The organism is Pseudoalteromonas sp. XMcav11-Q, assembly GCF_040104525.1.
Lineage (GTDB): Bacteria > Pseudomonadota > Gammaproteobacteria > Enterobacterales > Alteromonadaceae > Pseudoalteromonas.
The window spans coordinates 57,672-115,342 of the sequence record NZ_JBECOX010000014.1 but is presented as its reverse complement, the minus strand read 5'-3'; the positions used below and the strand labels follow the sequence as shown (position 1 = coordinate 115,342).

54 protein-coding genes (2 of these 54 cut by a window edge) are annotated in these 57,671 nt (G+C 42.7%); 33 read left to right on the top strand and 21 right to left on the bottom strand.

The features are described 5' to 3' along the window. The 4 genes from ABMY45_RS19795 to ABMY45_RS19780 form a co-directional block, all read left to right on the top strand. Positions 1–138, top strand: the 3' portion of a protein-coding gene (locus tag ABMY45_RS19795; protein ID WP_099029137.1) for a DUF6429 family protein. 87 nt of this gene lie to the left of the window's left edge; only the last 138 of its 225 coding nucleotides appear in the window; its start codon lies off the left edge, out of view; it ends in the stop codon at positions 136–138. Positions 139–337: 199 nt separating this feature from the next. Continuing rightward, positions 338–625: a type II toxin-antitoxin system RelE/ParE family toxin gene (locus ABMY45_RS19790; RefSeq protein WP_174168916.1), complete on the top strand. Its 288-nt coding sequence runs from the start codon at positions 338–340 to the stop codon at positions 623–625. A 10-nt stretch (positions 626–635) separates the two neighbouring features. Continuing rightward, positions 636–953, top strand: coding sequence for a HigA family addiction module antitoxin (locus tag ABMY45_RS19785; protein ID WP_099029135.1), 318 nt, complete (start codon positions 636–638; stop codon positions 951–953). A gap of 115 nt (positions 954–1,068) precedes the next feature. After that, positions 1,069–1,692 (top strand): DUF5710 domain-containing protein, encoded by a 624-nt coding sequence (locus tag ABMY45_RS19780; protein ID WP_206472878.1) that lies wholly within the window; start codon positions 1,069–1,071, stop codon positions 1,690–1,692. 362 nt (positions 1,693–2,054) lie between these two features. On the opposite strand, the gene ABMY45_RS19775 is transcribed toward ABMY45_RS19780, so the two are convergent. After that, a complete protein-coding gene (locus ABMY45_RS19775; protein ID WP_206472880.1) occupies positions 2,055–3,221 on the bottom strand; it encodes a putative manganese transporter in 1,167 nt (388 codons plus the stop codon). A gap of 70 nt (positions 3,222–3,291) precedes the next feature. Beyond that, a complete protein-coding gene (locus ABMY45_RS19770; RefSeq protein ID WP_206472881.1) occupies positions 3,292–4,917 on the bottom strand; it encodes a M28 family metallopeptidase in 1,626 nt (541 codons plus the stop codon). Positions 4,918–4,964: 47 nt separating this feature from the next. On the opposite strand from ABMY45_RS19770, the gene ABMY45_RS19765 reads away from it, so the two are divergent. The 5 genes from ABMY45_RS19765 to ABMY45_RS19745 all read left to right on the top strand — a co-directional run bounded on the left by ABMY45_RS19765 (position 4,965) and on the right by ABMY45_RS19745 (position 9,268). Then, a complete protein-coding gene (locus tag ABMY45_RS19765; RefSeq protein WP_206472883.1) occupies positions 4,965–5,138 on the top strand; it encodes a hypothetical protein in 174 nt (57 codons plus the stop codon). A 37-nt stretch (positions 5,139–5,175) separates the two neighbouring features. Continuing rightward, positions 5,176–5,976 (top strand): DUF3025 domain-containing protein, encoded by an 801-nt coding sequence (locus tag ABMY45_RS19760; protein WP_130126383.1) that lies wholly within the window; start codon positions 5,176–5,178, stop codon positions 5,974–5,976. 1 nt (position 5,977) lies between these two features. Beyond that, positions 5,978–6,763 carry an ATP-binding cassette domain-containing protein gene (locus ABMY45_RS19755; protein ID WP_174168911.1) on the top strand — a complete coding sequence of 262 codons (786 nt, stop codon included), beginning with the start codon at positions 5,978–5,980 and terminating at the stop codon, positions 6,761–6,763. Further along, entirely contained in the window at positions 6,756–7,964 is a 1,209-nt protein-coding gene (locus ABMY45_RS19750; protein ID WP_227387143.1) for an ABC transporter permease, read from the top strand. The genes ABMY45_RS19755 and ABMY45_RS19750 overlap by 8 nt, the downstream gene beginning before the upstream one ends. Before the next feature lie 155 nt (positions 7,965–8,119). Beyond that, the gene (locus ABMY45_RS19745) at positions 8,120–9,268 is read left to right on the top strand and encodes a hypothetical protein (protein WP_206472885.1); all 1,149 of its coding nucleotides are present in this window, start codon (positions 8,120–8,122) and stop codon (positions 9,266–9,268) included. Positions 9,269–9,710: 442 nt separating this feature from the next. Here ABMY45_RS19745 and ABMY45_RS19740 read toward each other — a convergent pair whose 3' ends face one another. The 3 genes from ABMY45_RS19740 to tsaA form a co-directional block, all read right to left on the bottom strand. Next, positions 9,711–10,511, bottom strand: a complete 801-nt coding sequence (locus ABMY45_RS19740) for a UDP-2,3-diacylglucosamine diphosphatase (protein ID WP_010604698.1) — start codon at positions 10,509–10,511, stop codon at positions 9,711–9,713. A 130-nt stretch (positions 10,512–10,641) separates the two neighbouring features. Then, positions 10,642–12,369, bottom strand: coding sequence for a proline--tRNA ligase (locus ABMY45_RS19735; RefSeq protein WP_206472887.1), 1,728 nt, complete (start codon positions 12,367–12,369; stop codon positions 10,642–10,644). Between the two features lie 131 nt (positions 12,370–12,500). Further along, complete coding sequence (gene tsaA / locus ABMY45_RS19730) at positions 12,501–13,208, bottom strand: tRNA (N6-threonylcarbamoyladenosine(37)-N6)-methyltransferase TrmO (protein WP_010604700.1); 708 nt, start codon at positions 13,206–13,208, stop codon at positions 12,501–12,503. Positions 13,209–13,365: 157 nt separating this feature from the next. Between tsaA and ABMY45_RS19725 the strand changes: the two genes are divergently transcribed. Both ABMY45_RS19725 and ABMY45_RS19720 read left to right on the top strand, forming a co-directional pair. Beyond that, entirely contained in the window at positions 13,366–13,548 is a 183-nt protein-coding gene (locus ABMY45_RS19725; RefSeq protein ID WP_102056761.1) for a hypothetical protein, read from the top strand. Next, positions 13,548–13,835 carry a hypothetical protein gene (locus ABMY45_RS19720; protein ID WP_206472889.1) on the top strand — a complete coding sequence of 96 codons (288 nt, stop codon included), beginning with the start codon at positions 13,548–13,550 and terminating at the stop codon, positions 13,833–13,835. Before ABMY45_RS19725 ends, ABMY45_RS19720 begins: the two co-directional genes overlap by 1 nt. Positions 13,836–14,217: 382 nt before the next feature. Here the strand turns inward: ABMY45_RS19720 and ABMY45_RS19715 are convergent, their stop codons facing one another. Together ABMY45_RS19715 and ABMY45_RS19710 are read right to left on the bottom strand one after the other, a co-directional pair. Then, positions 14,218–14,697, bottom strand: coding sequence for an acyl-CoA thioesterase (locus tag ABMY45_RS19715; protein ID WP_010372647.1), 480 nt, complete (start codon positions 14,695–14,697; stop codon positions 14,218–14,220). 84 nt (positions 14,698–14,781) lie between these two features. Beyond that, positions 14,782–16,431: an electron transfer flavoprotein-ubiquinone oxidoreductase gene (locus ABMY45_RS19710; RefSeq protein ID WP_206472891.1), complete on the bottom strand. Its 1,650-nt coding sequence runs from the start codon at positions 16,429–16,431 to the stop codon at positions 14,782–14,784. A 176-nt stretch (positions 16,432–16,607) separates the two neighbouring features. Here ABMY45_RS19710 and ABMY45_RS19705 point away from each other — a divergent pair, with 176 nt between their 5' ends. The 3 genes from ABMY45_RS19705 (at position 16,608) to fos (ending at position 18,804) form a co-directional block, all read left to right on the top strand. Beyond that, the gene (locus ABMY45_RS19705; protein ID WP_174168906.1) at positions 16,608–17,360 is read left to right on the top strand and encodes an electron transfer flavoprotein subunit beta/FixA family protein; all 753 of its coding nucleotides are present in this window, start codon (positions 16,608–16,610) and stop codon (positions 17,358–17,360) included. After that, positions 17,357–18,283, top strand: a complete 927-nt coding sequence (locus tag ABMY45_RS19700; protein WP_206472893.1) for an FAD-binding protein — start codon at positions 17,357–17,359, stop codon at positions 18,281–18,283. The genes ABMY45_RS19705 and ABMY45_RS19700 overlap by 4 nt, the downstream gene beginning before the upstream one ends. A gap of 113 nt (positions 18,284–18,396) precedes the next feature. Continuing rightward, positions 18,397–18,804, top strand: a complete 408-nt coding sequence (gene fos / locus ABMY45_RS19695; protein WP_349289376.1) for a fosfomycin resistance glutathione transferase — start codon at positions 18,397–18,399, stop codon at positions 18,802–18,804. Positions 18,805–18,915: 111 nt separating this feature from the next. Here fos and ABMY45_RS19690 read toward each other — a convergent pair whose 3' ends face one another. Next, complete coding sequence (locus ABMY45_RS19690) at positions 18,916–19,986, bottom strand: DUF3083 family protein (protein WP_206472896.1); 1,071 nt, start codon at positions 19,984–19,986, stop codon at positions 18,916–18,918. A gap of 248 nt (positions 19,987–20,234) precedes the next feature. Here ABMY45_RS19690 and glnS point away from each other — a divergent pair, with 248 nt between their 5' ends. From glnS to ABMY45_RS19655, 7 genes are all read left to right on the top strand, one after another. After that, complete coding sequence (gene glnS / locus ABMY45_RS19685; RefSeq protein WP_206472897.1) at positions 20,235–21,899, top strand: glutamine--tRNA ligase; 1,665 nt, start codon at positions 20,235–20,237, stop codon at positions 21,897–21,899. A 56-nt stretch (positions 21,900–21,955) separates the two neighbouring features. Next, on the top strand, positions 21,956–23,782 hold the full coding sequence (locus tag ABMY45_RS19680; RefSeq protein ID WP_211868906.1) for a serine/threonine protein kinase: 1,827 nt from the start codon (positions 21,956–21,958) through the stop codon (positions 23,780–23,782). Positions 23,783–23,884: 102 nt separating this feature from the next. Further along, positions 23,885–25,159, top strand: coding sequence for an RNA polymerase sigma factor (locus tag ABMY45_RS19675; protein ID WP_349289375.1), 1,275 nt, complete (start codon positions 23,885–23,887; stop codon positions 25,157–25,159). 137 nt (positions 25,160–25,296) lie between these two features. Further along, positions 25,297–26,142 carry a YciI family protein gene (locus ABMY45_RS19670; RefSeq protein ID WP_206472900.1) on the top strand — a complete coding sequence of 282 codons (846 nt, stop codon included), beginning with the start codon at positions 25,297–25,299 and terminating at the stop codon, positions 26,140–26,142. An 85-nt stretch (positions 26,143–26,227) separates the two neighbouring features. Further along, positions 26,228–26,617: a YciI family protein gene (locus ABMY45_RS19665; protein WP_010372682.1), complete on the top strand. Its 390-nt coding sequence runs from the start codon at positions 26,228–26,230 to the stop codon at positions 26,615–26,617. A 14-nt stretch (positions 26,618–26,631) separates the two neighbouring features. Beyond that, complete coding sequence (locus tag ABMY45_RS19660; RefSeq protein ID WP_174168900.1) at positions 26,632–26,985, top strand: DUF1428 domain-containing protein; 354 nt, start codon at positions 26,632–26,634, stop codon at positions 26,983–26,985. Between the two features lie 54 nt (positions 26,986–27,039). Next, positions 27,040–27,669: a glutathione S-transferase family protein gene (locus ABMY45_RS19655; RefSeq protein ID WP_206472901.1), complete on the top strand. Its 630-nt coding sequence runs from the start codon at positions 27,040–27,042 to the stop codon at positions 27,667–27,669. Between the two features lie 90 nt (positions 27,670–27,759). Here ABMY45_RS19655 and fur read toward each other — a convergent pair whose 3' ends face one another. From fur to ABMY45_RS19630, 5 genes are all read right to left on the bottom strand, one after another. After that, positions 27,760–28,206, bottom strand: coding sequence for a ferric iron uptake transcriptional regulator (gene fur, locus ABMY45_RS19650; RefSeq protein ID WP_010372691.1), 447 nt, complete (start codon positions 28,204–28,206; stop codon positions 27,760–27,762). 104 nt (positions 28,207–28,310) lie between these two features. After that, positions 28,311–28,838 (bottom strand): flavodoxin FldA, encoded by a 528-nt coding sequence (fldA, locus tag ABMY45_RS19645; protein ID WP_206472902.1) that lies wholly within the window; start codon positions 28,836–28,838, stop codon positions 28,311–28,313. A gap of 14 nt (positions 28,839–28,852) precedes the next feature. After that, a complete protein-coding gene (ybfE, locus tag ABMY45_RS19640) occupies positions 28,853–29,131 on the bottom strand; it encodes a LexA regulated protein (RefSeq protein WP_010372698.1) in 279 nt (92 codons plus the stop codon). Then, positions 29,131–29,352, bottom strand: a complete 222-nt coding sequence (locus ABMY45_RS19635; RefSeq protein ID WP_010372701.1) for a DUF2788 domain-containing protein — start codon at positions 29,350–29,352, stop codon at positions 29,131–29,133. The genes ybfE and ABMY45_RS19635 overlap by 1 nt, the downstream gene beginning before the upstream one ends. Positions 29,353–29,439: 87 nt before the next feature. Next, the gene (locus ABMY45_RS19630; protein WP_206472903.1) at positions 29,440–30,207 is read right to left on the bottom strand and encodes an alpha/beta fold hydrolase; all 768 of its coding nucleotides are present in this window, start codon (positions 30,205–30,207) and stop codon (positions 29,440–29,442) included. Positions 30,208–30,343: 136 nt separating this feature from the next. Between ABMY45_RS19630 and seqA the strand changes: the two genes are divergently transcribed. From seqA to ABMY45_RS19595, 7 genes are all read left to right on the top strand, one after another. Continuing rightward, a complete protein-coding gene (gene seqA, locus ABMY45_RS19625; RefSeq protein ID WP_206472905.1) occupies positions 30,344–30,892 on the top strand; it encodes a replication initiation negative regulator SeqA in 549 nt (182 codons plus the stop codon). 13 nt (positions 30,893–30,905) lie between these two features. Next, positions 30,906–32,543 (top strand): phosphoglucomutase (alpha-D-glucose-1,6-bisphosphate-dependent), encoded by a 1,638-nt coding sequence (pgm, locus tag ABMY45_RS19620; RefSeq protein ID WP_206472906.1) that lies wholly within the window; start codon positions 30,906–30,908, stop codon positions 32,541–32,543. A gap of 245 nt (positions 32,544–32,788) precedes the next feature. Continuing rightward, on the top strand, positions 32,789–33,823 hold the full coding sequence (astE, locus tag ABMY45_RS19615) for a succinylglutamate desuccinylase (protein ID WP_349289374.1): 1,035 nt from the start codon (positions 32,789–32,791) through the stop codon (positions 33,821–33,823). A 351-nt stretch (positions 33,824–34,174) separates the two neighbouring features. Continuing rightward, on the top strand, positions 34,175–35,392 hold the full coding sequence (locus ABMY45_RS19610) for a thiamine pyrophosphate-dependent dehydrogenase E1 component subunit alpha (RefSeq protein ID WP_010372716.1): 1,218 nt from the start codon (positions 34,175–34,177) through the stop codon (positions 35,390–35,392). Next, positions 35,392–36,369 (top strand): alpha-ketoacid dehydrogenase subunit beta, encoded by a 978-nt coding sequence (locus tag ABMY45_RS19605; protein ID WP_010604720.1) that lies wholly within the window; start codon positions 35,392–35,394, stop codon positions 36,367–36,369. Before ABMY45_RS19610 ends, ABMY45_RS19605 begins: the two co-directional genes overlap by 1 nt. A 9-nt stretch (positions 36,370–36,378) precedes the next feature. Continuing rightward, positions 36,379–37,950: a dihydrolipoyllysine-residue acetyltransferase gene (locus tag ABMY45_RS19600; RefSeq protein ID WP_174168894.1), complete on the top strand. Its 1,572-nt coding sequence runs from the start codon at positions 36,379–36,381 to the stop codon at positions 37,948–37,950. Between the two features lie 646 nt (positions 37,951–38,596). Further along, positions 38,597–41,527 (top strand): TonB-dependent receptor, encoded by a 2,931-nt coding sequence (locus ABMY45_RS19595; RefSeq protein WP_206472908.1) that lies wholly within the window; start codon positions 38,597–38,599, stop codon positions 41,525–41,527. Between the two features lie 462 nt (positions 41,528–41,989). Here the strand turns inward: ABMY45_RS19595 and ABMY45_RS19590 are convergent, their stop codons facing one another. The 7 genes from ABMY45_RS19590 to ABMY45_RS19560 all read right to left on the bottom strand — a co-directional run bounded on the left by ABMY45_RS19590 (position 41,990) and on the right by ABMY45_RS19560 (position 51,111). Next, complete coding sequence (locus ABMY45_RS19590; RefSeq protein ID WP_010604723.1) at positions 41,990–42,238, bottom strand: hypothetical protein; 249 nt, start codon at positions 42,236–42,238, stop codon at positions 41,990–41,992. Positions 42,239–42,250: 12 nt separating this feature from the next. Beyond that, positions 42,251–43,075, bottom strand: coding sequence for a CsiV family protein (locus tag ABMY45_RS19585; RefSeq protein WP_010604724.1), 825 nt, complete (start codon positions 43,073–43,075; stop codon positions 42,251–42,253). Further along, positions 43,072–46,545, bottom strand: a complete 3,474-nt coding sequence (gene mfd / locus ABMY45_RS19580) for a transcription-repair coupling factor (RefSeq protein ID WP_206472909.1) — start codon at positions 46,543–46,545, stop codon at positions 43,072–43,074. The genes ABMY45_RS19585 and mfd overlap by 4 nt, the downstream gene beginning before the upstream one ends. A 16-nt stretch (positions 46,546–46,561) precedes the next feature. Then, positions 46,562–47,452, bottom strand: coding sequence for a carbon-nitrogen hydrolase (locus ABMY45_RS19575; protein WP_349289373.1), 891 nt, complete (start codon positions 47,450–47,452; stop codon positions 46,562–46,564). A gap of 5 nt (positions 47,453–47,457) precedes the next feature. After that, a complete protein-coding gene (locus ABMY45_RS19570; protein ID WP_349289372.1) occupies positions 47,458–48,495 on the bottom strand; it encodes an agmatine deiminase family protein in 1,038 nt (345 codons plus the stop codon). Between the two features lie 114 nt (positions 48,496–48,609). Continuing rightward, on the bottom strand, positions 48,610–49,176 hold the full coding sequence (locus ABMY45_RS19565) for a PilZ domain-containing protein (protein WP_349289371.1): 567 nt from the start codon (positions 49,174–49,176) through the stop codon (positions 48,610–48,612). A gap of 66 nt (positions 49,177–49,242) precedes the next feature. Beyond that, complete coding sequence (locus ABMY45_RS19560) at positions 49,243–51,111, bottom strand: methyl-accepting chemotaxis protein (protein ID WP_206472912.1); 1,869 nt, start codon at positions 51,109–51,111, stop codon at positions 49,243–49,245. Between the two features lie 165 nt (positions 51,112–51,276). Between ABMY45_RS19560 and ABMY45_RS19555 the strand changes: the two genes are divergently transcribed. Then, entirely contained in the window at positions 51,277–52,236 is a 960-nt protein-coding gene (locus tag ABMY45_RS19555) for a DUF4382 domain-containing protein (RefSeq protein WP_206472913.1), read from the top strand. Between the two features lie 54 nt (positions 52,237–52,290). On the opposite strand, the gene ald is transcribed toward ABMY45_RS19555, so the two are convergent. Further along, positions 52,291–53,412 carry an alanine dehydrogenase gene (gene ald / locus ABMY45_RS19550; protein WP_211868934.1) on the bottom strand — a complete coding sequence of 374 codons (1,122 nt, stop codon included), beginning with the start codon at positions 53,410–53,412 and terminating at the stop codon, positions 52,291–52,293. A 139-nt stretch (positions 53,413–53,551) separates the two neighbouring features. Here ald and lrp point away from each other — a divergent pair, with 139 nt between their 5' ends. From lrp to ABMY45_RS19530, 4 genes are all read left to right on the top strand, one after another. Further along, positions 53,552–54,031 carry a leucine-responsive transcriptional regulator Lrp gene (gene lrp / locus ABMY45_RS19545; RefSeq protein ID WP_095726862.1) on the top strand — a complete coding sequence of 160 codons (480 nt, stop codon included), beginning with the start codon at positions 53,552–53,554 and terminating at the stop codon, positions 54,029–54,031. 114 nt (positions 54,032–54,145) lie between these two features. Then, entirely contained in the window at positions 54,146–56,755 is a 2,610-nt protein-coding gene (locus ABMY45_RS19540; RefSeq protein ID WP_349289370.1) for a DNA translocase FtsK 4TM domain-containing protein, read from the top strand. Further along, the gene (gene lolA, locus ABMY45_RS19535; protein ID WP_237116105.1) at positions 56,755–57,393 is read left to right on the top strand and encodes an outer membrane lipoprotein chaperone LolA; all 639 of its coding nucleotides are present in this window, start codon (positions 56,755–56,757) and stop codon (positions 57,391–57,393) included. The genes ABMY45_RS19540 and lolA overlap by 1 nt, the downstream gene beginning before the upstream one ends. Beyond that, positions 57,386–57,671, top strand: partial view of a replication-associated recombination protein A gene (locus ABMY45_RS19530; protein WP_227387133.1) — the 5' portion only. It continues 1,055 nt past the right edge of the window; the window shows 286 of its 1,341 coding nt (coding positions 1–286); the start codon lies at positions 57,386–57,388; its stop codon lies off the right edge, out of view. Before lolA ends, ABMY45_RS19530 begins: the two co-directional genes overlap by 8 nt.

The following is a 57,671-nucleotide window of genomic DNA, read 5'->3' as shown; positions in this document are numbered from 1 at the left end:
ATTGACTGGGAAGTTATGAATAGGCTTTATGAAAAAGGTCTAATTTGTGATCCGGTTGGTAAGGCAAAGTCAGTGCAATTGACCGATGAAGGCATTAAGCAATCAGAAGAGTTATTCAAAAAGCTTTTTTCAAAATAGAAGCTATTGGTCATATAACAAAGCAACTTAAAAGCTCGGACAAAAACCAGTTGGCTTTGTTAGTACCTCACAAATTATAGCCAACTAATTTTTGCCGTTTATTTGCGGCGTTATGTACTTTCTTGTCCTTCCAACTTGTGCACATCTCTTTTGTGCGATAGTATTTCACTATAGATGCACAGTAAAACAGTGCGAGGATATGTCAGTAAATTTTAAAGATGATTGGCTTGAAGCATTTTATGAGGAAGATAAGCGTCATCGCTTGATTCCTAAAACTATAGAGAATGCGCTGTATCGAAAGCTTGAAATCCTAGATGCAGCAAAAGCTGAATCAGATCTAAGAGTTCCACCGGGTAATCGGTTTGAACATCTTGAAGGCAATCTGAAAGGTTGGTGTTCGATACGGGTGAATAAACAGTATCGTTTGATTTTTAAGTGGGTTGACGGTGTAGCAGAAGACACCTATTTAGACCCTCATAAGTACTGAGGTTAGGATAATGCGCAGAACTAAACGTCGTCCAGTTGGTGTAGGAGAAATGCTCAAAGTTGAATTCTTGGAGCCAATGGAGATTACATCAAAAACATTAGCAGAAGCTATGGGTGTACATAGGAACACCATCAGTAACTTAATTAATGGTGGTACTCTGACTGCTCCACTTGCAATCAAGCTAGCGGCTGCACTTGGGAATACACCTGAGTTTTGGCTTAACATTCAACATGCTGTGGACTTGTGGGATACACGAAATCGTTATCAAGATGAAGCCAAGCAAGTAAAACCTTTGTTTTCAACGCAAGATATCAAACTACGTACATAACAAAGCGTTTAAGAGCGATTCCATAACGTGTGCCGATTTCGCTTCGCTCAAGCGTAGCAAACGTTATTCCACGCCTTTACGCGGCGTTAGGGCTTATCGAAATAGGTAGCTTTTTATGGATGAAATAACATATTTAGAAGTTCCATTTGAGGATAAAGAGAAAGTAAAGTCGTTGGGCGCTCGTTGGCACTCAGAGAGAAAGAAGTGGTTTGTTCCAAAAGGTTTAGATACGGGACCATTCGAAAATTGGCTACCGATTTATGATGATCATGCATCGCAAAAAGCTATCTCTCCATTTTATCTGCTTCAATCGACAGAGCTTTGCTGGAAGTGCGACAAACCATCTGAAGTCATTACCTTTGCTAGTCATGGCACAATCGACACTGAAAGTGATGAGCGCTCTGAAGGATTAACCAAGTATTTATACGTCAGCTTTATCCCAGAGAGACTGAGAGTATACTTGGATCTACACTTCAAAAGTTATTACTTGGATTATTCCGCAACGACCGATTCATTTTACTACATGAATCATTGTCAACACTGCAAAGCCCCACTAGGTGACTTTTTTATGCATTCTGAACCGGAGGGTGCTTTTTTCCCTATCAGTGCAGAAATGTCAGCCAATATTGCTATTACTAGACTGAAAGAAAGTGGATTTGTAAAAATCTCAGCATCTGAATCATATGGGGTTATTGAGCATATATTGGAAAATGGGCAAATGAAAGAGTTTCAGCCCTAACAGTCTGTATAAGAGTGATTCGCAACGCGTGGCATTTTCGCTATGCGTTGATTTTAGTGATTAAGGTGGCATGCTGAGGCTTTTGTATTGCGTTGCTCACTACTTAAAGCGGCGTTAGCCCATAGAAACTTTTAAGCGAAATTTGCCTAATACAGCCGAAGACCTGAAACGTTTTTTGTCCAAAAATAGGTTTATTTAACCGTCCGCTATTCGCTCTTTCGGCAATTAATCAGTTACGAACGGTCAGATTTGGTTGAACTCATAACCCTAAACTGCCAGATCGTGTATGAGCCAGCGCACTAAGTCTTGTTAACACCAGCGCACTGAGCTGCGTCAGAGCATTTCGTCGACGTACTCAAGTATTAAGCCAAGTTAATGTAGTAGAGGCCGTAGCCCACGATAAACGCAGGCACTGCAGAGTAGATAGTGGCAAATAGCGCCGCCCTTGGTGCCAGTGCGATCGCTGGAAATAACGCATCGCCATCGTTAGCAACGGCATTGGCTGCAAGGGCACTAAATGGCACGACACCTTGCAGGTAAAGCGTTGTAACAACAATTTGGGGGCCACAGCCTGGTAATAATCCGACAAGAATGGCCACCAGTGGTGCATATAGCGCATAGTCTTTAAACCAAACCGCGAGATCAAGCCCTAAATACGCAGTAGATAGCTCGTAAAGCAAAAAGCTTGCAACGACCCAAGCGGTCACAAAATGCGTGTCCTGTAGCACTCTAGTGAGTTTTGACGGTGGGTCGCATTCACCTTCTTCACAGGTGATATCTTTATAGCTTACGCCCTTTGAATTAAGTGCCCACACGCAAACAGCAAAAAGACATAATGCTGCACCAAGCCAAGCAATTTCTGTATCAAATGGCGCTAAATCGACGTTAAAAGCAATCGCGAGTGCAATAGCAAGGCTAGGTAGTAAGCACAGCTTCCACACCTTACGGCTTAGACTAAACGCACGGCTCGCGTGTAAGGTTTCTTCTTCGACCTCATTGATGGTCTGCGGGACACAAAAGTCGGGTTGATGAATTAAGTGCACACATAGCCCACTCACGATACCCACACCAACGCCCATCGCAATGATAGTAAGGCCTGTCAGGGGCTCTTTGGCGAGTAGCAAAAACGCAGCATCTCCCATCGTCGCAGTAAGTACTGCGACAACTGAAGCAAAACTCGCTTGTTTTTTGGTAAATTGGGTGACCACGATAATCGCGCCACCACAGCCGGGCAGCGCGCCTAATATTGAGGCCATGGCTATTTCGAGAATAGGGGATTTGGTACTCAGATAACTGAGATTAAGCTGTGGAATTCTGTCAACAAGAAAGTAGTACACGAGCAGGGTAGCGGCAACAAAAACGCTGACTTGAAAGAATGCATCGCTCAGCGCGCTGACCACAATTGGTCTCGCCGTTTCAAATGCCATTAGTACAATAATAACGAGGGGTAAAATCAACCGCTTGTTGAACAACAAACTCACCTTAGCGCCATGTGCTGGTTGAGAGTATCGAAGTAGAGATGAAAACATAAAGTGCAACCCGTGTATTGTCTAAGTTGCACTTTAATTTCATTTTAAATGAAAATCAATATCATTTGCATTATTTTCTTTGGAACTCTGCGGTTGCTTTCCATTTTGGCCAAGCGTCTTGCTCAGAGACATCATAGCCAACTTTAAAGAACAGCTGTAGATCCTGTATCGCCCCACTTAAATCCCACTCTTCACGGTAGCGGTCACACGGCTGATGATAACAACCGCGCAATACTAAACCCATACGTTTACGATAGGTTTCAGTCTCTTCGTCACGTGCTTCAGTTCCACCACCTGCGTACATTGCAGGCACACCCATGTTCGCAAATGCGAAGTGATCAGAGCGATAGTAACCACCAGCGGCAGGACGCGGATCTCCCGAAACGACACGGTCTTGCGCTTTTGCTGCGGTTTCTAGCATTTCATCAAGCTCAGATTTACCAATACCAACTACGCTGATGTCTTTTACTTTACCCAATAAATTTAGGCTATCCATATTGATGTTAGCAACGGTTTTCTCTGCTGGAATAACAGGGTTTGCGGCATAAAATTTTGAGCCTAACAGACCTTGCTCTTCAGCCGTCACAGCCAAAAACGTAATTGAACGGCTAGGGCGAGTTGGCAGTTTAGTAAAGGCTTCAGCTACCTCAATCATACCGCCTGTGCCGCTGGCATTATCATGCGCGCCGTTATAGATCTGATCGCCTTTACGGTTTGGATCGGTACCTAAATGATCCCAGTGTGCTGAGTAGATGATGTGCTCGTCAGACTTTTTGCTACCTGGCAGAGTGGCGATAAAGTTATACGAAGTTGATTTTTTGATGGTGTTTTTGACAGTAACTGACGCGCTTAGGTTGCCCATATCAACGTGGTATGCGCCTTCAGCAGCTTTTTTCTTTGCGGTGTCAAAATCAAGTCCAGCCTTTTGAAATAGCTCTTTAGCAACGTCTACCGTTACCCAACCTTCAACCGCAACGCGGTCCATATTGTTATTTTCTTTTTGGAAGCCAAACTGGGGGCCACTCCAAGAATTTTCTACTACGCTCCAAGGATAAGAAGCCGGCGCTGTTTCGTGAACAATGATCGCACCTGCTGCGCCTTGGCGTGAAGCTTCTTCGTATTTGTACGTCCAACGACCATAATAGGTCATAGCTTCACCGGTAAATTTACCCGAATCAGGATTAGCAAAACCTGGATCGTTTACTAGCATCACCACTGTCTTGCCTTTCACGTCTAGGCCTTCGTAGTCATTCCAGTCGTACTCTGGAGCATTTACGCCATAGCCAACAAAAACCAGCTCTGAATCTTTGATTGATTCGAGTTCGCTGATACGGGCCGAGCCCATCACCATGTCTTTCTTATATTCGTAATTTTTACCACCGATTGTTAACGTCATATTAGGATCGGCTTCAAGCGAAACAAGCGGCACTTCTTGCAAGAAGCTGTTGCCATTGCCAGGCTGATAGCCAAGCGCTTTAAAATGTTTGGTTAAATAGGCAAGCGTTAGCTCTTCACCTTTTGTTGACGGAGCACGGCCGCCAAATTCGTCAGAGGCAAGGGTTTTAATATGGGCTCTGAGTTGAGAATCGTTAATACTATTGTATGCAGTATCGATGTCTTGGGGGCTATTGCTAGTGCTAACACAGCCCGCCAGCACCGCCATAGATAGAGCGCTGAGCGTCAGTTTAAGTTTCATAATTGCCTTTCTTTTACTTGTTAGGAACCCATAAGTAGTAACATAAAATGCGTAAAAGTTCGAGCGGGACAAGACGGCTAGAGGAGATAGAAATTAATGAAACAACCGTTGTGGAACAGATCATTGCATTGTTTTTAATCGCTATCCTCATTTTAGCGTGTGACGCAGCCTGTTACGCTCATTTACAATTGGCTTTTGCCAAGTATCAGGCGCTTCAGTAAAATAGTCGACTAATTGCATGATAAGTATCTCAATCAAATGAAAAAGTTTACAGCGCCTGAGGCGTGGCAGGTTGCATGTTTACATGCTGAGCCATTTTCCCATTTAAATCAGCTTTTTGACTTAAAAAGTCAACAAGACTGGCCAAGCCCCCAGTGGCTGTCTTCTCACGTAAACAGCATTAGCTTGCAACAATATGATACCCGCTTTGTGGCCGATGAAACGATAGACTTTGGCGATAAATACTATGAAGAGATTATCTTTGAAACCCATCAGGTACCGACGCGTAGTCAAAACTGGCACGATTTATTTGGCGCGTTGATTTGGTGTTTATTCCCAAAAACAAAAGCTTTGTTAAATGCCCTACATATCGAAGAAATAGCACAGTTTGGTTTAAAGCAGCGGAGTAAAAAGCGTAACGCGTTAACACTCTTTGATGAGTGTGGTTTGGTGTTGGCAATCGATGATGATAAATGGCGTGATGCCTTTAAATCACACCAATGGCAGAATGTATTTTACGATAATCGTTCAGAATGGCAGCAAAACCTAAAACCTTTCGTATTTGGCCACGCAAACTACGAGATGCTAACCAATCCCTTTATTGGGCTGACGGGAAAACTGGTGTGTATCAATGTTGATGCCGCATTTTGGCAACTTTCACTAAGCGAACAATATCGTTGGTTAGATGATAAATTGGTTGCACTGATCAATGATGGGCTGCTTGAAGACAATACCAAAATGTCACCCATTCCGCTGCTTGGGATCCCAAACTGGCATGAGCCACAAGATTTAGAGTTTTATCAAAATACGGACTATTTCAGGCCGAAAAGAAGGAAATAGCATGATAGCTATCAATGGATTAAAAAAACGCTTCGCCCTGACTCGCGAGCACAAAAAGAAAAAGAGTCAGACGGATCCTCGCGAGCGTGATGGCTTTTTTCACAGTGTAGAAGAGGTTAACCTGCACTGTGGACAAGGCGAAGTACTTGGATTGCTAGGCCCCAATGGGGCGGGAAAAACCACCACTTTGCGTATGCTCTCAACAGCGCTGACGCCGGATGCCGGCACTATCTTAGTGGATGGTCAGGATATTGTGAAAAAGCCTGTTGTTGCACGCAAAGCCATCGGCTTTTTATCAGGGTCAACTGGTTTATATGGACGTCTTACTGCCAAAGAAAATGTTGAATATTTTGCACGACTTCATGGTTTAAAAGGAAAAGCATTAAAAGCGAAATGTGATGAGCTGTTTCAGCGCCTGGAAATGGAAACCTTTTTAGATAAAAGGGCTGAACACCTATCGACCGGTATGAAACAAAAGACCAATATTGCACGGGCGGTGGTACACAATCCTAAAGTCGTCGTATTAGACGAGCCAACGACGGGTCTTGATATTATGACCACACAAACGGTTATCTCTTTTATTCGCGACCTCAAAGCGCGTGGTACACCCGTTATATTTTCTACCCATCACTTAGATGAAGTTGCATTATTGTGCGATAGGGTGTCTGTTATCGATAAAGGGATCACCTGTTTTGATGGCAGTTTGGCTGAGTTTAAAGTGAAGGGGCAAAGTGAAGAGCTAAATCAAGCATTTTTAAATTTGTTAACGGGAGCACAGCATGTTTGAGGTATTTTTAAAAGAAATTAGAGAGCTGCTGCGCGACCGCAAAACACTGTTTTTTGTGATTGCACTGCCGATGTTGGTATTTCCCGTGATTATGGCTTTAGTCGGCTTTATGGCTTCACAAGCCGCCATGGAAGCGAAGCAAGAAGTTCATACGTATTACATCGCAAATGAAGCCTATGCTGAAAAGTTCTCTGAGCAGGTTTTTTATCATAAAAGTTTTAAGAAATATGCAGGTGAGCTCAAGCTTGATAGCGTCGAAGCATTGAGTGATGCGGTACGAAGTGGCGTGATCGATGTTGGGATTTTTATTCCATCCGATCCGGTTGAAAATCTAGAGTCTGGCGTAAAAAGTGAATGGAAAATCGTGTTTAACGATGCGCAATCTATCAACTTTATTTACGACCGCTTGTCTAAACTTGCTAAGAAGTTTTCTGATGAACTCAGAGCGGTGAAGTTAACCTCACTGGGATTGTCGCAAGCGGAGCAAGCGGCAGTGCTCCAACCCATATCGATTACTAAAGTGGATACTGCTGACAAACGCGAAAATTTAGGCGAGAAGTTAGGTGCGTTTATCCCTTACATGTTAATTCCGTTGGTATTGATGGGGGCGAGCTATCCAGCTATTGATTTAGGCGCTGGAGAGAAAGAGCGTGGCACTTTAGAGACGCTGTTATTAACACCAATCTCACGCACGGAGCTGGTGTTAGGTAAATTTTTAACCGTATTGAGCAGTTCAATATTCTGTGCGCTTATCACGGTTTCCAGCATGGCACTGTGGATAGGAATTGCCAGTAGCTTCGTCGAGCTAGACGTTATTAAAAACGCCTTCTCGTCGGTTGCATTAATAGACTTTGTGTTGATTTTTGCGTTGTTGCTTCCTGTTGCTGTGATGCTTTCGTCGCTAACACTTGCCATCTCAATTTACGCCAGAACCTTTAAAGAAGCACAAAACTACATGGGACCACTTAGCATGGGGATCTTCATTCCCATTGTGATGTCTTTAATGCCAAATATGGAGTTAACCGCAAAAACCGCATTGATCCCAATTACCAATGTGGCATTAGCGATTAAAGAAATCATCAAGGGCACGGTTGATTATGGCTACGTTGCGTTAATTTTTGGCGCTTCTGCCGTTTTAGCAGCAGGGTTACTCGTGTGCTGCGTTAAATGGTTTAATAAAGAAACTGTTTTGTTTAGGTAAAGCTTCAGTTAGGCGTGAGTCATTGAGAATTGTGGCGTTTTTCTGTACGATAAACGCCTTATTCAGCGCTTAACTTTTTGTAATTTAGTCTTCTACCTGTTTAGGTAGCTTGTGCAAGTAGTAGGTTTCAATATTAGTCACTCAAGGAATGTAGGATGACACCAACCACGGTACTTAAGTCAGTCAGTGAATCAGTTACTAACGGCATAGCTATTTTATTCTTTTTATCGTCGGTGTTGCACTTAGTCGGGTCAAGTTTTTTGGAAGCTCCGATCTACTTAGTGATTTCATTGTTACTATTTTCATACCGTAATCGTTTAATGTTTGACCCTGCACAAAAGCAGTTTGTTATCACTAAACAACTATCGTTATTGAATATAAATATTCGGCGAATAGACGAGTGTGTGATACCGCTTTCAACCGTGACTGATGTATCTTCGGGTTGTAACAAGCAACTCAATTATATTGGTATAAGTTATCTTTCAGAAAGTGAGGAGCCTGCGGTCTATTCATTTTCGTGTTTACGGCAAGCTGATAAACTCAATGCACTTTTGTCTGCATCAGCTCTTGACCATAACGTTCAACCAACGGCGGGCGCGGATGCAGATAGAAGATCAGCTACGAGCTCAACTCCCACTAGCCTTGCAAGATTATTTCCTTTATTTATGAATCGCAATCGCGATATTGAAGCGCGATTCTCCGTGTTACGATGTGCACTACCGACGCCTAAGCATAAGCGGCATATTGTTTGGATGGTGGTAGGGGCTTTTGCTCTAATGACCAGCTTTATTCTTTACTCGTCACAAAATTACATAGCTGGTTTGGTATTTTTGGTGCTCACGTACTTGAGCTATTGGTTGACGTCATTATTTATCAGTAATAAACACTATTTTGTCTATCACTCACCCTGTAACCAAATTAAGGTTGAGGAAGATAGTTTGCTGCTACCTGCGTTACTATTTACAGATAAACAAGCACGAGAGGTAAAAAAGGATGAAGTTAACGATATTAAGGTACACTGGAATACGTTTACAGTCAGCGATTTAGATAGGTTAACCTCTTCGACTCGTCGTAACCATATTGTTGATTTGGTCTTTGATACTGAGTATGGTGCGACGGTTTCACTCTCTGGCATGAGCGTAGAAGCCGAGCCACTCTTACTTGCGTTAACGCATTGGCAATATCCTTTGTCTATTGAACGAACGGATAAAGCGGTGTTCCCAATGGTGAGGCACTTTCAATATGGTATTCTAGTATTTATTATCGGTATTATTGTCTGGGCAATGACCACATTTGTGATATAACACACCTGACAAAAGCGGCGATTCTACCAGAATATCGGTATGCTAGTGGCAATAGTATTTTTAATCTATCGCTATCCAGAAATTATTGAACAACCCGTTTTATACCAGTTGTATTAAGTAAATGATCTATCTTGAAGCGGGGAAATAGCTTTAGTAGCACCGCTCTCGCGTCCTGCTACCGCTAAGGTACCTATCTCCATATAGGCAAGGCAAAAATTTTGCTATTTAGTTGTTCTAAATGAGAAATTTTTAACGAAGCTAATATGCTATTTCACCCTTCAAATTGATTAGAGAATTAATTCAATTGGTATTATACATCTTTTTGATTTTAATGATGCGCTTAAGCGCAGAGGCATACGTGCAAAACAAGCGTATCAATAAGCGCATTGACTTACTGCATAAGCTATTAAAAGAAGAATGACTGGAAGAACTGAAGCCGCTATTAAGCGGCTTCAACATTATCGGTTTTAACATTGTCAATTTCAACTACGTTGAGTACAGATTGTACATCTGACCAATGCAGCAATTCGATACGACCTTCTTGGTTTTCAACCAATGCCGTGCAGTTTTCTATCCAATCACCATCGTTGCAGTACACAATACCATCTACGACACGGATCTCTGGTTGGTGGATATGCCCGCAGATAATACCGTCGACACCTTGTTTCTTCGCTTCATGAATTGCTGCGTTCTCGAATGCGGCAATGGCCTCTCTGGCTTTATGCACGCGCTTTTTCAGCCAAGATGCAAGCGACCAATAATGACCACCATATAAACGTCTTACGCGATTGGTCCAGCGATTTAAGAAGAGTAGAAAATCATAAGCGGCATCCCCAATGATACTGATCAGTTTGTTATATCTTGTTGCCGAGTCAAAATCATCACCGTGTAATAATAAAAACCGCTTACCTGCGGAAGTGGTATGAATAAAGGTTTTATGCACTTCGACTTTAAAAAGCGTTTGCCCAACATAGTTTCTGAAGGTTTCGTCGTGATTACCCGGTATGTAGATAACGCGTGTACCAGATCCCGCTTTTTTTTGTATGCATTCTAATACCTGATAGTGGGATGGATCCCAAAAAAACTGGCGTTTCATTGACCATAGATCAACAATATCACCAACCAGATAGAGTACATCACATTCGGTTTTGTTGAGAAAATCTAGCAAGAACTTTGCTTTACAGTCCTTGTAGCCCAAGTGTACGTCTGAGATCCAAATACTCGGATAGTATGTTGTTTTCATGGCTTGGCTCTTTAGCGTAATAATGACAATGCTAAGAGGCAAAGATGACAGTGGCGGGGCAGTTAGGAGAAGCTAATATGACAAAAGAGCATACATCTGTATGCTCTTTTGTCATGCAATTTACGTAGGTTTATTTACTTCTAATTGCATTAACGATTGTTTCAACCGCAGATCCAATATCCAGCATCAGTTTTTCGCCAGTTTGACGATTTTTCAGCTCAACCTTATTTTCATCAAGATTACGCTCGCCAATCACTAGGGTATAAGGAACACCGATAAGTTCCATATCGTTAAACATAACCCCCGGACGCTCTTTACGGTCGTCGAATAACACATCAATTCCCGCATTTTGTAGATCTGTGTAGAACTTTTCTGCGATCTCTGGGATACGGTGAGACTTATGCATATTCATTGGCACGATTGCCAACTCAAATGGCGCAATAGCAACAGGCCATTTGATACCGTAATCATCGTTATTTTGCTCGATTGCTGCGGCAACGATACGAGAAACACCAATACCATAACAACCCATGGTTAATGTTTGGTTTTTCCCTTCTTCGCCAAGTACACCAGCTTTCATCGTTTCAGAGTACTTAGTACCAAGTTGGAACACGTGACCTACTTCGATACCACGTTTGATAAGGATTTTACCTTTACCACAAGGGCTTGGATCGCCTTCAACCACGTTACGGATATCTTCAACAGTATAAGCGCTTACGTCTCTGTCCCAGTTGATCCCACTATAGTGAACACCATCTTTGTTTGCACCGGCAACAAAATCAGCCATGATAGCTGCGCTACGGTCGACAATGATAGGCATTGAAAGACCGACAGGTCCCAAAGAGCCTGGTTTTGCACCAATAGCGTTAACAATGTCTTCTTCGCTTGCCATCTCGAGCGGTGAATCCACTAGTGCCAATTTCTCAGCTTTAAGCTCATTTAAGTCATGATCGCCACGAACGATAAGCGCGACAAGCCCACGTTTACCGTCTTCGTCTGGTGCGCCATACACGATGAGTGTTTTCACACCACGGTGTGGTTTAACGCCGTGTTTTGCTTTTAGTTCAGCGATGGTGAAAGCTTCTGGCGTGTCAAACGTATTAAGTTCTTTACTTGGCGCTGGGCGAGTTTCAGTTGGTGCAAGTGCTTCTGCCTTTTCAATGTTTGCAGCGTAGTCACTTTCATCACTGAATGCGATTGCATCTTCACCAGACTCTGCAAGTACATGGAACTCATGCGATAGGTTGCCGCCAATTGAACCACTGTCAGCAATAACAGGACGGTAGTCAACGCCTAAACGATCAAAAATGTTGCAGTAAGCTTGGAACATCTTGTGATACGTTTTTTCAAGGCACTCATCAGTCATGTGGAATGAATAGGCATCCTTCATGGTGAATTCACGCGCGCGCATCACACCAAAACGTGGACGAACTTCGTCACGTACTTTCGTACTGACTTGATAAAGTGTGATCGGCAGTTGCTTATAGCTGTTGATTTCGCGACGTACAAGATCAGTGATCACTTCTTCATGCGTTGGACCAAGTGCAAATGGACGGCCATGACGGTCATTAATACGAAGTAGTTCGGGACCAAACTGTTCCCAACGGCCTGACTCTTCCCATAGCTCTGCAGGCTGGATCACTGGCATTAGCAGCTCAATCGCTCCCGCTTTGTCCATTTCTTCACGGACAATTCTCTCTACTTTGCGGAAAACTTTTAGGCCTGATGGTAGCCAAGTATAAAGACCTGAAGCCAATTTACGGATCATACCCGCTCTAAGCATTAGCTGGTGGCTTACCACCTCTGCATCAGACGGCGTCTCTTTTAGAGTCGCTAATATATATTCACTCGTACGCATTCTTATTCCAGTATAAGTTACTTATTGTTCTCTTATTGGCGGCTATTCTAGCAGTGCAGTAGCCGCTTAAAAAGCTTTAATACCTAAACATCTTCATAATTTATAAGTTTATTGGCAAGCCGCTGAATTTGCTATTTTGCTAACGATATTTCAGTGACATGGTTATGCTCACCATCCACAGTCCAGCGAATATTAAAATCATACAAACTCATACCATAGTCCTGCTGTGATGTGCGTTTCTTTTTATAAGCCGGACGAGGGTCCTGCTTCAGTACATTGGTAATGAACTGTCGAAGTTCAGGATAGTTTTTCTGTTTTTCGATAAAAATGTTGGCCTCGTCTGAGAAACTAACAGACATTTGCGTTTCTGGCCGAGTATCAGCAAAGCCAGCCGTGGCATCCACCAAGGCATCTGAATAGGGAAGGTACGGCTTAATATCAATGATTGGTGTACCGTCCAATAAATCTACGCCGGAGAGCAATAGATCCAGCTGACCATTTTTATACTCTACGCCCTCGAGCTTTACTGCACTCATGCCAATCCCATTGGGTCGAAAAGTCGCTCTAGTCGCAAACACGCCTTTACGTTCATTGCCACCGAGTCTCGGAGGACGTACAAGTGCGGAGTAACCTTTATCAGCGGTTTCATGAAAACGAAACAACAACCATATATGCGTGAACGCTTCAATACCACGAACAAATTCTTCGCGATTGAATTCACCAACAAATCTAAGCTTGGCTTTTGCCTCTGGGACAAGCCTTGGTTGTCTCGGTATAGCGAACTTCTGTTTATAAGGAGATTGGATAAAGCCGATGGGCTCGATAGTGATTTGTTCCACTATGGTCTCTGTTTTAATTAAGATGAGCGAAGTTTACTATTGATCCTGACTTTCACAAAACCCTGCTCGTAATTAGCCCTGTAATGTCATGTAATTTATCTATTCAGATTTTTCGCATAACCTTGTAAATAATGGAATTGCTGGTGGAAGTCGCAACATGAATCGGCACACTTTTTCGCCCCAAAATGGCTTACGTTCGAGTTTACGCACAGATAACGAACAAATTATTGGTACTCGAGCGTACGAGTACAAGCAATTGGTAGAAGATATAAAGCCAATTCAAGGTTTACGAGAAAAATTACAAGCATTTAATCGCCTGAAACGAGATGAGTGTAAATAATGGAGTTTCATAGAAAGGTTGACCAAAGTTGTCAAGAAGTGCTCTGTAAATCATCCCCTTTAAAGCCTATTTTGATCCGCGCTATATCGGAGCGTAGAGCTGCATTGCAAGCAATAATTAATGATTTAACAGAAGGGGTAGTAAGTCCAACTAAAATGGATATACTGCTCAGTCAAGAGGCTGAAAAAGTAAGCTTACAATTATTAAAAGAAGGTAATTTAAGCAAACGCGATGCGCTAGCTGCTAGTGAAAAAGTTATTTTTTCTCTTGCAAGAAACCTTTTGTGAAATTGCTATTTAACTTAAAGTTTGAATAAGTAATGTTCTTTGTTGGATAAGCTTTTAAATGTAAAATTGGATTAAATCGCTAGTTCAATGGTACTTAGTTTCAGCAGCTTTAGTATCTCTGCATAGAGCGAATCCAATTTGCACTTGTCAACATTGTTAATGCTGGTCCACTTGCAAGAAATCCGTCCAAATGCCCCGAAGTTCGTCATTGTAACCAGTTCTCACAATTTAAATTTGCTGAAAATATGCAGTGGCATATATCGAAAAGTTGGGGTGAGTGTAATGTCGTGGTTTTTGGTGAGCCGAATAGCGCCTTTAAACTGCTAGAAGTTCAATCGTAGTTGAACTTCTACACTTTAATTTTTGTTATCAAACCTTCATGTTATTTACTATCGGACAAGGTTTCTTCTAATAGCGATTCGGTCTGGATCGCTATTTCCTTCATTTTCACCGCATAGGCTTCTAATTTTTTCTCCTCTTCGGTTTTCGCTTTAAACTGAGGAATTTGAATTGGATACCCAGCTTGGTCCATGGCGATAAAGCTGATAATACAGTGATTGGTTTCGACAAGTCGTTGCGTTTTTGGATCACCACAGCGCACCTGAATAAAAATCTGCATACTGGTGTTCCCGGTATGGGCAATGCGCGCGGAAACCTCAACAATCTGACCCACAAGAATCGGACGGTGGAAACGCATGCCCGCAACTGAAACGGTAACGCAATAGCTGCCGCTCCAACCCGCGGCGCAAGCATACCCAGCTTGATCAATCCATTTCATGACCATACCACCGTGTACTTTACCGCCAAAGTTGACGTCGGTGGGCTCTGCTAAAAATCGAAAGGTGACGGATTGTTGTGGCATAGGCTCAGCTCTATTTTTAAAAATATACGCTAAGTATAGGAAAGAAAGGGGCATTTCGCCCCCGCAATTTAGGATTTATTGATATTACATGTTTGGATAGTTCGGACCACCAGCCCCTTCTGGGGTGACCCAGGTAATATTTTGGCTCGGATCTTTAATATCGCAGGTTTTGCAATGAATACAGTTTTGCGAATTGATAACAAACTGCTTCTCACCTTGCTCGTTTTCGTTTACTTCATACACGCCTGCAGGGCAGTAGCGCTGCGCAGGCTCATCAAACTTAGCTAAATTCACTTTGATTGGTATTTCAGAATCTTTTAACTGTAAATGACATGGTTGCACTTCTTCATGATTGGTATTCGATAAAAATACGGAAGAAAGTTTGTCAAAACTTAATTTACCATCCGGCTTTCGGTAACTTATAGTTTGCGATTCAGATGCAAGCTTAAGCTGTGCGTGATCCTGATGTTCGTCCTTAATAGTAAATGGTAGCGAACCTGAGAAAATGTTTTGGTCGATCATATTGTAGGCGCCACCCATAATACGACCTAACTTATGCATTGCTGGGCCAAAGTTACGAGATTGATAAAGCTCATCATAAAGCCAACTTGCCTTAAATTTGTCGGCAAAACTTACCAAGTCTGACGGAGCGCTTTCTTGGCCTAATGCCTCAATGATGGCATCGGCTGCAAGCATACCTGACTTCATTGCAGTATGGTTGCCTTTAATTTTGGCAAAGTTGAGGGTACCTGCGTCACAGCCAATCAGTAAACCACCTGGGAAATGCATTTTAGGTAGGCTGTGAAAGCCACCTTTGGCGATTGCTCGAGCACCATAGGCAATGCGCTCACCACCTTCAAGTACACTCGCAAAGGTGTCGTGATGCTTCATACGCTGAAACTCATCAAATGGACTTAGGTGTGGATTAGTGTAATTTAAGTCGATGATTAACCCGACCACGACTTGATTGTTTTCAGCATGATACATAAATGAACCGCCATGGGTATCATTGTCGAGTGGCCAACCTGTGCCGTGTACAACAAGACCTTCTTTATGCTTGCTTGGGTCTACTTGCCAAATTTCCTTAAAGCCGATGCCATAGTGTTGAGGGGAAGCGTCTTTATCCAGTTTAAATTCAGCTATAAGTTGTTTGCCTAAGTGGCCACGGCAACCTTCAGCAAATACGGTATATTTCGCTCTAAGCTCCATTCCAGGCATGTAGCTGTCTTTAGGCTGGCCATCTCTATCTAGGCCCATATCACCGGTAATAATACCTTTAACTTGTTGCTCTTCTATTATTAGAGAGTGGGCGCTAAAGCCTGGGAAAATTTCAATGCCAAGTTGTTCTGCTTGTTCAGCGAGCCAACGGCAAACATTACCCATAGAAACAATATAGTTGCCGTCATTTTTAAATGTTTTTGGTACCACTAGATGAGGCAGTTTGGTGGCATTGATTTCATTTTTGAATAAATAAATGTCGTCACCCGTCACTTTTGTTGTCACGGGAGCGCCTTTTGCAGCCCAATCAGGGATAAGTTCGTCTAGTGCTTTGGTTTCAAACACTGCACCTGACAAGACATGTGCACCTACTTCAGAGCCTTTTTCGACTACACAAATCATTAATTCTTGTTGTTTTTCTTGAGCCTGTTGAGCGAGTCGGATAGCGCAAGACAGGCCCGCAGGACCTGCACCAACTATCACAACATCAAACTCCATGGTTTCACGTTCGACCATTATTAACCTCACACTATTTGACGGTAGATTAACTAAAGAGAGGCTTTAGTTTGATTTTCGTTAAACTAAGGTTATTTGAGGTTGACGTTTACGTCAACAGGAAGTAGTCTGAAACCAATAAAATAATTTGTTGACGTAGACGTCAGCTTAGAGAATAACCAGATGATGGAGTAACCATGAAAGTACTTGTGCCAATCAAACGCGTGATTGATTACAACGTAAAGGCAAGAGTCAAATCTGACAACAGTGATGTTGATTTGAGCAATGTCAAAATGGCGATCAACCCATTTTGTGAAATCGCGGTAGAAGAGGCGGTTCGTTTAAAAGAAGCGGGCACCGCAACGGAAGTTATTGCCGTATCAATTGGCGATAAAGCTTGTCAAGAGCAGCTAAGAACGGCGCTTGCACTAGGTGCAGATAAAGCAGTTCACATTGAAACAGACGCAAAGCTTGAATCTCTGCACATTGCAAAACTACTGGCTAAGGTAGTGGAGCAAGAAAGTCCAGAGCTGGTCATTCTAGGTAAACAGTCTATCGATTCTGATAATAACCAAACAGGACAAATGCTAGCGGCGTTAACTAAGCGTGCTCAGGGCACTTTTGCCTCTAAAGTTGTAGTTGAAGGCGATAAAGTACAAGTGACGCGTGAAGTTGATGGCGGTTTGCAAACGGTGTCGCTATCACTTCCAGCGATCGTGACAACAGACTTGCGTTTGAATGAGCCTCGTTATGCTTCACTGCCAAATATCATGAAAGCTAAGCGTAAACCACTAGACGTAATCGCAGCGGATTCGTTAGGCGTTGATTTAGCTCCTCGTATTGAATTGGTGAAAGTTGAAGAGCCAGCTAAGCGCTCTGGTGGCGTGATGGTTGAGAGCGTTGAAGAGTTAGTAAACAAGTTAAAAACAGAAGCAAAGGTGATCTCATGAGCGTATTAGTTATTGCTGAGCACGAAAATGGTGTATTGAAACCTGAAACCGCTAAGGTGGTTGCTGCTGCAACAAAAATAGCAAGCGACATCACCGTATTAGTTGCAGGTCACAACATCGCTGAGGCTGCCAATCACTCTGCACAGATCGCTGGTGTAAAAAAGGTGGTTGCTGTTGATGATGCTTCATTCGAACATCAGTTGGCAGAAAACACATCTGAGCTAGTTGTTGAATTAGCAAGTGACTTTTCACACATTTTGTTTTCAGCGTCTACCACAGGTAAAAATATCGCGCCACGTGTCGCGGCGTTACTCGACAAATCACAGATCTCAGAAATTATCGATGTGATTGATGCAGACACCTTTAAGCGTCCAATTTATGCGGGTAATGCAATTGCGACTGTAAAATCATTAGACTCACAAAAAGTTATCACTGTGCGTGCATCAGCATTTGATGCCGTAGAGACTCAAGCAGCATGTGACATTGAGGATCGCTCGCAAAGTATTGCCTCTCAAGTGAGTGAGTTTGTGAGCATTGTACAAACTGAATCTGAGCGCCCTGAATTAACTGCCGCACCGGTTGTTATTTCAGGTGGCCGTGGTATGCAAAACGGTGAAAACTTTGCCTTGCTAAATGGTATTGCTGACAAACTAGGGGCCGCAATTGGTGCATCGCGTGCTGCTGTTGACGCGGGCTTTGTGCCTAACGATATGCAGGTGGGCCAAACCGGTAAGATTGTGGCGCCTAACTTATATATTGCAGTTGGGATCAGCGGCGCAATTCAACACCTTGCGGGTATGAAGGATTCTAAGGTCATTGTCGCTATCAACAAAGATCCAGAAGCCCCGATTTTCCAAGTGGCTGATTATGGCCTTGTTGCGGATCTATTTGATGCGTTACCAGAGCTTGAACAGGCACTGTAACGCTTCTTTTTGTAGCTAGCCTACATCAAGAAAAATAATTCTGGTTGTTAAAGCCGTTGTACCTTTGGTCGCGGCTTTTTTCGTGTCTGGGATAAAAAGCGGTAGGAATAAATATGTTATCAGGATTAAATCACATCACAATAGCGGTATCTAACCTAAATACGTCACTGGATTTTTACTGCGGTTTGCGAGGGTTTGAGCTTTGGGTAACTTGGGACAAAGGGGCATATTTAACGCTTGGTGAGGTATGGCTTTGCTTATCTTTAGGTGAGGTATCTCCAAGCTCAGATTACAGTCATGTAGCGTTCAATATTGCTGCCGAAGACTTTACAACTTTTTCTAAAACATTATTGGAAAACGGGGTTGGCGTATGGCAGCAAAATAGCAGTGAAGGAGACTCACTCTATATTTATGACCCCGATCATCATAAACTTGAGATCCATAGTGGTAGTTTGCAAAGTCGGTTAAAAAGTTTGCAGCAGCAACCTTATTCAGGCCTCACTTGGTATAAAAAATTATAATTTCAATTACGAGAGTTAATTATCTCGTCGTTTAAATTGGTGCTTATATTATTCTGGTAAACAAGTAGGGCGCAATGACTTGCTCGGAAGCGCCCAAACCATATTTAATGGTTAGTAGTCGTAACTAATATGTTGGAAGAAGCGTACGTTGATATCTTGCTTTTCAACATTAACAGGAAGTTGTGCAACAAAGCGTTTAATCGCCGTTTCTACGTGATTCATAAAACGACCATAGCCCATGTCTTTTTTGTCTTTGTCATTGGCGACGATGACAAAGCGAATGGTGTCTACTAGGTTTGCTTCGTTAAACAGTGAGTAAATTTGATTGTCACCGGAGCCGGTATCAAAACTCAGTTTTTGTAGCTCTCGGTTAGTATCGGACTTATCGATTTTGGCGCTTCTGACGATAGGCAAACGGCCATCGGCTACCATTGCTACCATATTGAGCTGTTTATCATTGCAAGAAGAAATAAATGCATCTTCTAGTGTGCGATAGAATTGTCCGTAGTCACCCGGGCGCATTTGGCTTTGGAACTCTGTTTTTATTGCTCGTGACACTGGAATGTTAAAGGTCGCGTAAGTCATTTCGCTATATTCTTCTGGTAACGTGCAGTTTCTGGCTTGATAGCGTGGGTAAAGCGCACGCAACTTATAGCCATATGACTCTTTGTCGCCTTTAGCTTTGGCAAAAAGGTCATAGGTTAAATGTTGATGGTCTCTCACTCTAAACTGAGGTTCTACCGGAGAAAAGCCTTCTTTAAGTGCATCAAGCACCTTTTTCACTTTGCTGTGGAAGGTCGCAGCATTGGCGCGTAATTCATTTCCCGTGGCTAAAAATAATAAGCGGATTTTACGCGCTTGGTATCCGTCATTGAGATAAGTTTGGTGCGCTTCGTGGAACTTAGGGTTGTAGAAAAACAAAATCTGCTTTTCTGTTTGCATGGTATAGGCTTCGTCGTGGTAACGCACCACCGGCAATTTATCGTTCGCAATTACATGTACATTATGCAGCTCATATTCGTCACACAGTGCGAATAGCTGGCGAGACAAACGCTCGTAACACGCGCTGCTGGAGTCAAAACATGCATAGAATGCATCATCCGGTTTAAACTCAGCAAGAATATAGTGGTTGTTCCTAGCCTTAGTTGATATATAAACACGATTCAAATTCATTGAAGCCATTACTTTTGTCCTTTCCTCGGTAACGTGACTTAAGCAGTGTTTGTGGTATAAACACTGAGATGGCGCAACTATAGGATGAAGTTGTGACGGAAATATTGCGCTAGAACAAAATTTGTCACAAAAATCTGATGAACATTTAACCAAATGAATAAATCCTGATACAGCGCAGATAATTGCTGTAAGTTCGGCTGAGTTTTTGTAATAATGCCGAGGTTAACTAAGAGCATAATTCAGAGGAAAGATTTCCTATGGCGGAAACTGAAAATCGCCCATCAAACTTTATTCGCAACATTATTGATGCGGATCTTGCCAGTGGCAAACATGCGTCTACGCACACACGTTTTCCACCTGAGCCAAATGGCTTTTTACACATTGGCCATGCTAAATCAATTTGCTTAAATTTTGGTATTGCCCAAGATTATCAAGGTAAGTGCAACTTACGCTTTGACGATACCAACCCAGAAAAAGAAGACATCAACTACGTTAAATCTATCCAAGAAGATGTCCAGTGGCTTGGCTTTGAGTGGGATGGTGAAATTTGTTATTCATCAAACTACTTCGACAAGTTGTATAGCTACGCCGTAGAGCTAATTGAAAACGGTAAAGCGTATGTTTGCTTCCTGTCGCCTGAGCAGGCGCGTGAATATCGTGGCACGCTGACTGAGCCTGGCAAAAATAGCCCTTATCGTGACACTTCACCTGAAGAGAACTTAGCCTTATTCGAAAAAATGAGAAATGGCGAGTTTAAAGAAGGGGAATGTGTTCTTCGTGCTAAGATTGACATGGCAAGCTCATTTATGGTGCTTCGCGACCCTATCATCTATCGTGTACGTTTTGCACACCATCATCAAACTGGTGATAAGTGGTGCATCTATCCGATGTATGACTTTACGCACTGTATTTCCGATGCGCTTGAAGGGATCACGCATTCACTTTGTACATTAGAGTTCCAAGATAACCGCCGTTTGTACGACTGGGTGCTAGATAACATCAGCATCGAGTGTCATCCACAGCAAATCGAGTTTTCTCGTTTAAATCTTGAATACACGGTGATGTCGAAGCGTAAGCTCAATGACTTGGTTGTTAATAACCATGTTGAAGGATGGGATGACCCGCGCATGCCGACAATTGCAGGGCTTCGTCGTCGTGGTTATACACCAGCTGCAATTCGCGAATTTTGTAAGCGCATTGGCGTAACCAAAATGGACAACATGGTTGAAATGGGTATGCTTGAAGCGTGTATCCGTGATGACTTAAACGAAAATGCACCACGCGCAATGGCGGTACTTGACCCTGTTAAGCTAGTAATTGAAAACTTTGATGCAGATAAAGTTGAAATGCTACAAGCGCCTAATCACCCAACATTAGACATGGGCGAGCGTGAGCTACCGTTTACGCGCGAAGTCTACATTGAACAAGAAGATTTCCGCGTAGAAGCGAACAAAAAGTTCAAACGTTTGGTGCTAGGTAAAGAAGTGCGTCTTCGTAATGCTTATGTGATTAAAGCTAAGCGCATTGAAGAAGACGAAAACGGTAATATTACGACAATCTACTGTAGTTACGACCCTGATACTTTAGGTAAAAACCCAGAAGATGGCCGCAAGGTAAAAGGCGTAATTCACTGGGTATCTGCTTCACATTGTATTGAAGCGCCAGTGCGTCAGTATGATCGTCTATTTACTGTGCCAAACCCAGCGGCTGCTGAAGATTTCACGGAAGTGTTAAACCCAGACTCTTTGGTAACCATTGCAAATGCCAAACTTGAGCCAGCACTTGCAAACGCTAAGCCTGAGCAAGGTTATCAGTTTGAGCGTTTAGGTTACTTCTGTCGTGATAACAAGTCAGAAGCGCTAATGTTTAACCAAACTGTTGGTCTACGTGATTCGTGGGCTAAGATAGAACAGCAAGGTTAATACTGAATGAGGTCGGCTAATGTCGACCTTTTTTATTGCTTTTTCTACGTACAATTATGTCTGAAAAATCCATCCAACACTTCTATATCAACGAACAGCAGTCCATCTACTTACTGTCTCATCATGATGCAAAAAAGCATCGTCAATGGCTGAATATCTGTAAAAAACAATTGAGCCAACTTGGCTATAAACATGTTGAGGTAATTGGCTCTGGTGCATTTGGCTTCGTATTTGCTGGTACAAGTGATATGGGGAAAGACTGGGTGTTTAAATTTTCTCGGATCACGCTTGCCCAAAGTGTGCGTGATAGGCTTGAAGATGAAGGCTATATGTTGTCGCAAATTGACAACCCTATGGTGCCAAACTTCTATGCCTTCGAGCGAGTAAAAAAGCAAGGCATTTTAATGATGGAGCGTGCCCCTGGTGAAGATTTAGAAAAGATCTCACTCAAAAAGGGCCGTTTTAAAGCGCATGAGTTGGTAAGCCTCGCGTTAAAACTCAGAAATGTGTTGGTTGATTTGCGCGAGCGTCGCAATGGCATGTCTCCTCAGCCTATCGTTCATGGAGATATTAAACCATCTAATATCGTTTGGGATGAAGCTTCCGATGGTTTCTCTTTGGTTGATTGGGGAAGCTCAGTTTATGCTCAGGTGGATGTATATGGCGAGCCTATCGCCAGCAATATTATGGATTTGATGTCATCTGATGTAAGTACGACTAACGCTCGGATGGGAGATGTGTACTTTATTGGCGATGAGCAAATGTCGGGTGCACAATCTTCTCCTCGTTTTGATGAACAAGGCGTTGCGTCGACGATTTATGCACTGGCTAGTGCACAATCATGTCGCTTTGGTGCTCAGGTCATTCCTGCTTGCGCTTTGGGGCTGCCAAAAGTATTTGCGCAGGTGCTAGATGGCATGCTTAGCAAAGATAAAGCAACGAGGGATAGCGCAGGGGATTATTTTGTTCGTAATATGCCAGCAATGGCAAAAATGTATTTACCTGATTTAACACTGTCAGAGAAAAAATCCCGCATTCCTTTTTGGACCTACGAAACCGCAGTTAAACCTGAAACGGTCGTCTATAGCTCACGCAAGCAGTTTTTGCGTCGTGCTGACGATAAACACAATCTAAGAGACGTAAACGACGCGCAATTAGATAGATATTATAAAGAGTTTTTGTTTGATACCGGCGATACCGAGAAAGCCTTTTTGGCCTCAATCAGCAGGCTGGCAAAATATCCGGTCGTTGGTGGTCTCAGTTTTCACTGGAAAGACGTGCAAGTATTTGTTGAGTCGAGTCTTATTTTACACGATGAAACAATGAGTCTTGCATTTAAAGACGCGTTGAACGCCACCGTAATGCTCGCGCAGGGGATCAAACAAAAAGGTTTATTTAAATGTTGTTTATTCGACGCGCGGCAAACTATTCAATTGACTCGTGACGGCACCGGTGCGTTCCAATTTGACCATCTGCCAGAACTAGAGTTTAGCGTTAGCGATATTTCGAGCAATGAAATTACACGCCCGCATTCATACTTTGAAGACGGCAAAGATCCAGACGAGCAACTGCAGCTGCCAAGACAGATAATTCAATGCGTGTTCGAGTTAAATCAGATCCACCATACAGGTTGCATCATTTTTGAATCGTTGCAAGATAGGATGAAAATTCATTATTACTACCGGCTACTTGATGCTAATAAAGAAACGCAATTTAAGGCGCTACTGACTCGGATCATGCAATACGCGGTTAGTATTCAAGATTATGGCGTAGCAGGGTTTATGAAGCTGCCCTATAAAAATACACGTGAGTTTACTTTATGCGACCGCCAGCCTGACTTTTTCTTTCCCAAAAACCCCAAAACATTTGTCGTTAACACTTAGGTGTTAGTACCGCTTCTGGCCAGTTATTGAGGCTCTTGCTGATTTATGAAATAGTGACTATACCAATTCTAATTGCTATAACCTAGCTGACGAAGGAAAGTGATGAGCAATCAACTTGCTTGCGATAGCAATGCTATTCGTAAGTCTATAGAAGTGCTGTACAAGCAAGAAAGCCGGAAAATTTACGCGACACTGATCCGCCTTTTAGGTGACTTTGAGTTAGCAGAAGAAGCATTGCAAGACGCGTTTAATATGGCGTTAAAGCACTGGCCTACTCAAGGCATGCCAGAAAACCCAGTCCCTTGGTTTATTTCTACTGGTCGTTTTAAAGCGATTGATGCAATACGTAAACAGCAACGTCAAAGAGAAAAGCTAGAAGTTGCTGCTACTGACTTGGATGGGGTTTCTGATATCGCAGGCCACGCTCAAGAGCAAAACGCCAATGCAATTGAAGACGACCAATTGCGATTAATTTTTACCTGCTGCCATCCGGCTATTGATCCAAAGGTACAAGTTGCGCTTACTCTGCGGGAGGTCTGTGGACTAACAACAGAAGAAATTGCCAGTGCATTTTTGGTGTCTAACACAACAATGGCACAACGAATTGTGCGCGGCAAAGCGAAGATCCGTGATGCCCGTATTCCGTTCGAACTGCCAGACGACACTGACTTTAACAACCGACTTGATGCGGTGCTCACGGTTATCTATCTGGTCTTTAATGAAGGGTATTCAGCAACACAAGGCGAACTTGCAATACGCAGTGAACTGACGTCCGAGGCCATCCGCTTAACTCGTTTACTTTATTCTCTAACACCAGATCCAGAAGTGGCGGGGTTACTCGCCTTGATGCTCTTGAATGATGCAAGAAAGGCGGCGCGCACCAATGCCAGCGGTGACATCATTTTACTGGAAGATCAAGACCGAAACCTTTGGAGTAAAGGTATGATCGCCGAAGGTACGCAGTTGGTCGCTGAAATAATGCGCGCCGGTGAATATGGCTTTTACACCATTCAGGCGGCTATCTCTGCGACTCATGCTGTTGCGACAACTGCAGCGGCGACAGATTGGTCACAGATTGTTGAATTATATGCTCAGCTACACCAAGTAAGCCCGTCTCCTGTTATTGAGCTCAACCAAGCGGTCGCAATCGCTATGAAAGAGGGGCCGGATGCGGGTATTACCATTATAGAGCGGCTATTTGAGCACAAAGAAATGCAAAGATATCACTTGGCTCATGCGGCTTATGGCGAACTATTATCTCGTGCTGGCAGAACGGCTAGTGCGATTAATGCATTTAAAACGGCTCTCAACTTAACAACGCAATTACCAGAGCAAAGGGTTCTCAAACAAAAGCTTCTCAAGCTAGGTGAAAATTAATTAAGAAAATTTTCCTTACTTTGTCGATCTCTAAAGAATGCATTCGACTAGAGTGTATAGAGCACTTTATTTATTAACACCGCAGGTAACCTTTGGTTATTCAGCTCTATTTATAAAAGACAACAGGAGAATTGACGATGAAAGTAATGGTGATTGTAAAAGCAAGTGAAGGGTCTGAAGCAGGGGAGTTACCAACCGCGGAATTAATGGCTGCGATGGGAGAATTCAATAATGCATTAGTTGATGCTGGAATAATGACTTCTGGTGATGGTTTAAAGCCGAGTAAAGAGGGAGTTCGCGTTCGTTTTAAAGGCGAAGAGCGCATAGTAACTAAAGGGCCTTTTGCAGAGACTAATGAGTTAATTGCGGGTTATTGGGTATGGGAAGTAACATCAATGGAAGAGGCGTTAGAATGGGTTAAGCGCTGCCCTAATCCCATGAATGAGGAATCTGATATTGAAGTTCGACCGTTTTATGAAATGGCTGACTTTGCTGATATCGATCCCAGCGGCGAAATCCTCGCAGACGAAGAACAATTAAGACAAAAGATTGCGATGCAAACTGCACATGTTTGCAATTATTTGTTTTTTGCAGGGCGTACCGAAGAGGCACTTGAATACTATCAACAGCATCTATATGCCAAAGTCGGTCTGCTTATGCGTTTTAACGAAAGTCCAGATCCTATTCCTGATGGTGCGATACAAGAAAACTTCTCAGATAAAGTAATGCACTGTGAGTTTAGCATTGGCGATATGAAGATTTTTGCATCTGACGGCTGTGGTGATGATGCTTCGTTTGCAGGATTTAGTCTGTCTATAACCATTGATTCTGAACAAGAAGCTCACCGTGCATTTAATGCGCTAGCCGATGGTGGTACGGTCAGAATGCCATTACAAGAAACATTTTGGTCCCCCCTTTATGGTCAAGTCGTTGATAAATTCGGTGTTGCGTGGATGGTGATGTTACCTAGTAATACTAATTAACCTTGAGCACGGAATAGCTAAGTCAGATCGAGCAGCAAAAGACGTTCGCTATTCAGATACTAGTTAATAAGGAGCTGGACACACTATGAAATATGTCGCTTTAGTTTATTACGATGAACAAGCAATGGAAAAGCTCTCACAAGATGAATGGGACGCACTTAACCGTGAATGTATCGCGTGTGGGGAATCATTAAAAGAGCGCGAGCAGATGATAGGGGGCAACGCGTTACTCTCAACTCAAAGTGCGACAACCTTGCGGGTACGAGCGGGTAAAGTCGATATTACCGATGGCCCATTTGCAGAGACTAAAGAGCAGCTTGCGGGGTTTTATTTACTTGATGTCAAAGACTTAAATGAGGCCATCCAAGCGGCTAGCAAAATTCCGCCAGCGCGCTATGGCAGCATTGAAATTCGGCCTGTTCGCGAGTTACAAGACGAGAACAATGTCAGCTATGAAGCACAAAGACGAGAATAATAGAGGGGTCAAAGATGAGTTATATAGATGGTTTTGTATGCGCTGTACCCACCAGTAAGCGTGAAGAATATCAAGCACACGCCAGCAAAGCGGCAAAAGTGTTTAAAAAATTTGGAGCAGAACACGTTGTCGAGGCCTGGGGGGATGATGTTCCTGATGGTACGCTTACCTCTTTTCCAATGGCTGTAAAATGTAAGCCTGATGAAACAGTGGTGTTTTCCTGGATCACTTGGCCTTCAAAAGAAGTGCGTGATGCTGGAATGGCAGAAGTATTTAAAGATCCTATTTGCGATCAAGAAGCTAATCCAATGCCGTTTGATGGCAAAAGGCTTATCTATGGTGGCTTTATGACAATAGTAGAGTGTTAATCTTAGTTATTAAATTGGGCTGAGTTATCAGTCCAATAGACATGGAGCTGATATATGCCGAACTTTACCATTACCACGTTTGATTGGGTGCCTGAGCTGCCAAGAGGATATGTCAGGGATATTCGTTTGCGCTGGGCGCTAGAAGAGGCGGGCATACCCTATGATATAGAACTTACCGCATTCAATGAACGAGAAAATGCGCATTATTTACATCAACCATTTGGTCAAGTTCCTTGGCTTAGCCATGAAGATAAGGAGATATTTGAAAGTGGTGCTGGTCTGTTATACATCGCTGAACATAACGATGAGTTAATATCGACAGAAAATAGATCATCGGTAATACAGTGGTTATTCGCCGCGCTCAACTCTGTAGAAATGGCAACTCTTCCATGGACAATTTTGAAATTTTCTGAAGATACTTTTGAGAGTGATGGCAGCAAAGCGATAGAGCGATTTTTACATAGCCGTTTGAAACACATGAATGAATATCTTCGGGGAAAAACTTCGTTGGCTGAGCAATTTTCTGTTGCAGATATCGCGATGGCTGACGTGCTTCGTTTGGTCGATAGGTTTGATGGGCTAAATCAATATAGCTATTGCCGAAAGTATCTAGAGCAATGTGTTTCTAGAGCTGCTTTTAAAAAAGCATACAAAGATCAGCTGGAATTGTACTCTAGAATATAGTGACTATATAAATGGAAGGTGGTGTTTATGCAACAAATTAAAAAAGCCAGCAATTTGCTGGCTTAATGCTTAAATTGGCGAAAAGGTAGGTTAGTTACCATTTTCCTCAGCGTACTTTTTGCACGCTTCTTTATCTTCACACTCACCGTATAAATATAGTGAGTGATTCGTGAGTTTGATGCCATTGCTGTTCGCGATTTCTTCTTGGCGTGTTTCAATAACGTCATCTTCAAATTCGACAACTTTGCCACATTTTAAACATACCAAGTGATCATGGTGCGTGCTGCCAGACAGCTCGAAAACAGATTTACCGCCTTCAAAGTGGTGACGTGTTACAATACCAGCATCATCAAATTGGTTTAGCACGCGATATACTGTAGCTAGGCCAATTTCTTCACCTTTGTCCAATAAGATCTTGTACACATCTTCTGCGCTGATGTGTTGATTATCAGGAGACTGAAGGATCTCTAAAATTTTGATGCGTGGAAGCGTTACTTTTAAACCAGCCTTTTTAAGCTCTAAGTTGTGATCAGTCATTAAATCTGTCTCAATCTGTTAGTTATAATTTGTCTTAGGTCAATATTCACGACGCTATAACCTAAGAATAACTTGCTCGGGCAGCAAGTGCAAAGCAAATGGAATTAATCTTCCAGCTCGCTTAAGCACATTTCGTCATATACTTGTGCACACCACTGTTTAACGCGTTGCTCTGTTAGCTCAGGCTGGCGATCTTCATCAATACCAAGGCCAACAAACTTACCTTCTTCAACTACAGCTTTTGATGCTTCAAAGTCATAACCGTCGGTAGACCAGTGACCAACTACAATCGCACCGCGTTCGGTAACGATGTCATTAACCATGCCCATCGCGTCAAGGAAATATTCAGCATAATCTTCTTGGTCGCCACAGCCGAAAATAGCAACTAACTTACCTTCGAAATCGACTTCTTCAAGTTCAGGGAAAAAATCATCCCAATCACACTGAGCTTCGCCGTAGTACCATGTTGGAATACCGAAAAGTAGTAAATCGAATTCGGCAATCTCTTCTTTACTGCTTTTAGCGATGTCCTTTACGTCTACGAGCTTTTTACCTAGCTCTTTTTGAATCATTTTAGCAACGTGTTCTGTGTTACCAGTATCACTGCCGAAAAAAATACCTACGCTTGCCATTAATTTCTTACCTTCTATCTATTAACCGCTAACTTTTCTTGTAAGATGGTCTCGATGAGTGCACTTCGACTAATGTTTTGCGACTCCGCCATATCACTTAGCGCTTGATACAACTCTGATGAAACCTTAAATTCTACTCTTTTTAGGCCACGCGCGCGATCCCTCTTAATTTGATTGCGCTTGTTAACCTTTAACTGCACTTCTCGTGGCAGTGGATTCGTCTTAGGACGTCCTGGACGTTTTTCATTTTCAAATAGGTCGATAGTTGTTCTATCAGTTTCAGCCTTGGCCATTATCCAACACCTGCGCCTTGCCAAAATACTTGGATCAAGCCTTTTGCTATAAATCCAGAACAGCCGAGAAACAGCACTAGCCAAACGATGTAGCGTCCGAACTTTGGCACATCACCTTTTTTCAGTACGTCCTGAATTGCCATACCGATGAAAAAGAATATACCAGCTAGCGCAAACCACAGCCCTAGCGTTTCAAATTCATTTATAAATTGACTGACCATCTGAGCTCTACTCAATACTTAAACGGCGGCTACTATACCATAACCTACATGCATAAATTAAGTTTATAACGGTAAATTCAATTCGTTTTATTGAAGAAAATCAATAATTGAGCGATTTACAGCTTCAGGCTTTTCAGCATGTAGCCAATGTCCCGCACCTTGTATTATTTTTGCTCGCGCATTTGGGAAAAAACGAGCGATGGGCTCCCTATGCTCAGGCAGGATATAGTCAGAATTATTCCCTTTAATGAACAAAGTATCGCATAAACAGGAATGCGTTTCATTAATATTAGATGTAATTGCGTCGTATTTTTCAGTAATTACATCTAAATTAAAACGCCAAGTAAGCTTACCTTCTTCATTTTTTGCCAAACTTTTAAGCAAAAACTGACGCACGCCGACTGTTTCAATATATTGGGACATTATGGTATCTGCTTCACTACGACTTGATACATCACTTTTCTGCACTTCGTTAAGCGCGGCAATTATTGCGTCATGCCTTGAGTGATAATCAACAGGCGCAATATCTAATACGACAAGTTTGTTGATGCTTTCTGGGAATAATTGGGCGAATTGCATTGCCACTTTACCACCCATTGAGTGGCCAACTAGGCTGACTTTATCCAGTTTTAACTCATCCAATAACGCTTTGATGTCGTTTGCCATTATTGGATAGGACATTTGCTCATCATGAAAAGAGCGACCGTGATTTCTCAAATCGACGTTAATCACACTGAAATGTTCAGCAAGTGCTTTTGCCACCACATTCAAATTTTCCAAGGAACCAAAGAGTCCGTGCATAACAAATACACTAGGTTTGGCTTGGTCGCCAATTTGTTGATAGTTTAACTGCATAAATCCTCCAAAATTGGCGCTAATTGTGACATTGAAGAGTAAAAATGCAAAGCCATAGAGTAATAAGTTAAATTTGGATATACTAAGTGGCAATTGAAATGAGTTGCTCCTAATTAGCATAGATGACAGGAAACGCATGAAAAAGATAGAAATAGATGACGAGCTATATCAATACATTGCAAGTAACACACAAAGTATTGGAGAAAGTGCTTCTGAGATTTTACGTCGTTTATTAAAACTTACTTCTGGGACAGAATCTAAAGCCGTCACACAGCAGGAAGAAAAACAAGTACCAGAAATTACAGCTGAGTCACAAACAAAAACACCAAGCCAACCTGTAAAACCCGTTGCGAATGTCTTTAATATTCTAAATAAAGAAGAGCTTGCCATGCAAAAGGGCGTGGTCGGGCGATTTTTGTTTATCCTATCCGCGCTTCATCGTACACATAAATCCGAATTTAATTGTGTGCTCGAAATTAAAGGCCGCGATAGGATTTACTTCGCCACGAGTAAAAATGCGCTACTCGAAAGTGGTAGCAGTATGAACCCGAAAAATATAGCAGACAGCGAATATTGGGTGATGACAAATTCAAATACGACTAGAAAGAAAATGATGCTTCATGAAGTAGCTAAGGTGTTAGGTTACACAGATGAAGCTGCCGAGAAAATTAGAGACTACCTATAAGTAAGGAAATCTTATGGCGATCCATCCGCAAGCTGGCAAAAAGGTATCGAAAGAATTATTGGTAAATGTACCTAAGCTGGTTTCATCGTACTATTTAAATGAGCCTGACTTAGAAGCGCATCCAGAGCATTGTGTCGCCTTTGGCACAAGTGGCCACCGAGGTTGCTCACTTAATTTTAAGTTTAATGAGTCGCATATTCTGGCCATCACTCAAGCGATCTGCGATTACCGTAAAAACAACAATATTTACGGTCCGCTTTTTCTTGGTAAAGACACTCATGCGTTGTCGGAGGCCGCTTTTAACTCGGCTATTGAGGTCTTGGTTGCCAACGAAGTACAAGTTATCACACAACAAAATGATGACTACACTCCAACCCCAGTGATCAGCCATGCGATTGTCTCGCACAATTTAGTTAATCCTCATGAGCTTGCAGATGGAATTGTCGTTACGCCATCACATAACCCGCCAGAAGATGGCGGGTTTAAATATAATCCTCCGAATGGTGGACCTGCCGATACCGATGTCACCAAATGGATTGAAGATAGGGCGAATCAGTTACTACTCGAAGATTTGGTTGAAGTTGAACTATTTCCGTTTGCTAAAGCGAGAAGATCTGGATTTATCAAGTATGAAGATCTGATCACTCCATATGTTGAAGACTTGGGTAACATAATTGATATGGAAGCCATTGCTCGAGCCGGAGTTAATATTGGTGTGGATCCTCTTGGTGGTTCAGGTGTTAATTTCTGGCCAGTGATCGCCAAACACTACGACTTGAAGCTGACGGTTGTAAATGACGTGGTCGACCCGAGTTTTGCCTTCATGCCACTTGATAAAGACGGCAAGGTGCGCATGGATTGTTCATCGCTTTTTGCGATGGCTAATTTGATAGCACTAAAAGACGACTACGATATCGGTATTGGTAATGATCCAGACTTCGACAGACATGGCATTGTTACCCCTGATGGCCTGATGAATCCTAATCACTTTTTAGCGGTTGCAATTGACTACCTCATTAAACACCGAAGCTGGAAGAGCTCAGTAAAAATCGGTAAAACACTGGTATCTAGTGCCATGATTGACAAAGTGTGTGGCGCAAACGGCCGAGAAGTTTACGAAGTGCCAGTAGGCTTTAAATGGTTTGTAGACGGGTTAGCGGCTGGAGAGCTCGCGTTTGGCGGTGAAGAGAGTGCTGGCGCAGCGTTTTTAAGAAAAGATGGCACCACATGGTGTACAGACAAAGACGGTTTTATCATGGGGTTACTTGCTGCTGAGATCCTAGCTGTTACAGGTAAATCGCCATCTCAGCATTATCACGCTTTTGAACAAGCATTTGGCGCGCCTGTATACAAGCGTATCGATGCACCCGCAAATACTGAGCAAAAAGCAAAGCTCAAGGCATTAAGCGCGGACAATATCAAGGTGGACACCCTGGCAGGTGATCAAATTACTCAGATATTAACCAATGCCCCTGGTAACGGCGCGGCTATTGGTGGCCTTAAAGTCGTTACCAAAAATGGTTGGTTTGCGGCGCGTCCATCGGGTACTGAAGATATCTACAAAATTTATCTTGAATCATTTAAAGGTGACGCGCATTTAGCTGAACTTGAACATGAGGCAAAGACATTGGTTGACTCAGTGATTAGTTAACAAAAAGCTTCTAAAAGCCATACTCCTCGTATGGCTTTTTTGTATCCCAATGCGGGTTATACCAATTAGTCGTAATACTTGCTCAATTTGAAGGAGTAAATCTGACGCTAACCGCGTTAAAAATTTCTTATTTAGAATAACTAAATAGCAAAATTTTAGCCTTGTTATCGACAAGATTTTCTCGCCTCAAAATAGATCACTTAATTAAGATAATTGGTATTACTCAACAACATCAATTTGGAATTATGACGTACTTAGCAGAATTAAAACAAAGCGGTGACTTTCTTACTATCACAAGAAATAACGAATTTACACTTGAACCCGTGAGCTTCACTTTAGACAACGGTACCTTGGTGGAAGTCCATGATACTGGTGTGATCCAGTTTACGCCTGTAGGTGAAACAACGAAAGATATTGTGCTATCGAGCGCTGTGCACGGTAATGAAACCGCGCCAATTGAGATATGTGATGAGCTTATCCAACATATTATTACTGGCAGACTAGCGTTGGTACAACGGGTGTTATTTATTTTTGGCAACCCGAAATCCATTAATATTGGGCAGCGTTTTGTCGATGAAAATCTAAACCGCCTATTTAACGGCGCACATAATCAAGAAACAGATAATCCAGAAAAGGTCCGAGCGCAAAAACTAGAAGGTTATGTTAGGGCTTTCTTTGAACAGGGAAGCGGTGAGCGCTATCGATGTCATTACGACCTTCACACTGCTATTCGAGGATCTAAAAACGAAAAGTTTGCAGTCTATCCATTTTTACATGGTAAGCCGTGGAAGAAATCGCAGCTGCAATTTTTATTGTCATGCGGTGTCAACACTGTATTAATGATGCGATCGGCTGCTACGACATTTAGTTATTTTTCTTCTTATCAGTTTGGGGCCGACGCTTTTACTATCGAACTTGGACAGGTTAAGCCATTTGGTGAGAATAACATGGCAAGCTTTGCAAAAACCAAAGAAACGCTAAAAGCATTAATTAGCCAAGAAAAATTAGAATATAAAGAATTTAATGCAGATGAGTTCGAGCTGTTTACGGTTCATCGTACAATCAATCGTACTCAAGCCGAATTTTCTTTTCCATTCGCTGATTCTGCTGAGAATTTTACAGGCTTTTCGAAAGGTGAATTACTAGCGACGGACGGAGATAAGCAATATTTCGCTGAAGTTGAGGGGGAAGCTATTATCTTCCCAAATGCCAATGTTGCTTTGGGGCAACGTGCATTACTAACGGTTATCCCGTTAGAGGTTGATGAAAACTTTATATAAATCATAGATGTAAAATTCTACTTGCCTTCGTATCAAAATCTTTCCAAAAACATTGATGCATTTTCACGGTTATTCATCTAGGATTAGTTGAATAACCGTTTACGTTAACGTAAAGTTGAAACGCTTTAATTTAATTTACTTACTTAAATCGCAAATATTATTCAGTCTTTGATAAGTTGTTAGACCAGTTATTCATACTAACCACGAATGTGATCAAGACCAATTAACACAATCATAAATGCGAGGTGAGTTAAGACTCTTTTCGTCTTACGCAATCTGAAGCCAGATCTCGTATGAGAAAGTCGGGTTTGAACTCCGTAAGTTTGTTATGACAACAAGAGAAGGTAGGTTATGACTAACCCCAATAATATATCCTTAAATATCAGCCACGCGCTGGAATTTATAGATGGTCATGCACTCAATATCCCTACATTAAAGATTTTAAGTGACCAAGGCGATGTTTTAGACGGTGCAACAGCACCTGATATTGATAAAGAAACGGCATTAAGAATTTACTCAACAATGCGGTTTATCCGTTTACTTGACGAGCGTATGCAAGGGGCTCAGCGTCAAGGACGTATTAGCTTCTACATGCAATGTCTTGGCGAAGAAGCCGCTGTTACGGCAAGTGCTGCAGCGCTTAAAGAAGATGACATGATCATGGCTCAGTACCGTGAGCAAGCCGCAATTCACTATCGTGGTTTTTCGCTTGAGCAGTTTATGAATCAGCTATTCTCGAATGAGAAGGACTTAGGCAAAGGCCGCCAAATGCCTGTGCATTATGGTTCTAAAGAATTACATTACTTGACTATTTCGTCGCCGCTAGGAACGCAAATTCCTCAAGCAACGGGCTATGCATACGGCCAAAAGCTAAAACACATTGATAAAGAAACTGGCGAGCTAACGTCTGAAATTGACAACGTCACGATTTGCTATTTTGGCGAAGGTGCTGCGTCAGAAGGTGACTTCCACGCTGGTCTAAACATGGCCGCGGTGCATGGTTCACCGGTCATCTTTTATGCACGTAATAACGGTTATGCGATTTCAACACCTGCGGATGAACAGTTCAAAGGTGATGGTATCGCCGCTCGCGGTGTGGGCTATGGTATTAAGACCATCCGTGTGGATGGTGCCGATGCGCTTGCTGTTTACGCCGCAACACAAGCCGCGCGTAAAATCGCAGTTGAAAACGGTGAGCCTGTGATGATTGAGTCTATCGCATATCGTTTGGGTGCACATTCAACATCTGATGATCCGTCTGGTTACCGTACTAAAGACGAAGAAGCTGAATTTAAAAATAGTTGCCCAGTAAATCGATTTAAGCAATGGCTTCTAAAACAAGGTTGGCTGGATGAAGCCCAAGATGATGCGGAAAAAGAGAAAATCCGTGAAGATATCTTGGCTGCATTGAAGGTTGCAGAAAAAGTACAGAAGCCTGCATTAGAAGATCTGGTCTCAGATGTTTATGACACGCCAATTCCATCGCTGCAGAAGCAATATGATGAATTGAAAGCGCATATTAAAGCTTATCCAGACGCATACCCAGTCACAGCAGGGAGAATTAAATAATGGCTAAAATGAACATGCTACACGCCATTAATTCGGCGCTAGATATCACGATGGCGGAGCATCCGCAGGCTTGTATTTTTGGTGAAGACGTTGGCTACTTTGGTGGTGTATTCCGTGCAACTTCAGGCCTTCAAGAAAAATATGGTAAACACCGTGTTTTTAATACGCCATTGACTGAACAAGGTATTTTGGGTTTTGCTAATGGTCTTGCTGCGTTTGGTGCCCCTGCGCTTGCTGAAATTCAATTTGCGGATTATATCTTCCCAGCATTTGACCAAATCGTGAACGAGTCGGCCAAGTTCCGTTATCGCTCAGGTAATGAGTTTGATGTGGGTAACTTAACAATTCGTACGCCATACGGTGGCGGTATTGCAGGTGGTCTATATCATTCACAATCACCAGAAGCTTACTTTGCACATACACCTGGTCTTAAAATTGTAGTACCGCGTAACCCGTATCAAGCAAAAGGCCTACTGCGTGCTGCCATTAAAGATGATAACCCGGTTATTTTCTTTGAACCTAAGCGCTTATATCGCGCCTCTGTTGGTGAAGTGCCAGAAGAAGATTACAGCATTGAGCTTGGTAAAGCTGAAGTAATTAAAGAAGGTACTGACATAACGCTATTGGCTTGGGGCGCGCAGATGGAAATCATCGAACAAGCGGCACAAAAAGCTGAAGAAGCGGGTATTAGCTGTGAAATAATCGACTTAAGAAGTATTCTTCCTTGGGATATGGACACGGTAGCCAAGTCAGTGGTTAAAACGGGTCGTTTGGTCGTGAGCCACGAAGCGCCAATCACAAATGGTTTTGGTGCTGAGATCGCAGCAACCATACAAAAAGAGTGTTTCCTGCATTTAGAATCTCCAATTGAGCGAGTTTGTGGATTAGATACGCCATACCCTCTAGCACTTGAAAAAGAGTATGTGCCAGATGCACTGAAAGTGTTCGCCGCTATCAAACGTTCTATGGAATTTTAAGGATAAGTTATGGCTAAAGAATTTATCTTACCAGATATTGGTGAAGGCATCGTAGAGTGCGAAATCGTCGAGTGGTTGGTGGCTGTTGGTGACGAAGTAAAAGAAGATCAACCTATTTGTGACGTAATGACGGATAAGGCACTAGTGCAGATCCCAGCGGTACATGACGGTGTGATCACCAAGCTGCATTACGAAAAAGGTGAAATTGCAAAGGTGCATGAGCCTTTGTTTGCAATGGATGTTGCCGGCGAGCAAGCTGCTCAGCCTGAGCAATCGGCACCTCAGTCCTCGCCAACTACTTCAACCAGTGCTGTACTTGAAGACTTTATCTTACCTGATATTGGTGAAGGCATTGTTGAGTGCGAAATCGTTGAATGGCTTGTTGCTGAAGGCGATGAAATCAAAGAAGATCAGGCCGTTTGTGATGTAATGACTGACAAGGCGCTAGTGCAAATTCCAGCCAAGTACGATGGTATTGTTGAAAAACTCTATTATCAAAAAGGTGAAATAGCACAGGTGCATAGTCCGCTATTTCAAATGAAGTTGGCGTCATCTCACGCCGGAAAATCAGACGATCCAATCGCTGATGTTCACAAGCCTAAAGAAAGTACAGTACAAGCTGCTACTGCAAACGATGAGGCTACGCGTAGTTTACCGAAAAATGGTAAAGCGATTGCCTCTCCGGCAGTACGCCGCAAGGCGCGCGAAGTTGGTGTTGACCTCTCTGAAGTACCAGGCTCTGGTAAAAATGGTCGCGTGTATAAAGAGGATATCGAACATTTCCTTGAGCACGGTGTAAGTGGTGCTTCGACCACGAATGAAGCTAACACAACGATACAGTCTCAAACACAAAAGCCGACTCCTACCTCAGAAGGTGGTAAAAGAGTTGAGCCTCTACGTGGTATGAAAGCGGCGATGGCCAAACAGATGGTGGCCTCTGTTTCGACGATCCCACATTTCACTTACTGTGACGAGATTGACTTAACCGATTTAATAGCGCTTCGTGGTGCTTTGAAAGAGCAATATGCCAAACAAGGCGTGAAGCTTACTATGATGCCATTTTTTATCAAGGCGTTGTCACTTGCAATCAACGAATTCCCAATTTTGAATGCAAAAGTAAATGATGACTGTACGGAAATCACTTATTTTGATGACCACAATATTGGTATGGCGGTGGACAGCAAGCTCGGTCTTCTTGTACCAAATATTAAATCATGCCAAAGCAAATCGATTGTAGAAGTTGCCCAGTCTGTTACTGAACTGACAGAAGCCGCTAGGGAAGGGCGTGTATCTCCTGATTCTCTGAAAGGCGGTACTATCTCAATCTCAAACATAGGGGCGATTGGCGGTACGGTTGCGACGCCGATTATCAATAAACCGGAAGTTGCTATCGTTGCACTTGGCAAAGTTCAGCAGTTACCACGCTTTGATGCACAAGGTAATGTGGTTGCGCGCTCTATCATGCAAGTAAGTTGGTCTGGCGACCATCGTATTATTGATGGTGGCACGATCGCACGCTTCAATAATTTATGGAAAACCTTCCTAGAGGAGCCGGCTAAAATGATGATGGCAATGCGCTAATCCTTGTTTTTGCTAGTTTCTACTTGTTGTAAAGGGCCTTTACGGCCCTTTTTTATGTCCCGCTATATATATGTAAACCACCGTGAAAACAAACTTGTAATACCTGTTTGCTTAATTTAGAGAGCTATTCTGAAGCAAGAAAGCCTTTTCGATAACACTGCTACGTCACCAGCTATCGTCAAAGTATCTACATTCATGTAGGCAAAAACTCTATTCTAAGTAGGAAGTTCTTAACGGAGTTAGCGTCAGATTCGTTCCTTCAAATTGAGCGAAAGTTTATTAGATATTATCTGCATTTCTACATTCTAACTCTTTGTATATAAAAGATAATTGGAATAGAGCTTAAGGAGCAACTGCTAATTATTTTGCAAAAAAATATTAAAAAGATCCCATTACAATAATTGTACTTCGTATTTATTTCTTTACAATTACTAGAGTGGGTGGGATGACTAAAATGGTATTTTTTCAACTAATTAACAATGGATGCGGGTTAGCTCTGTGTAGTAAAAGTGTAAAAATAAATTTGTACACTTTTTGGGGATAATGGAAATTGCGTTTAGTTGTATTTGCTTTTTTTTAAATTAAGTTAATCTGATCGCGAGACTAATTTTGTCTCAAAGAAAAAGTATAATTAGGGAAAGTCTATATGAAAAAAAGCAAACTGAGTAATGCTATTCACTCTGCATTAGCCATCTCATTGACAGGTATCATTGCATCAACAGCGATTGCAGAAGAAGTTGCTTCAGATGAATCACTTGATAAAGTTGAAAAGATTCAGATTACAGGTTCACGTATTGCCCGTTTTGAGTTGAGTCAACCAGCGCCCATTATTTCAATAACTGGTGAGGAAATTGAACAAGCGGGTATTCCAGACCTAGCTTCTGTACTTGCAGAATTACCTGCGATTGGTGCGACCGGAACAATTCGAGCCAACTCAAATAGTAACGGTTCTGCAGGTATGAGTACTGTAGATTTGAGAAGGCTTGGAGTAGCCAGAACCCTTGTGCTCGTTAATGGTAAGAGACATGTTTCGGGTGAAGCCGGTTCTTCTACAGTTGACCTATCGACTATACCTTCCGCATTGATTAAAACAGTTGAAGTGACAACTGGTGGTGCGTCAGCAGTTTATGGTTCTGATGCGGTATCAGGTGTTGTTAACATTATCTTGAAGAAAGATTTTGAAGGTCTAGAGCTAAGCGCTAGTTACAGCGACTCAACAGAGGGCGTGGGTAGTAAAAATAGTGCATATAGCTTAGTTGGTGGTGTGAATTCAGAGGACGGCAAAGGGAATGTAACCTTTTTCGTAACAAAAGACACTATAGAAGAAGTTATGACAAAAGATATGCCAAACTTCAATCTTGGTGGTCATATGCCAAATCCTGAAAATACTGGTGAAGATGACGGGATCTTTGATGAGCTTTGGGTTCCAAACGTTGTGTCGGAGTATGTTAGCCCTAATGGTGTATTGAGAGGTGGCGGTATTAACTACACATTCTCGAATGACGGCATTGGTGAGTTCATGCCAACTCGAGGCTTATTCGCCAATAGTGCGTTTGCAAGCTTCCCTGATGGTTGTAAATATTGTTTCTCTCCTGAAGACTATGTGAACTATCTTCCTCAGCGTGACAAAGTTTCAACAGGGGCGTTGTTTAACTATGCCTTTAACGATAATGTAGAGCTTTATGGTGATTTCAAGTACGTTCGCTCTGATATCGCTCAACAATTCCAGCCAAGTTTTCGATTTGGCCAAAATAGAATCAAAGTGGCAGATAACCCTTATTTATCTGCTGCAGATAAGAAAGTATTTGCAGATCGTGGACTAGAAGAAGTTCAAATTAATAAATTTCTAGACGAAATTGGTAACCGTTCGGCTAAAAACAAACGAGAAACGTTTACGCTTATGTCTGGGTTACGTGGTGCCTTTACTCTGAGTGACACAATATTTGATTACGATGTGTATTATTCATACGGCCGCACTGAAAATGACCGAATTACTGAAAATGATTTAATTTTGGGGAATTGGGCGGCAGCAATCGATGCGGTGATCGATCCGAATACGGGTAAAGCAGACTGCCGTAGCAATGTTTCTGAAGCTCAGCCGGAAGGTTACCAGAGTCCAGAGACAGTAAATATTGGCGGATGTGTACCTTACAATCCATTTGGATTTGGCCAAGCCTCAGCTGAAGCTATGGATTGGATCACAGCCGATGTTACCAGAAGCGATGCTGTGAAACAGCGTTTCGTGGGTGGTTCTGCATCGTTTGATACCGCTGAGTTTTTTGAATTACAAGGTGGTGCAGTTGGATTTGCGTTTGGTTATGAAAAGCGTTGGGAGTCGTCAGAGACTATCACCGATGAATTAACTCGTTCAAATGTATTATCAAATTCTGCTACACCAAATGTATATGGCGAGTATAATGTATCAGAATGGTTCGTCGAGACACGCCTACCAATTTTGGCTGATGTATTTTTAGCCCATGAACTTTCTGTTGATGCAGCGTTCAGAAGAGCAGATTACTCACATACCGGTGAGGCTGATGCTTGGAAAGTTGGTTTTATGTGGTCTCCATTAGAAGGCTATAGCTTACGTGGTACTTTCGGCGAAGCGGTTAGAGCACCAAACATTGCAGAGTCGTTCTCTCCACGATCACCAGGTTTTGGTCGAGTTACCGATCCATGTGACGTCGATAATATTTCCGATAACCCAAACCGTATCAAGAACTGTGCGGCATTAGGGATCCCGGCTAATTTCCAAGCTGAAGATAATGTATCAAAAGAGACGCTTACAGGCGGTAACCCAAATCTTAACCCAGAAGAAGCTGAGTCGTTAACTTTAGGCTTTGTATTCACGCCAATTGAGGGGCTGTCGGCGAGTATTGATTACTTTGATATCGAGATCACAGACGCAATTCAATCGCTAACAATACAAACCGTAGCGGATAACTGTGTAGATGGTCCTGATCTAGATTCTGTCTTCTGCGGACAAGTAACTCGCGATCCGGCTACTATGTCAATTACGCGTGTTGAGTCTGGCTATTTAAATACAGCTAAACTAAAAGTTAAAGGTGTTGAAGCTGATATTCATTATAATACAGATCTGACATCTATTGGACTTCCTGGTGATCTGAAATTAAAGTGGTTTGTTAGCCATTTGATCGAAAGAAATACATTCCAATTCCAAAACCGCCCTGAGCTTGTAAAACGCGAACATGGCGAGCTTGGTGATCCAGAATGGCAAAGCACGTTCAGAGCAACTTATGCTCAAGATAACTGGTCTGCAACATGGTATGCAAGATTTATTGATCGCTCAGCTTTGATTGATTTAGAAGATACACTGACTGAATCAGGAGAAGAAAGAGGCGAGTCGAAAGAAGACCAAGAGCATTCATATACTGGTAGCTTTATAACGCATGACATTTCTGCTAAGTATCGCTTCGACAAAGCTTCAGTAGAGGTTGGGTTTAGAAACGTATTCGACAAAATTCTACCAGATTACGTAGATGGCCGAGGTGCAAACTCTTCACTCTATGATCCTTGGGGTCGTAAAGTGTTTGTGAATTTGAAATATAATTTCTAATCTAAATACGAGAAAAGAGTACTCAAAGTAGTACTCTTTTTTCATAAACTTTCACTTATACCAATTTGCTTAATTAAGTGATATTTGCCGATAATACTACTGATACATCCAGCTACTCTCCAAGGTACCTAAATCCATCTAGGGAAGCCAAAAGCTTTTCTATTTAGTTGTTCTAAATAAGCAGTTCTTAACGCAGTTAGCGTCAGATTCGCTCCTACAGATTGAGTAAGTATTAAGACAAATCGTTATTAAACTTGCCTACATGTGTGCTCTTTATTCCACTTTACTCTGGTGGTTTTGTTGCGAAGCGAATTTGAAGGAATACCTTTCGCTTTTCCTAAATTGTGATTTTGATTAGTACTATATGAAATTTACACGATTTTTTAGGTTTAGCTTAAGTTGTTTCTCGGAACTCAACACTAGAGTGCTCTATCACATAAACGATAAAGCACTGAGTTGTGGTTAGTTTAACCCTTTCTTTGAATAAAGGGTGACTTTGTCAGAAAGTAGCGTTACTTTAATATGCTTGTCTTCGCTTCCCCAAATACAATTGGTATGTAGTGTTTTCTCTTCACAGTTATCAGCAGAGCCAAGAATACTCTCAACTTCAGCTTTGTCCATGCCCACTTCTATTTTATTGTAGTTTTCTAAACTTACTTTAGAACAGCCGACTAGGGTAAGTAGCGCAGCAGCAGTTAGTAATTTTTTCATAGGGTTGCCCGTCTAATGTTTGTATTTTCTTATTTGAAAGATGACCCCAAGTTTAGGGTGATCTAAGTAATGTATGTCGCCGCTATACACGCGCGTATATTGAGACATACGAGCAGTACGAATATCGTTACCGTCTTCGTACTTTAAATCTAAATCTGTGGTTACGTAAAGGTAATGTCTCACGTGAATTTTAATCAAGCCTTCAAGCTGCCAATGCACATGCTCTTTCGATTCTTCGATATTAAAACGCTTCGATAGTGACGAAAACTGATCGTCATTTTCTATTACGCTATAACTGGATGGCGATGCAAACTGTTTGCCAGCAATAATCTCGATATTAGGAGCACGCTTATTACTTTGTTCTGGGAATCGCCAACCAGTGTGCAACAGTGGCTTGAGCCCTTTACGTTTTAGCTCTGCAATCTTGTTGGAAAAATTAAGCTGGGACTCATCCAACAAGTAGATAGAGTCCATGTGTTCTTGTGGATCAACTTTTGGTGAAAGAGGCAACGTGTCGAATTTTTCAACATAGTTTGCATCTGGATCGCAAGAACTAGAGTGCGCGCCCGACGTTAATCCTCGAATAAAATCTTGCTCAGCAAACTGCTCACTGCCTTCCAAGCATAGTTTATAGCCGGTGGTATTAAAACCGTCGAATAATAGTGACTTGATGGTTTTTTTATTGAGCGGTTCAGGTTCAATACTAAAGTCTTCTCGCAAAGAGAAACTAGGCTCTTGCTCAAATGCTATCATTTCTACTTCAAACCAACGGGTGGCATGTGCAGACGCGCTACTGACCAAAGCCGCTAGGATGGCCAGACTTTTTATTGTTTTCATGCTACAGCCTTTTTCTCAAAGTCATCAATCATCGCATTAACCAGTTTTAATCTCTCTTGGCCATTTTTTTCTTCGATCAGGAACTTCAGTTTATTCGCGCCTTCCATTCTATAGGTTGACGGGCTACTTTGTATCAATCCTATGATGAATGTTGGGTTAACTTTTGTATGACTACTGAACTCAAAGAAGCCACCTTTGGGGTTTGCTTCGACCTTGTTAATGCCCAATTGAGTTGCCTTTAGCTTAACAGACTGCACCGCAAAAAGGTTTTTCGCCGCATCTGGAAGCAGTCCAAAACGGTCGATTAATTCGATTTGCAGCTCATCAAGTTCCGCCAGCGACTTAGTGCTTGCGATGCGTTTATACATGCTAAGACGAATATTTACATCATGAATGTAATCGTCCGGTAGCAGTGCTGGGAACTTAAGATCAACCTCACTTTGCTGCTGAAGTAGGTTATCGAGTGTTGGCTCTTTGCCATTTTTTAAGGCTTCAACTGCTTGTTCTAGCATTTCCATATACAGCGTGAAGCCAACGGTTTGAATTTGACCGCTTTGGTCATCTCCCAGTAGCTCACCCGCACCACGGATCTCTAAATCGTGGGTGGCAAGGGCAAAGCCTGCGCCTAAGTCTTCGAGTTGTTCTATGGCTTGTAAGCGCTTGACCGCGTCTTTAGTTAAGGCTTGGCTATTCTTCGTGAGTAGGTATGCGTATGCTTGGTGATGGCTTCGTCCTACACGGCCGCGAAGCTGATGTAATTGTGCCAATCCGAGTTTATCAGCCCTATCCATAATGATGGTATTAGCAGAGGGTATATCGATACCGGTTTCAATAATGGTTGTACATACAAGCACGTTATACTTTTGGTGATAGAATTCACCCATCAAGTGCTCAAGTTCTTTTTCACGCATTTGCCCGTGGGCAGTAGTAACGTTAGCTTCTGGCACGAGTGCCGAGATATCAGCGGTGACCTTATCTATCGTCTCGACGTTATTGTGGAGGAAGTAAACCTGTCCACCGCGCTTTATTTCACGCAGAATTGCTTCGCGAATAAGCTCGTCGTTGCGCTCTCGTACAAAGGTCTTTACCGCTAATCGTTTGGCTGGAGGTGTTGCAATAATAGAGAGATCACGCATACCACTCATCGCCATATTCAGCGTACGCGGGATTGGGGTTGCGGTCAGGGTAAGAATGTCGACATCTGCTCTTAGCTGCTTAATCTTTTCTTTTTGTCTCACACCGAAGCGGTGTTCTTCGTCGACAATCAGCAGACCCAAATCGGCGAACTTGATGTTTTCTTGAATAAGCTTATGGGTGCCTATCACAATATCAATTTTGCCTTCTTCAAGTTTTTGTAACGTCTCTTTTTGTTCTTTCGCTGAGTTAAAGCGCGAAAGCACACCGACTTCAACTGGCAGATCGGCAAAACGGTCTTTAAAGTTCTCAAAGTGTTGTTGGGCAAGTAGCGTAGTTGGCACTAAGACGGCCACTTGTTTGCTATCGTTGACGGCAACAAACGCAGCACGCATGGCCACTTCGGTTTTACCAAAGCCAACATCGCCACAAACAAGTCTGTCCATCGCTAGGCTTGATTGCATGTCCGCAAGTACGGCTGTGATTGCATTGCGTTGATCGTCTGTTTCTTCAAATGGGAAGCTATCAGAAAAGTCTCGATAGGCACTTGCATCTAGCTTAAATGCATAACCCGGTTTACTTTGACGTTTTGCGTATATGTCTAGGAGTTCAGCAGCAACATCTCTGACTTTTTCAGCCGCTTTGCGTTTTGCTTTTTCCCACGCGTCATTACCCAGTTTATGAAGTGGTGCAGAAGCTTCTTCACCTCCTGAGTAACGACTGAGCATATGGAGTGAAGAGACAGGCACATAAAGTTTAGCGTCATTGGCATAGATGATAGTCACAAACTCGGTAGCAATACCCGCTGCATCTATGGTTTCTAGCCCTAAATAGCGACCTACACCATGATCTAAATGAACAATAGGTTGACCTTCTTTTAACTCAGCGAGGTTTCGGATCAGCGCATCTTGCCCTTGCTCGTATTTATGTTTGCGGCGGCGTTTTTGGGAGATTTTAACACCTAACAGTTCTTGCTCGGTGATGATAGACAGCGATTTTTTATCCAGTAGTTTCACACTGGTAGCGAGTGGAGTGACGACCACACCAACATCTGAGTCGCTAGATACAAATTCTGCAATGCGCTTATAAGGCTTAAGCTTTAGCCCTGTTGGTTTTAATAAGGTAAGCAGTGACTCTCGTCGGCCCTCTGATTCAACACTGAATAACACGCGAGACTTTTGTTTTTTCTCAGCAGCGATGTAATCGAGGATTTTTTGATATGGATTAGCTTGTTTATGCTCAATGCGAACATCGTCGATTAATTCAGCTGCGACATTGCTATTGCCCGCTTTGGTCCCCAGCATCGCTTGACTAAGCTTTATTCGAGAGAAGCCGTTAAGGCCTTCAAACAAGGTCTCTATTGGCTGATATAGCTTGGCTGGTGAAAGTAGCGGACGAAGTGGGTCAACCCGGCGACTTTCGTAGCGTTTAGATACGTCTTGCCAAAAGGTTTGCGCCGCAGATTCAATGTCGCCAAAAGGCATAAATACGGTATCTTCAGGCAAATAGTCAAACACCGTCGCTAACGAATCGAAAAAGAGCGGCAAATAATACTCTATACCAGCAGGCCAGTTTCCTTTACTAACCTGCATATAGATGCTGTCTTTTTCACTACTTGCGCCAAACGCTTCGCGGTAATTAATTCTAAAGCGTTCAATGTCTTCTGCATTGGTTGGGAATTCGTGCGCCGGTAATAAATCGATAGCATCAATCTCATCATTTGAGCGTTGGCTTTCGATATCAAAATGACGAATTGAGTCTAACTCATCATCAAAGAAATCTAGTCTAAAGGGGAGTGGGCTACCCATGGGGTATAAATCGATAATGGAGCCTCGAACAGCAAACTCACCATGTTCCATTACCTGCTGAACATGACGATAACCCGCTTGAGTTAAGGTATCACGCAAGCTTTGTGCGTCTACTGTGTCACCTTTTTTTACCTGAAGACTCATGCCGTGGATAAAGCTAGGTGGTGCGGTACGTAGCATAAGGGTTGAAACAGGAATGATGAGTACGGATTGCTTTTCCTGTTTGAGTGTATTTAGCGTCGCAAGACGCTGAGAAATAATATCTTGATGTGGTGAAAAGTGATCATAGGGTAATGTTTCCCAGTCAGGAAACATCATGACTGGCGTATCTTTTAAAAGATACGCCAGTTCATGCTCAAGGCGAAGTGCAGAGGGGGTGTCGGGAGTGACGAGTACAACTAAGTTGTCATGTTGTTGGATGTGCTCACTCAAACACAGTGATAAGCTACTGCCAACCAAATTACCCCACGAAATTTTATCCTTGTTTGATTTTACCCAAGGTAAATTGTTCCATTGCACATTCGCCATTGATTACTCCTATTTATTAATCGCGATAAATTTTGCAAAGATCCTGATAGTGATCGATTCGTCTGTCTCTTAAATACGGCCAGATGCGACGAACAGATTCACTGCGTGCAAGATCAACATCAACAACCGAGATTTCCTCAGCTGCTTCAGATGCATGCAATAACATTTCGCCTTGTGGACCGGTAACGAAAGAATTGCCCCAGAATTGAATACCTTCACTTTGACCTGAAGGGTCTGATTCATGGCCAACACGGTTAACGCTGATCACAGGTACTCCGTTCGACACTGCATGTGCACGCTGTGCAATTATCCAAGCATCTCGTTGACGGATTTGCTCTGCTTTGTCATCGCGAGGATCCCAGCCGATTGCAGTTGGGTAGATTAAAAACTCAGCGCCCGCCATCGCCATCAGACGCGCACCTTCTGGGAACCATTGATCCCAACACACCAGTACGCCTAATTTGCCAACAGAAGTCTGAATTGGAGTAAAGCCCATGTCGCCAGGGGTGAAGTAAAACTTTTCATAAAAACCTGGGTCATCGGGAATGTGCATTTTACGGTATTTGCCGGCAATCGTACCGTCAGACTCAAGTACAACAGCGGTGTTGTGATAAAGCCCTGTTGCACGCTTTTCAAATAACGACGCAACGATGACAACATTAAGCTCTTTTGCAAGTGCGCCTAGTGAGTCTGTGCTTGGGCCTGGAATGGTTTCCGCTAAGTCGAAGAGATCGGTGTCTTCAGTCTGGCAAAAATACAAGCTGCGGTGCAATTCTTGTAACACGATAAGCTTAGCACCCTGACTTGCCGCTTTTCGGATACCGTCACAGGTTTTCGCAAAGTTGTTTACGAGATCTGTAGAGTTGCTATGTTGAACAATACCAACTTTGATGTTTTTTTCAGCCATGGTACTTACCTTAAAAAACCTTTTGGTAACTGCATCGTAATACAGTGCAGGCTACCGAATTGATGGATGATTGGTAGGCAGTTAACGCCAATTACCGTTCTTTCTGGGTGGGCAAGAGAGACTTTGTCCAGTGCTTCTTGATCTTTGTCGTCGCCATAGATAGGTACTAACACCGTTTTATTCAAGATCAGATAGTTTGCATAGGTTGCAGGTAATCTCTCACCCTCGTTATCAAACTTAGCACTAGGCCAAGGTAAACTAATTAAACGGTATGGATCGCCATTTGGGGTGCGGAATGTGCGTAGCTGCTGTTCCATTTTATTGAGGGCATCATAGTGCTCGTCTAATTTGTCATCGCACTTAACATATACCAAGGTGTTATCCGGTGCAAAACGCACTAAAGTGTCGATATGACTGTCAGTATCATCACCGGCTAAGTATCCATGATCTACCCACAAGAATGACTCAGCACCCAACTCTTTTTGCAACAATAGTTCTAATTCGGTTTTACTTAGATGTGGATTGCGATTTGGGTTCAACAGACACTCTGAAGTGGTCAATAAGACATTAGACTCGTTAATCTCAATACCGCCGCCTTCAAGTACCACGTTGACCTGTTCAAAGGTACAGTTTGGGTTGAGGACCTGTTTGGCAAGCTGCTGATTGATCTTATTGTCTAAATCCGCAGCAAACTTGTTACCCCAACCTGTAAAGGTGAAATCTTTGATACATAGATTTCCTGTACTTGTTTGCGTCGTAAGTGGACCGTGGTCACGGGCCCATGTGTCATTACAAGGCGTAACAACAAAGTGACACTTAGCTAAGCTAACCTCAGCTGTGCTGAGTAAGTTTTCGATATGCTGTTTTAGCGCTTCATTATGCGCCACGATAACGACTTCTTGAACTTGGGTAATATGTTGGCAAAGTGCAACGTACACAGGTTCAACGTCACTGAGAATGTCGCTCCAATCGGTATCAGAATGCGGCCAAGTAAGCATGATTGCGTCTTGTGGTGCCCATTCTGGGAGTAAAGTAAAACTCATTAAATCATCACCATATAATAATAAGCCTATAGTTTATCATTAACCTCAGGTGTGTCAGTAAGTTTTATGAAGATAATTGAGCATTTAAAGAAGGCACCTAATGCGTTAAATGCCTTATTCGTCTTTTTGCTGCTTTAGCTTAAGTTGTCTGGTCTGGGCGTGTAAGCTCGCCCGTACGAGCAACTCTTGATCCGCTTCTCTAATAGCGGTGAAGGCGAGAGTGAATTTACCATCTTGCTTGGCAATGACTTCTGAGTAGCAAAAGATAGCACTGGCTTCATTGCGCAAAAATATTTTAGTTCGCAATGATTGTCCGACCTCATAATCTGCTTCTAACGTTGCGGTCAGGCCGCCACCGCCGTAGCTGTCACAAAATAGATGACTGTCGTCAGGCTCTTCAGTTGCGAGAATGTGGCTGATAATTAAATCAATCTTACGTGATTGCGCCTGCAAATAAGCTGCTAACTCATTGGCAATATCACCCAGATTACGAAGTGGTCGCAGGGCATTAAGATCTAACTCATTAATTTCGTTCGCAAGCTTAAATAGCGGCGGAATTGCAGCTTCTAATTGATATTCGTTCTCTGGAACCATATTGTCATCAACCGGATAGAGGTTGATCTGAACCTGTTCAGCTATCTGAAAATACTGTTCAAATAATTCCTGCAAATTCGCTTTCATGTTTTATCTCTTGGCATCGCGCCGCTTTACAACTGTCTCTATAGTAACGGTTTAGTTTACCGATAATCAAACCTTGAATTGCTCTAGTAGTTGTTCTTGGGTTGTTATCTTTTCTACTTGAGACTGCATGGTGGCATCAACGCTCTTAGCTTCGCTATACACCGACTCGGAAATACCACGAATTGATGAGCTACTACTATTCACGTTATTTACAATGTCATTTTGCTCATTCAGCATATCAGCAATACGAGAGTTCAAATCGACAATGTGGCGAATGGCGCTGCGCATATCTTCAAGCGCGGCTTTGGTTTGGTCTGCCTTTTCAACCGTTTTATCGACATAATGTTGGCTTTGCTTCATTACAGTGACCGCGCTTTCTGAACCCGACTGCAGTTGACTTATCATTCCACGGATTTCAGTTGTGGCTTCTTGTGTTCTTTGTGCAAGCGATCTTACTTCGTCTGCAACGACGGCAAAGCCGCGACCAGACTCACCAGCCCTTGCGGCTTCAATGGCTGCATTGAGCGCTAGGAGGTTAGTTTGCTCGGCGATACTGTTGATAACAGATAGTATTTGTTCAATAGCCGTAGACGAGCTTTCTAACTCAGTAACTACGGTCATTGCCGAACTGATTTGATTAGATAGCTCTTGAATTGTTTCCGTTGTTTCTGCAACGATTGTTTCTCCTTGGCGAGCAACTTGATCGGTGGTTTTAATTGCTTCAGCGGCTTCATGGGCAGATTGTGTTACTTGATGCTCAGTTGCAGACATGTGTGTTGTTGCTTCATCAAGGACTTTGATACTCGCTAATTGCTCTTGAATGGAAAGTTTGGCTTTATTTGCGACCTTAGATGTTTGTTGAGCATCGTTTAATACCTCATGGCCTAAACCTTGAATATTCGCTATCAAAGACTGTAAGCTGCTGGTAAAGGCATTAAAATTTTGTGCCAGTGCTGCAAATTCGGGTTCATGCTCGGTATTTAATCGTACGGTTAAGTCTGCATTACCGCGTGCGATAGCAGCCATGGCGGTGTTGATTTCATCAAGTGGCTTTAATAATAAACTAATCACAAAAGAAAGTAGCACAGTCGCGAGTGCCACAGAAATAAAGGCAAATATGACTGCATCTCTTTGCAGTCGTGAAAGCGCAGCAAAAACGGTGTCTTCATCCAGCATCACCCCTAAATACCAATCTAAGCCTTCGACCTCTTTAAACTGCACTAATTTGTCTTCGCCGTTAACTTCAACGTATTGGATATTTTCTGAGATACTTATGTCACCGAGAAATGCACGAGAAGACTTACCATTTAGTTTTACATCAGGGTGTGAGATAGTCGACCCGTCTTTACTCACCATAAAGGCAAAGCCTGCGCCTAGCAGGTTAAACGAGTTAATCATTTCGCCGAGTTTTGCCAAACTAACGTCGTAAAAAATAGCGCCGTTAAATTGGCCTTGTTTAAACACAGGTGTACCAATTGATACCACGATTTCGTTACTTACAGCATCAGCGTAAGGTGCTGTGATAATGAGCTTTCGTGCAGTTTTTGCGTCGGTATACCAAGGCCGCTTTCTCGGATCCCAGTTTGCACCTGGGTTCCATTTTGGATCGCTAGCGACATACTTTCCTGTTTGCTCTTCGCCATAACCTATTAGTAGGAAGGAGGTTGTGAGCTGTGGCTGAGAGAGAATAGGGAAGGCCGCGTCTAAGGTGTCAGTGGAAGCTACGAGGTTGGTAGCAAGAGCGGCGAGATCGGTTGCTCCTTTCATTTGCGCAGTGACAGTATTACCAATTCCCTGAATTATTTCATTCACACTTTGTTCGGCTTGCGCTTTGATTGCTGATTGCACCGAAATATATTGAATAACAGATAAGATCAGTAATGCTGCAAGCAGCACAAGCGCAGAGACGGATACGACTTTGTGTTTAAACTTCACGGCCACACTCCAATAAGTTTGATACATTAAACTTATGACATTTAATAAGAAAATGCCAAACCTTCTGCACTGCATTTGAAGGTATTTCAAATTATTGCGTTTATATTAATTATTTATTCATGGCGCAATTCCTATTCTTTAAGACTTAGAAGAGGAGAAAACATCATGTACAAACCAGTTTTAACAGCGATTGCCTCGGCAATGATACTCGCTGCATGCGGTGGCGGTTCAGGTTCTGACTCAAACGACAACAACACCTCACAACCAACTCAAAAAACCACCGTAAGTGTTGGTGTTTCAGATGCTGCTGTGAATAATCTTGCAGAGGTAAACCTCGTTATTCAACGGCTGACATTTAGAGCATCAGGAAAAGAAGATGTGACATTTGATACCTTGGATGCGCAGGGTAATCCAATGAAGATCAATCTGCTTGAGTATACGGGTGATGATATCTATTTGGTTGTAAACGACCAAGAGATCGATGCCGGTGATTATGAGTGGATTAGAGCCGATGTTGTAAACGGTGGTGCGGGATCTAATTTTGATTTAACCTCTAGCGTGCGTTTTTTAGATGGTAGCCAAGCACCGCTAGCCGTAACCCGTAAAGGTAATGATGGTGTGGGTGAAATCCAACTCAATAACTTCTCGTTAAATGAAGGTGAAAACCAAATCGTATTGGAGTTTGACTTAAATAAGGCGCTATTGAAGCGCACAAATGATGACACCGTTTATCTAAAACCAACAGCTGTCCGTTTGGAAAATCTGTTAACCAGTTTCGAGATTGAGGGTATGGTTAGCGAGTCTGTGAAAAATGCATGTATAGCAGATAACGCAGACTTAGCCCCTCTTGTCGGAGAGTACAAACATGTTGTTTATCTTTATAAAACGGATGTTGCAGTGCCAAGCGACATCAGTGATGAAGATTCAGCGCCAGTAGCAACTGCAAACTTAGATGCTGAGAGTGAATATGAGATAGCATTTATTGGTTCTGGAGACTACAAACTAGGGTATTCGTGCTTAGGTCATTTAGATGATGCCGAAACGATAGATGCAGATTTTAGTTTGTATCAAACAAAAGACGTTACGTTGACGCAAGATACCGAAGTGAATTTTGAGACAAACTAACAGCAAACAAAAAGGGCTTCAATTGAAGCCCTTTTTACTACTTAAAATTCAAAATTAAGCATTTTCTAGTGCAGCGCGTGGGTCAACATATTCCATGTTGAAGCCTTCTGCCACTTCTTTACACGTTACTTGACCTTTCAGAACGTTTAGGCCGTCCATAAAGTGTTTGTCATTAAGTAGCGCTTGTTTGTAGCCTAAGTTTGCAAGCTTGATGATGTACGGAAGCGTTGCATTGTTAAGTGCAAACGTTGAAGTACGAGGTACAGCACCTGGCATGTTAGCTACACAGTAGTGAACTACGTCATCAACAATGTATGTTGGATCTGCGTGTGTAGTCGCTTTAGAAGTAGCAATACAGCCGCCTTGGTCGATTGCAACGTCAACAATAGCAGCACCTGGCTTCATCGCTTTGATGTGCTCTGCAGTTACAAGCTTAGGAGCCGCTGCACCTGGAATTAGTACGCCACCGATCACAAGATCTGCTTCTAGTACGTGTTTTTCAAGTGCATCAGCAGTTGAGTAGATAACTTTAGCTTGGCTACCAAACTGTGCATTTAAAGAACGTAGAACATCGATGTTACGGTCAAGAATAGTAACGTCTGCGCCTAGACCTACAGCCATTTGCGCTGCGTTACGACCAACCATACCACCGCCGATCACAACGACTTTAGCTGGTTCAACACCTGGCACGCCACCTAGCAGCATACCACGGCCTTCACGCGACTTTTCAAGCGCTTGAGCACCAGCTTGAATTGACATACGACCAGCAACTTCTGACATTGGCGCTAGCAGTGGAAGACCACCACGCGCATCAGTTACCGTTTCGTATGCGATACAGATAGCACCGCTCTTGATTAGATCTTCTGTTTGTGGAAGGTCTGGTGCTAGGTGAAGGTAAGTAAATAGGATTTGATCTTCACGTAGCATTGCGCGCTCAACAGCTTGAGGCTCTTTTACTTTAACAATCATATCAGCAGTAGCAAAAACGGCTGCTGCAGTGTCTAAAACTTTAGCACCAACTTGAACATAATCTTCGTCAGTAAAACCAATGCCGATACCAGCATTTGTTTCAACAACGACTTCGTGACCGTGATTGATTAGTTCACGAACGCTCGCAGGAACCATACCTACGCGGTATTCGTGGTTTTTTATCTCTTTAGGTACACCAATAATCATAATATTCGCCTCAAAATAAGAACGGGGTAAAATTTTTGACTATTATATTTACCTATAGCCAGTGTGTCTCACTGTTTTAATATTTTAATGTAGTGATATACTCTGAATTAATGATTCATTCAGGATAAAAAACTACACTATGTATCAACAACTAGACAGAATCGACAGAAAGATTTTAGTCGAACTTCAAAAAGATGGCAGAATTTCAAACGTAGAATTAGCCAAACGCATAGGATTGAGCGCTACGCCTTGCTTGGAGCGCGTTAAAAAGCTGGAACGAGAAGGATTTATTCGGGGTTATAAAGCCGTAGTCGATCCTGCTAAGCTTGGACAGGGACTTTTGGTGTTTGTTGAAGTTACAGTGAATAAAAACTCGCCTGATGTATTCGATAGATTTAATCAAGCAGTAAAGCAGCATGACGAAATTATTGAATGTCATCTTGTGTCCGGTAGTTTCGACTATCTATTGAAAACACGAGTGACCGACATGTCAGAATATCGAGGAGTATTAGGAGAAATTTTACTTAAGCTGCCAAGTATCAGTGAAAGTCGCACTTTTGTGGTCATGGAAGAAGTAAAAGGAGAAGAAGGAGAAGTAATAAAACCTTGTGCACCTTGAGGTATTTCTTGGTAAGGTGTAAGTATATACAGCAATACTAACGCAAATCACTAATTTGCTGACGTTTTGGGCTTACATAGTCCAGAAAAGAAACAGAAAAAAGGTTTAATTACAATGCGCTTAAATGGTGTGCAACGCCTCTTAGAGACAGGTTTGATTGTAAGCACGGCTGCAGCAATATTTATGTTGTGTGCGTTGATAAGTTTCGACCCAGCAGACCCTGCTTGGACTCAATCCGGTGAGTACGTAAAAGTAAACAATATAACGGGTGCTGCCGGAGCTTGGCTGGCAGACATTATGCTGCTGAGTTTCGGGTGGCTGGCGTTTTTGATCCCAGCGGCGCTGCAGTTTCTTGGTTATCTGCTATTTAAAAAGCCGCATAAGCTACTGCAACTCGATTACACCACGCTAGGTTTACGCCTTATTGGCGCAACATTGTTTATCACCTCTGCGAGTGCAATCAGCAGTATCAACTTTGATGATATCTATAATTTCTCATCTGGTGGGGTAGTAGGGGATGTGGTTGCAGGGGCCATGATGCCCGCCTTTAACTTTACCGGTACTTCTATACTGTTACTATGCTTTTTCTTTGCAGGAATGACGCTACTTACCGGTGTGTCTTGGGTTGAATTTGTTGATTATTTGGGTGAAAAGGTACTCGCCGGCTTTAGATGGTTACGCGATAGACTGACAGCAGAGCGCAATATAGAGCAAACGCAGTTAGTTTCACAGAAACCTGAGGGTGCTGGCACCAAAACGGATAGAGTAGACAGTGAGACACCAATAATACCTCCCGAGAAAAAAAATGATTATGAGCAGGCTCTCCAGCAGCAAACCGATACTGAAACTGATATTGACTTCGATGTTGAAGAAGAACCTAGTGGACTTGGTAAATTAAAAGATAAATTGTTCCGCAAAACGAACACTGAATCTACACCTCAAACTTCGTCTGCACAGCACACTGATCTACAAGAGAAGAAAGAACCGTCGGTGTTCGATGAGCTAGATGATATCCTTGAGCAAGAAATCAACTTTTCAGCGATAGAGGATGAGCCACTGGATACTGTCGCGGCATTAAATGCCTTGGATGAAGCACCTGTGCACGAAACCAAAGTGGTTTCTCCTGCAAGGCCTCTTAAGCCTAAAGCACCTGAAAAGGCGGCCAATGGTTATCAGCCTCCACCAAGTGCAAAAGAGCAATTTGAAGCGCTTCTAGAGGCTCAGCCACCTGCAGAACCATTGCCTTCATTAGATTTGTTGGATAGGCCGGACAAGGCTAAGAATCCAATTTCGCAAGAAGAGTTAGATCAGGTTTCGCGGTTAGTTGAAACTAAACTATTAGACTTCAATGTCCAAGCACAGGTAGTTGGTGTGTATCCAGGCCCTGTCGTTACGCGCTTTGAGTTAGATCTCGCGCCGGGCATTAAAGTTGCTAAGATCACCGGTCTGGCAAAAGACTTAGCGCGTTCATTATCTGCAGTCTCAGTGCGCGTAGTTGAGGTTATCCCTGGCAAGACGTATGTGGGTTTAGAGTTGCCTAACAAACACCGCGAAATCGTACGTTTGTCCGAAGTGATAGATGCCCCTAAGTTTGAACAAAATCCATCTCCTTTGACTATGGTGCTTGGTAAAGATATCGCAGGCCAGCCGGTCGTCGCTGATTTAGCCAAAATGCCGCACCTGCTGGTGGCCGGTACAACCGGCTCTGGTAAGTCAGTGGGCGTTAATGTCATGATCCTTAGCTTGTTATATAAGTCGCCGCCAGAAGATGTGCGAATGATCATGATAGACCCAAAAATGCTTGAGCTTTCAGTCTACGAAGGTATCCCACATTTATTATGTGAAGTGGTTACTGATATGAAAGAGGCTGCAAACGCGCTACGCTGGTGTGTGGGGGAAATGGAACGCCGTTACAAGCTGATGTCGGCACTCGGTGTCCGTAACCTTAAAGGTTACAATCAAAAGATTAAAGACGCCAAAGAAGCGGGTCATCCAATCTTAGATCCACTCTTTAAAGATACAGACGGTATGGCGGATGAACCACAAGAGCTAGATAAATTACCGAGTATCGTGGTCGTTATAGACGAATTTGCCGACATGATGATGATTGTTGGTAAAAAAGTAGAAGAGTTAATAGCACGTATTGCACAAAAAGCGCGAGCGGCCGGCATACATTTAGTGCTGGCAACACAGCGTCCATCAGTGGATGTCATTACGGGTTTGATCAAAGCGAATATACCAACGCGAATGGCGTTCCAAGTATCAAGTAAGATTGATTCACGTACAATCTTAGACCAGCAAGGTGCAGAAAACCTGTTGGGTATGGGTGACATGCTCTATCTGCCGCCAGGAACGAGTGTTCCGGTTCGTGTGCATGGCGCGTTTGTTGACGATCATGAAGTACATGCGGTAGTGAGTGACTGGAAAGCAAGAGGCAAACCAAACTACGTAGAAGAAATTCTATGCGGTGAAGCAACCGAGGATATTTTACTACCAGGCGAAGCACCGGAAGGTGGGGATGAAGAGTCTGACCCACTTTATGATGAAGCCGTTGGGTTTGTTATTGAAACAGGCAAAGTGTCTGTTTCGAGTGTACAACGTAAGTTAAGAGTTGGTTATAACCGTGCCGCTCGATTAGTTGAGCAAATGGAAATGTCGGGAGTGGTAAGTGCTCCTGGTCATAATGGTGCACGAGATGTATTGGTAAAAGGTGGAGCCAATTAATGAAAAAATTTAAGCAAATTGCATTGCTAACGGTACTATCAAACCTCTTTATTCAGCCTGTGTGGGCTGATGAGGCTGCGATGCAAAGTCTAAAAGGAAGACTGGCTGAATTAACCAGCTTTCAAGGTAAGTTTGAGCAAATCGTTAAAGATCAAGAAGGCAATGAGTTGCAAACCGGTGAAGGGGCGATAACCTTAGCGCAGCCACTTAAAATCCGCTGGCAACAAGAGATGCCGGATGACACTTTATTTGTATCAAGCGGAGCAACAACCTATTACTATGATACGTTTGCTGAGCAAGTGACCATCCTAGATACGACTAAACTTATTGATACTACGCCATTTGTGCTACTTACGACACAAGAGGACAGTCAATGGTTGAAGTACAACGTAGCACTTAACGGTCAAGAATATCTGATCACGCCAAAAAATAAAGTAGACTCGCAGGTAGAGCAATTAACACTGCGTTTTGATGACAAAAACGATGGTTTAACACTATTGAAAGTGAACGATATTTCAGGTCAAGTCTCTACGTTTAGCTTTAAGGAAAGCAAAGTCAATGCGCCAGTAAAAGAGAGTTTGTTTGAGTTTACAATTCCACAAGGAGTGGTCGTAGACGACCAAAGAGGCAGTGACTAGTTTAGGGTTTGATTTTACACCAGATGTACGACCGTTGGCCGCAAGAATGCGGCCAACCTCGTTAGAGCATTATGTTGGGCAGAGTCATATTTTGTCCAAAGGCTCTGTACTTTATCGTGCGATTGAATCTGGACGCTGTCATAGCCTGATCCTTTGGGGGCCACCCGGAGTGGGTAAAACCACCCTTGCTGAGATCATTGCCAACTATGCGGATGCAGAGCTTATCAAGCTTTCCGCTGTCAGTGCAGGAATTAAAGAGGTTCGTGAAGCGGTCGTCG

Bases quoted from the DNA above. Each gene is read 5' to 3' on its own strand.
- ABMY45_RS19670 (WP_206472900.1), top strand. From the start codon at position 25,297: ATGAAAGTAATGGTGATTGTAAAAGCAAGTGAAGGGTCTGAAGCAGGG.
- ABMY45_RS19690 (WP_206472896.1), bottom strand. From the start codon at position 19,986: ATGGCTTCAATGAATTTGAATCGTGTTTATATATCAACTAAGGCTAGG.
- ABMY45_RS19565 (WP_349289371.1), bottom strand. From the start codon at position 49,176: ATGAAAGCGAATTTGCAGGAATTATTTGAACAGTATTTTCAGATAGCT.
- ABMY45_RS19705 (WP_174168906.1), top strand. From the start codon at position 16,608: ATGAAAGTACTTGTGCCAATCAAACGCGTGATTGATTACAACGTAAAG.
- ybfE (WP_010372698.1), bottom strand. From the start codon at position 29,131: ATGGCCAAGGCTGAAACTGATAGAACAACTATCGACCTATTTGAAAAT.
- ABMY45_RS19630 (WP_206472903.1), bottom strand. From the start codon at position 30,207: ATGCAGTTAAACTATCAACAAATTGGCGACCAAGCCAAACCTAGTGTA.
- ABMY45_RS19575 (WP_349289373.1), bottom strand. From the start codon at position 47,452: ATGGCTGAAAAAAACATCAAAGTTGGTATTGTTCAACATAGCAACTCT.
- astE (WP_349289374.1), top strand. From the start codon at position 32,789: ATGACGTACTTAGCAGAATTAAAACAAAGCGGTGACTTTCTTACTATC.
- fos (WP_349289376.1), top strand. From the start codon at position 18,397: ATGTTATCAGGATTAAATCACATCACAATAGCGGTATCTAACCTAAAT.
- ABMY45_RS19675 (WP_349289375.1), top strand. From the start codon at position 23,885: ATGAGCAATCAACTTGCTTGCGATAGCAATGCTATTCGTAAGTCTATA.
- ABMY45_RS19720 (WP_206472889.1), top strand. From the start codon at position 13,548: ATGGAGTTTCATAGAAAGGTTGACCAAAGTTGTCAAGAAGTGCTCTGT.
- ABMY45_RS19660 (WP_174168900.1), top strand. From the start codon at position 26,632: ATGAGTTATATAGATGGTTTTGTATGCGCTGTACCCACCAGTAAGCGT.
- fur (WP_010372691.1), bottom strand. From the start codon at position 28,206: ATGACTGATCACAACTTAGAGCTTAAAAAGGCTGGTTTAAAAGTAACG.
- seqA (WP_206472905.1), top strand. From the start codon at position 30,344: ATGAAAAAGATAGAAATAGATGACGAGCTATATCAATACATTGCAAGT.
- ABMY45_RS19755 (WP_174168911.1), top strand. From the start codon at position 5,978: ATGATAGCTATCAATGGATTAAAAAAACGCTTCGCCCTGACTCGCGAG.
- ABMY45_RS19735 (WP_206472887.1), bottom strand. From the start codon at position 12,369: ATGCGTACGAGTGAATATATATTAGCGACTCTAAAAGAGACGCCGTCT.
- ABMY45_RS19780 (WP_206472878.1), top strand. From the start codon at position 1,069: ATGGATGAAATAACATATTTAGAAGTTCCATTTGAGGATAAAGAGAAA.
- ABMY45_RS19770 (WP_206472881.1), bottom strand. From the start codon at position 4,917: ATGAAACTTAAACTGACGCTCAGCGCTCTATCTATGGCGGTGCTGGCG.
- ABMY45_RS19700 (WP_206472893.1), top strand. From the start codon at position 17,357: ATGAGCGTATTAGTTATTGCTGAGCACGAAAATGGTGTATTGAAACCT.
- lolA (WP_237116105.1), top strand. From the start codon at position 56,755: ATGAAAAAATTTAAGCAAATTGCATTGCTAACGGTACTATCAAACCTC.
- ABMY45_RS19775 (WP_206472880.1), bottom strand. From the start codon at position 3,221: ATGTTTTCATCTCTACTTCGATACTCTCAACCAGCACATGGCGCTAAG.
- ABMY45_RS19790 (WP_174168916.1), top strand. From the start codon at position 338: ATGTCAGTAAATTTTAAAGATGATTGGCTTGAAGCATTTTATGAGGAA.
- ABMY45_RS19725 (WP_102056761.1), top strand. From the start codon at position 13,366: ATGAATCGGCACACTTTTTCGCCCCAAAATGGCTTACGTTCGAGTTTA.
- glnS (WP_206472897.1), top strand. From the start codon at position 20,235: ATGGCGGAAACTGAAAATCGCCCATCAAACTTTATTCGCAACATTATT.
- ABMY45_RS19610 (WP_010372716.1), top strand. From the start codon at position 34,175: ATGACTAACCCCAATAATATATCCTTAAATATCAGCCACGCGCTGGAA.
- ABMY45_RS19635 (WP_010372701.1), bottom strand. From the start codon at position 29,352: ATGGTCAGTCAATTTATAAATGAATTTGAAACGCTAGGGCTGTGGTTT.
- ABMY45_RS19750 (WP_227387143.1), top strand. From the start codon at position 6,756: ATGTTTGAGGTATTTTTAAAAGAAATTAGAGAGCTGCTGCGCGACCGC.
- pgm (WP_206472906.1), top strand. From the start codon at position 30,906: ATGGCGATCCATCCGCAAGCTGGCAAAAAGGTATCGAAAGAATTATTG.
- ABMY45_RS19740 (WP_010604698.1), bottom strand. From the start codon at position 10,511: ATGAAAACAACATACTATCCGAGTATTTGGATCTCAGACGTACACTTG.
- ABMY45_RS19785 (WP_099029135.1), top strand. From the start codon at position 636: ATGCGCAGAACTAAACGTCGTCCAGTTGGTGTAGGAGAAATGCTCAAA.
- ald (WP_211868934.1), bottom strand. From the start codon at position 53,412: ATGATTATTGGTGTACCTAAAGAGATAAAAAACCACGAATACCGCGTA.
- mfd (WP_206472909.1), bottom strand. From the start codon at position 46,545: ATGGCGAATGTGCAATGGAACAATTTACCTTGGGTAAAATCAAACAAG.
- ABMY45_RS19765 (WP_206472883.1), top strand. From the start codon at position 4,965: ATGCGTAAAAGTTCGAGCGGGACAAGACGGCTAGAGGAGATAGAAATT.
- ABMY45_RS19570 (WP_349289372.1), bottom strand. From the start codon at position 48,495: ATGAGTTTTACTTTACTCCCAGAATGGGCACCACAAGACGCAATCATG.
- ABMY45_RS19595 (WP_206472908.1), top strand. From the start codon at position 38,597: ATGAAAAAAAGCAAACTGAGTAATGCTATTCACTCTGCATTAGCCATC.
- ABMY45_RS19745 (WP_206472885.1), top strand. From the start codon at position 8,120: ATGACACCAACCACGGTACTTAAGTCAGTCAGTGAATCAGTTACTAAC.
- ABMY45_RS19665 (WP_010372682.1), top strand. From the start codon at position 26,228: ATGAAATATGTCGCTTTAGTTTATTACGATGAACAAGCAATGGAAAAG.
- ABMY45_RS19585 (WP_010604724.1), bottom strand. From the start codon at position 43,075: ATGAAAACAATAAAAAGTCTGGCCATCCTAGCGGCTTTGGTCAGTAGC.
- ABMY45_RS19710 (WP_206472891.1), bottom strand. From the start codon at position 16,431: ATGGTCGAACGTGAAACCATGGAGTTTGATGTTGTGATAGTTGGTGCA.
- ABMY45_RS19680 (WP_211868906.1), top strand. From the start codon at position 21,956: ATGTCTGAAAAATCCATCCAACACTTCTATATCAACGAACAGCAGTCC.
- ABMY45_RS19760 (WP_130126383.1), top strand. From the start codon at position 5,176: ATGAAAAAGTTTACAGCGCCTGAGGCGTGGCAGGTTGCATGTTTACAT.
- ABMY45_RS19605 (WP_010604720.1), top strand. From the start codon at position 35,392: ATGGCTAAAATGAACATGCTACACGCCATTAATTCGGCGCTAGATATC.
- ABMY45_RS19655 (WP_206472901.1), top strand. From the start codon at position 27,040: ATGCCGAACTTTACCATTACCACGTTTGATTGGGTGCCTGAGCTGCCA.
- ABMY45_RS19590 (WP_010604723.1), bottom strand. From the start codon at position 42,238: ATGAAAAAATTACTAACTGCTGCTGCGCTACTTACCCTAGTCGGCTGT.
- ABMY45_RS19715 (WP_010372647.1), bottom strand. From the start codon at position 14,697: ATGCCACAACAATCCGTCACCTTTCGATTTTTAGCAGAGCCCACCGAC.
- ABMY45_RS19555 (WP_206472913.1), top strand. From the start codon at position 51,277: ATGTACAAACCAGTTTTAACAGCGATTGCCTCGGCAATGATACTCGCT.
- lrp (WP_095726862.1), top strand. From the start codon at position 53,552: ATGTATCAACAACTAGACAGAATCGACAGAAAGATTTTAGTCGAACTT.
- fldA (WP_206472902.1), bottom strand. From the start codon at position 28,838: ATGGCAAGCGTAGGTATTTTTTTCGGCAGTGATACTGGTAACACAGAA.
- ABMY45_RS19540 (WP_349289370.1), top strand. From the start codon at position 54,146: ATGCGCTTAAATGGTGTGCAACGCCTCTTAGAGACAGGTTTGATTGTA.
- ABMY45_RS19600 (WP_174168894.1), top strand. From the start codon at position 36,379: ATGGCTAAAGAATTTATCTTACCAGATATTGGTGAAGGCATCGTAGAG.